At 71.9% G+C, this 46617-nt stretch carries 39 protein-coding genes and 3 pseudogenes (1 of these 42 only partly in view); 24 read left to right on the top strand and 18 right to left on the bottom strand.

Features of this window, described 5'->3' with window-relative positions; translation table 11 throughout:
• Positions 1-3230 (top strand): annotated as a pseudogene (locus BI06_RS49805) (hypothetical protein); the annotation flags it as partial.
• A gap of 146 nt (positions 3231-3376) precedes the next feature.
• Positions 3377-4285, top strand: a complete 909-nt coding sequence (locus BI06_RS52585) for a hypothetical protein (RefSeq protein ID WP_051742351.1) — start codon at positions 3377-3379, stop codon at positions 4283-4285.
• Positions 4286-4369: 84 nt separating this feature from the next.
• Here the strand turns inward: BI06_RS52585 and BI06_RS31705 are convergent, their stop codons facing one another.
• Both BI06_RS31705 and BI06_RS31700 read right to left on the bottom strand, forming a co-directional pair.
• The gene (locus BI06_RS31705; protein ID WP_043473974.1) at positions 4370-5140 is read right to left on the bottom strand and encodes a hypothetical protein; all 771 of its coding nucleotides are present in this window, start codon (positions 5138-5140) and stop codon (positions 4370-4372) included.
• Entirely contained in the window at positions 5124-6365 is a 1242-nt protein-coding gene (locus tag BI06_RS31700) for a hypothetical protein (protein ID WP_043473972.1), read from the bottom strand. The genes BI06_RS31705 and BI06_RS31700 overlap by 17 nt, the downstream gene beginning before the upstream one ends.
• Positions 6366-6523: 158 nt before the next feature.
• Here BI06_RS31700 and BI06_RS31695 point away from each other — a divergent pair, with 158 nt between their 5' ends.
• The 3 genes from BI06_RS31695 (at position 6524) to BI06_RS31685 (ending at position 8466) form a co-directional block, all read left to right on the top strand.
• Positions 6524-7333, top strand: a complete 810-nt coding sequence (locus BI06_RS31695) for a hypothetical protein (RefSeq protein ID WP_043473969.1) — start codon at positions 6524-6526, stop codon at positions 7331-7333.
• 110 nt (positions 7334-7443) lie between these two features.
• Positions 7444-7941 carry a phosphoribosyltransferase gene (locus BI06_RS31690; RefSeq protein ID WP_030397300.1) on the top strand — a complete coding sequence of 166 codons (498 nt, stop codon included), beginning with the start codon at positions 7444-7446 and terminating at the stop codon, positions 7939-7941.
• A gap of 309 nt (positions 7942-8250) precedes the next feature.
• The gene (locus tag BI06_RS31685; protein ID WP_030397303.1) at positions 8251-8466 is read left to right on the top strand and encodes a DUF6243 family protein; all 216 of its coding nucleotides are present in this window, start codon (positions 8251-8253) and stop codon (positions 8464-8466) included.
• 357 nt (positions 8467-8823) lie between these two features.
• On the opposite strand, the gene BI06_RS31680 is transcribed toward BI06_RS31685, so the two are convergent.
• A complete protein-coding gene (locus tag BI06_RS31680; RefSeq protein WP_043473967.1) occupies positions 8824-9759 on the bottom strand; it encodes a helix-turn-helix domain-containing protein in 936 nt (311 codons plus the stop codon).
• A 129-nt stretch (positions 9760-9888) separates the two neighbouring features.
• Here BI06_RS31680 and BI06_RS31675 point away from each other — a divergent pair, with 129 nt between their 5' ends.
• Positions 9889-10932: a trans-acting enoyl reductase family protein gene (locus BI06_RS31675; protein ID WP_199523378.1), complete on the top strand. Its 1044-nt coding sequence runs from the start codon at positions 9889-9891 to the stop codon at positions 10930-10932.
• Here the strand turns inward: BI06_RS31675 and BI06_RS31670 are convergent.
• Positions 10895-12583: an SMI1/KNR4 family protein gene (locus tag BI06_RS31670; protein ID WP_063795051.1), complete on the bottom strand. Its 1689-nt coding sequence runs from the start codon at positions 12581-12583 to the stop codon at positions 10895-10897. The genes BI06_RS31675 and BI06_RS31670 overlap by 38 nt on opposite strands.
• Positions 12584-12928: 345 nt before the next feature.
• On the opposite strand from BI06_RS31670, the gene BI06_RS31665 reads away from it, so the two are divergent.
• A complete protein-coding gene (locus BI06_RS31665) occupies positions 12929-14080 on the top strand; it encodes a hypothetical protein (RefSeq protein ID WP_043473965.1) in 1152 nt (383 codons plus the stop codon).
• A gap of 1151 nt (positions 14081-15231) precedes the next feature.
• Positions 15232-16071, top strand: a complete 840-nt coding sequence (locus BI06_RS31660) for a hypothetical protein (RefSeq protein WP_149030543.1) — start codon at positions 15232-15234, stop codon at positions 16069-16071.
• Between the two features lie 93 nt (positions 16072-16164).
• On the opposite strand, the gene BI06_RS31655 is transcribed toward BI06_RS31660, so the two are convergent.
• Positions 16165-16563, bottom strand: a complete 399-nt coding sequence (locus BI06_RS31655) for a hypothetical protein (RefSeq protein WP_233290368.1) — start codon at positions 16561-16563, stop codon at positions 16165-16167.
• 271 nt (positions 16564-16834) lie between these two features.
• On the opposite strand from BI06_RS31655, the gene BI06_RS31650 reads away from it, so the two are divergent.
• A complete protein-coding gene (locus tag BI06_RS31650; protein WP_149030542.1) occupies positions 16835-18433 on the top strand; it encodes a hypothetical protein in 1599 nt (532 codons plus the stop codon).
• A gap of 162 nt (positions 18434-18595) precedes the next feature.
• On the opposite strand, the gene BI06_RS31645 is transcribed toward BI06_RS31650, so the two are convergent.
• Positions 18596-19168: a helix-turn-helix domain-containing protein gene (locus BI06_RS31645; protein WP_051742413.1), complete on the bottom strand. Its 573-nt coding sequence runs from the start codon at positions 19166-19168 to the stop codon at positions 18596-18598.
• 180 nt (positions 19169-19348) lie between these two features.
• Between BI06_RS31645 and BI06_RS31640 the strand changes: the two genes are divergently transcribed.
• Together BI06_RS31640 and BI06_RS31635 are read left to right on the top strand one after the other, a co-directional pair.
• Positions 19349-20338 carry an alpha/beta fold hydrolase gene (locus BI06_RS31640; RefSeq protein ID WP_043473956.1) on the top strand — a complete coding sequence of 330 codons (990 nt, stop codon included), beginning with the start codon at positions 19349-19351 and terminating at the stop codon, positions 20336-20338.
• 404 nt (positions 20339-20742) lie between these two features.
• Positions 20743-21423, top strand: a complete 681-nt coding sequence (locus BI06_RS31635; RefSeq protein ID WP_043473952.1) for a DUF402 domain-containing protein — start codon at positions 20743-20745, stop codon at positions 21421-21423.
• Between the two features lie 226 nt (positions 21424-21649).
• Here BI06_RS31635 and BI06_RS31630 read toward each other — a convergent pair whose 3' ends face one another.
• Both BI06_RS31630 and BI06_RS31625 read right to left on the bottom strand, forming a co-directional pair.
• On the bottom strand, positions 21650-21994 hold the full coding sequence (locus BI06_RS31630) for a hypothetical protein (RefSeq protein ID WP_043473949.1): 345 nt from the start codon (positions 21992-21994) through the stop codon (positions 21650-21652).
• Positions 21995-22151: 157 nt separating this feature from the next.
• Positions 22152-22694, bottom strand: a complete 543-nt coding sequence (locus BI06_RS31625; RefSeq protein WP_082558815.1) for a helix-turn-helix domain-containing protein — start codon at positions 22692-22694, stop codon at positions 22152-22154.
• Between the two features lie 93 nt (positions 22695-22787).
• Here BI06_RS31625 and BI06_RS31620 point away from each other — a divergent pair, with 93 nt between their 5' ends.
• From BI06_RS31620 to BI06_RS31610, 3 genes are all read left to right on the top strand, one after another.
• Positions 22788-24212: an MFS transporter gene (locus tag BI06_RS31620; RefSeq protein WP_051742349.1), complete on the top strand. Its 1425-nt coding sequence runs from the start codon at positions 22788-22790 to the stop codon at positions 24210-24212.
• Between the two features lie 449 nt (positions 24213-24661).
• Positions 24662-25455, top strand: a protein-coding gene (locus tag BI06_RS46985) for an IS5 family transposase (protein WP_369826108.1) whose coding sequence is annotated in 2 segments (ribosomal slippage) — positions 24662-24991 and positions 24994-25455 — 792 coding nt in all. Because the reading frame shifts where the segments join, the coding sequence is not laid out codon by codon here.
• A 198-nt stretch (positions 25456-25653) separates the two neighbouring features.
• A complete protein-coding gene (locus BI06_RS31610; RefSeq protein ID WP_369826269.1) occupies positions 25654-26025 on the top strand; it encodes a transposase in 372 nt (123 codons plus the stop codon).
• Here the strand turns inward: BI06_RS31610 and BI06_RS55620 are convergent.
• Together BI06_RS55620 and BI06_RS46980 are read right to left on the bottom strand one after the other, a co-directional pair.
• Positions 26013-27124 (bottom strand): annotated as a pseudogene (locus tag BI06_RS55620) (ISAzo13 family transposase); the annotation flags it as partial. The gene BI06_RS31610 and the pseudogene BI06_RS55620 overlap by 13 nt on opposite strands.
• Before the next feature lie 333 nt (positions 27125-27457).
• On the bottom strand, positions 27458-28435 hold the full coding sequence (locus tag BI06_RS46980) for a NucA/NucB deoxyribonuclease domain-containing protein (RefSeq protein ID WP_158516488.1): 978 nt from the start codon (positions 28433-28435) through the stop codon (positions 27458-27460).
• 653 nt (positions 28436-29088) lie between these two features.
• Here BI06_RS46980 and BI06_RS31595 point away from each other — a divergent pair.
• A complete protein-coding gene (locus BI06_RS31595; RefSeq protein WP_043473946.1) occupies positions 29089-29277 on the top strand; it encodes a hypothetical protein in 189 nt (62 codons plus the stop codon).
• A complete protein-coding gene (locus BI06_RS51435; protein WP_043473943.1) occupies positions 29241-29450 on the top strand; it encodes a hypothetical protein in 210 nt (69 codons plus the stop codon). Before BI06_RS31595 ends, BI06_RS51435 begins: the two co-directional genes overlap by 37 nt.
• Positions 29451-30282: 832 nt before the next feature.
• Here BI06_RS51435 and BI06_RS31585 read toward each other — a convergent pair.
• Entirely contained in the window at positions 30283-32793 is a 2511-nt protein-coding gene (locus tag BI06_RS31585; protein ID WP_043473941.1) for an FtsX-like permease family protein, read from the bottom strand.
• A 333-nt stretch (positions 32794-33126) separates the two neighbouring features.
• Between BI06_RS31585 and BI06_RS54830 the strand changes: the two genes are divergently transcribed.
• From BI06_RS54830 to BI06_RS31565, 3 genes are all read left to right on the top strand, one after another.
• Positions 33127-33261, top strand: a complete 135-nt coding sequence (locus BI06_RS54830; protein ID WP_255360275.1) for a hypothetical protein — start codon at positions 33127-33129, stop codon at positions 33259-33261.
• Between the two features lie 1235 nt (positions 33262-34496).
• Positions 34497-34970 carry a hypothetical protein gene (locus BI06_RS31570; protein ID WP_030397316.1) on the top strand — a complete coding sequence of 158 codons (474 nt, stop codon included), beginning with the start codon at positions 34497-34499 and terminating at the stop codon, positions 34968-34970.
• 176 nt (positions 34971-35146) lie between these two features.
• Complete coding sequence (locus BI06_RS31565) at positions 35147-36043, top strand: hypothetical protein (protein ID WP_030397317.1); 897 nt, start codon at positions 35147-35149, stop codon at positions 36041-36043.
• A 189-nt stretch (positions 36044-36232) separates the two neighbouring features.
• Here the strand turns inward: BI06_RS31565 and BI06_RS31560 are convergent, their stop codons facing one another.
• A complete protein-coding gene (locus BI06_RS31560) occupies positions 36233-36562 on the bottom strand; it encodes a putative quinol monooxygenase (RefSeq protein ID WP_030397318.1) in 330 nt (109 codons plus the stop codon).
• A 58-nt stretch (positions 36563-36620) separates the two neighbouring features.
• On the opposite strand from BI06_RS31560, the gene BI06_RS31555 reads away from it, so the two are divergent.
• Positions 36621-36980 (top strand): MerR family transcriptional regulator, encoded by a 360-nt coding sequence (locus BI06_RS31555; protein ID WP_030397319.1) that lies wholly within the window; start codon positions 36621-36623, stop codon positions 36978-36980.
• Here the strand turns inward: BI06_RS31555 and BI06_RS54015 are convergent.
• The 5 genes from BI06_RS54015 to BI06_RS31530 form a co-directional block, all read right to left on the bottom strand.
• Entirely contained in the window at positions 36977-37381 is a 405-nt protein-coding gene (locus BI06_RS54015) for a restriction endonuclease (protein ID WP_051742346.1), read from the bottom strand. The two genes, BI06_RS31555 and BI06_RS54015, sit on opposite strands and share 4 nt — an antisense overlap.
• A gap of 106 nt (positions 37382-37487) precedes the next feature.
• The gene (locus BI06_RS51430) at positions 37488-37967 is read right to left on the bottom strand and encodes a hypothetical protein (RefSeq protein WP_043473931.1); all 480 of its coding nucleotides are present in this window, start codon (positions 37965-37967) and stop codon (positions 37488-37490) included.
• 660 nt (positions 37968-38627) lie between these two features.
• Positions 38628-39725, bottom strand: a complete 1098-nt coding sequence (locus BI06_RS31540) for a hypothetical protein (RefSeq protein ID WP_051742345.1) — start codon at positions 39723-39725, stop codon at positions 38628-38630.
• 65 nt (positions 39726-39790) lie between these two features.
• A complete protein-coding gene (locus BI06_RS31535; protein WP_063795062.1) occupies positions 39791-41428 on the bottom strand; it encodes a M48 family metalloprotease in 1638 nt (545 codons plus the stop codon).
• Between the two features lie 585 nt (positions 41429-42013).
• Positions 42014-42496 (bottom strand): Rrf2 family transcriptional regulator, encoded by a 483-nt coding sequence (locus tag BI06_RS31530; RefSeq protein WP_030397325.1) that lies wholly within the window; start codon positions 42494-42496, stop codon positions 42014-42016.
• Between the two features lie 107 nt (positions 42497-42603).
• Between BI06_RS31530 and BI06_RS31525 the strand changes: the two genes are divergently transcribed.
• Positions 42604-43341, top strand: a complete 738-nt coding sequence (locus BI06_RS31525; RefSeq protein ID WP_043473929.1) for an SDR family oxidoreductase — start codon at positions 42604-42606, stop codon at positions 43339-43341.
• A gap of 175 nt (positions 43342-43516) precedes the next feature.
• Positions 43517-44188, top strand: coding sequence for an SMI1/KNR4 family protein (locus BI06_RS31520; protein WP_369826280.1), 672 nt, complete (start codon positions 43517-43519; stop codon positions 44186-44188).
• A 475-nt stretch (positions 44189-44663) separates the two neighbouring features.
• On the opposite strand, the gene BI06_RS31515 is transcribed toward BI06_RS31520, so the two are convergent.
• Positions 44664-45098 (bottom strand): Hsp20/alpha crystallin family protein, encoded by a 435-nt coding sequence (locus tag BI06_RS31515; protein ID WP_043473922.1) that lies wholly within the window; start codon positions 45096-45098, stop codon positions 44664-44666.
• Positions 45099-45207: 109 nt separating this feature from the next.
• On the opposite strand from BI06_RS31515, the gene BI06_RS31510 reads away from it, so the two are divergent.
• Together BI06_RS31510 and BI06_RS46965 are read left to right on the top strand one after the other, a co-directional pair.
• On the top strand, positions 45208-45891 hold the full coding sequence (locus BI06_RS31510) for a hypothetical protein (protein ID WP_043473918.1): 684 nt from the start codon (positions 45208-45210) through the stop codon (positions 45889-45891).
• Positions 45892-46001: 110 nt separating this feature from the next.
• A pseudogene (locus BI06_RS46965) lies at positions 46002-46617 on the top strand (IS5 family transposase) (it continues 196 nt past the right edge of the window).

The following is a 46617-nucleotide window of genomic DNA, read 5'->3' as shown; positions in this document are numbered from 1 at the left end:
GCCGCACGCTCGCCCTGCTCGGCGACCGCACGCTCCGCGAGGGCCCGCGCCCCGGACTCGCCACCGACCTCGTGCGCACCGCCCGAGCCGCCGGCCTCGACCCGGCCCGCGAGCTCGCCCGACTGGCCGGCCGGCTGCTGCCGGCCCGCGACCTGTGGCACACGGCCGCCCGCGAGTTCTGGGCCGCGCTGCTCGCCGACCCCGCCTGGGAACTGGTCCTGGCCGAACGTCCGCACCTCGCCCGGGAGGTGGTCGCGGCGGGGCCGCAGCCCGGGATGCCGGACGCGGACCTGACCCTCGACTACCTGGAGCGGACCGGCGCGCTGGCGCACCTCACCGCCGCCGCCGACACGGGCGGCGCCGCACCCGGTACCGCCGTACCCGGCACCGCCGCACCCGGTACCGCCGCCGACTGGCTGCGCGCCCTCGTCCTCCTGGCCGACCGCTCGCCCCGCTCGGGCGCCAGGCCGGTCGTGCACCGGATCGCCGCGCTGCTGGCGCCCCGGATCGCGGCCGACGGCGTGCCCGTCGACCTGCCGTACCCGAGCCGGTGGGACCGGCGGGTGTCGGGGAGCCCGGTCCTGCGGCTGGGTGTGCTGGACCTGCTGCTGGCCGCGGGCGCGCCGGTTGCCGACCCGCCGCCGCGGCTCGCCGACCCGCACCTCTACCGCGTCGAGACCGCGCCGCGCCCCGGGCTGTCCTCGCTGTGCGCCGATCCGAGGTTCGCCCGCGAGCTGCGGGCTCTGCTGCGGGCCGAGTTCGAGCTGACCAACGGCGGTGACGCGGACAACCTCTGGTACCAGCCGCACGACCCCAAGGGGTGGGCGAAGGTCCCCACCCTGGTGGACACCGAACCGGGACGCGCCGTGCTGGCGCAGTGGTGCGACGAGGAACTCGCCGAGCTGCCGGTGCTCGACCTGGACGGGGCAGCGCTGACGCTCGCCCGCTTCCAGCACATCGGCGCCGCCGCCGTACCGCTCGCCGACCCGGGCCGGGCCCGGCGGCTGGCCGCCGTCGACGTCGCGGCCCTGCTGCTCGACGCGGTGCGGGCCGAGGCCCCGGAGCCCGCGCTCGACCGGGCGGGCGCCGACCTGCTGCTCGGCGCGGTCGAGGCGCGCTCCGTGTTCCGCGACGCCGCCGCCGGCTCGGTGCGCCAACGGATCGGGCGGCTCCTGGGGATCGAGGAGGAGCGGGTCGGCCGCGAGTTCGCCCGCCTGGTGCAGATCGCCGCGAACTGCCGGGACGGACTGGCGCACCTGGTGCCGCTGCTCACCCCCGCAGCCGCGGTGCCCGCCGACCCTCCCACTCCCGCTCCTCCCGCTCCTCCCGCGCCGGCCGACCCTCCCGCCGAGCCGGCCTCCGCCCCCGCCACCCCGGCACGGGTGCGTGTCGGCCGCCTGCTGCGCGAGGCGGCCACGAGCAGTCCCCTCTGGGGCGGCGACCTCGACCGTCCCAGCACGATCGTCCCCGGCGTGTCCGCCGCCTTCCCCTACCTGGTCGTCGACTGGCAGACCGAGCTGCTCCGCGGTGACGCCACGAGCCCCGGGCGGCTGCGCGAGTACGCCGACCTGCCGTTCGTGGCGGAGCGGGGCCCGGGCCGCTGGCGCACCGTCAACGTCTCGCGCCCGGACCGCCGGCCCACCCCGCCGGCAGGCCACCTCTTCCGGACCGCGCTGTCGACCACGCTGGTCCTCCACAGCAGCTTCCACCAGGCCGTGCTGCTGGAGTACGCCCCCGGCGGCACCTTCCCCGAGGACGGTCCGGCGGCCGCCGCCGGCTGCGAGGTCCGTACCGGCGTTGATCTGGCCCAGCAGATCGACCCCGACCTGCTGCACGCCTATCTGGAGCTGTTCGCCGAGCGCGGCCCGCTGCCCACCCACCCCGGAACGGTCGAGCGCTTGGCCGAACGGCTCGCCCTGACCCCGGCCGAGGCGGGCGCCCTGCTCGCCGTCCGCACCCACCACCGGGACTCCCGGAGCGCCGCCGAGAAGGAGATCGTCCGACGGATCGGGGCCGACGCCGTCCGGGAGTTCCGCACCCGGCTGGTGCCCACCGAGCCGGAGCGCCTGTGGACGCACGGGCCGGACGTCGACCGCGCGGTGGCCTGGTGGCACGAGCGGTACGGCGCGCCGCCGGTCGAGGCCGAGCTTCTCGCCCTGGCCCGGCGCGAGATCCGCTTCCCCACCGGCGAATGGGCACCGACGGGCCCCGGACCGGCCGTCGACCCGGTCCCGCCGGGCCTGCGCAGGCGCTGCCGCCGCCCGGAGGCCCTGCTCGCCGCCGCCCTCGCAACCAACGGCGGTCCCGACGGCGATTCCGACCGCGACCCCGACCCCGACTTCGCACCCGCGCCGTACGCCTCGCCGTACGCGATGGCCTGGCTCGCCTACCGCACGCCCGCCGGCCACCCGCTGCGCCCCGCACTCGCCGCGGCCGCACTGCGCGTCACCTCCGACCACACCTCCGAGCACGCGTCCGACCGGGCAGAACCCCGAGCAGCGTGGCGGCTCTTCTCCGTCGACCGCCGCAGCGCCACCGGCAGGCCGTCACCCCCGCCGGCCGACCTGCCCGGCGTGGAGGTGGTGGACGAACCGGCCACCGGCCAGTGGCACGTCCTGGTCCGCCCCGGCCTGCTCACGGGTGCCGACGACCCGGTCCTGGACGCGCTCGACGACTACTACGACCAGCTGAAGCCCTCACAGGCCCGGCCGGCCGGGTCCGGCCTGCCCGCCCTCGCCGATCTGCGCATCCTGCTGTCCGGCGACCTGGCTGCCCTCGGCCACCACCTCGCCGCCGACGCCCACTGCACCCCCGGCTGGGAACAGGACCCGCGCCGCAGCGCGCCGGACGTCGTCGCCGCCTGCGCGAGCGCCCTCGACCTGCCCACGGACGCCGCCGCGCTCTACCTGATGCTGCTCGCCCTGCCCGACCCCACCGACCGCCAGGTCCGCCGGTGGACGGGCTGGACCCCGGCCACGCTGAAGGCCGCCCAGCAGCGGCTGTGCGCCACCGGCCTGGTGCTCACCGCCCGTCGCCCCCGCGCCGGCCGCACCCTCTTCCTCCCCGGGCCCTGGCTGGACCTGAAAGCCCCCCGACTCCCCGTCGAGACCGCGAAACTCGCCCACCTCACCCTCGCCCCCGAACGCGTCGGCACCGCCCACGCCGTCCTCGTCCCCACCGGCCCCCTTCCCACCCTCTTCGCCACCGCCTGGCGCACCGCCCACCCCTGACAGCGCCTCGCGCGGCTCCGACGCCGCCCGACCGTCGCCGACTCCGTAGCGAGCTCGCGGTGGCACGGGCGCGTCGGAAACCCGTCGAATGATGGGTGGGTTTCGTGAAAGTGTTCTCCTGTTGATCCACCCGACCGGAGACCTTTGTGACGATCCGCCGTACCACCCTGACCGCCGCCGCCACGCTGCTCGCCCTCTCCGCAGTCGCCGCCTGCAATGACGGAGACGCGCAGTCCGCGCCGACGGCCGCCGGCGCCCCGGCCACCGCGAGCGCGACGCCCACCGCGACCGCGACCGCGAGCGCCACGCCGACACCTGTCCCGACGCCGACGCCGACGTCGACGCCTACCCCGACGCCGACCGCGTCCGCGACTCCCACCGGCGCCCCGGTCGACGCCACAGGGGCGTTCGACCCCGCCGTCGCCCTGGCCAACGCCGACCGGACGCCGTACGCCGCCACCGAGACCATGAAGACCACCGCGACGGCGGGCGGACAGGTGGGATCCGTTCTCGCCGGTACCGGCCGGGTCAACTACAACACGCCGACCCGTGAGGGCCGGACCGAGACGAAGATGACGCTCGCCGACAGCGACGAGCCGGCGCTCTGGATGGAGACGGTCAACACCGGCACAACGATCTTCATGCGTGACAGGACCAAGCCGGGCAGCGCCTGGCGCGCCGAGGAGCGCGGCGACAAGGCCCGGGCCGACGACCTCACCGTCTACGTCAAGGCCCTCGTCGAGGCCGGTCCCGCGGCCCGCAAGGGCATGGAGCAGAAGAACGGCGTCCCCGCCTACCACCTCGGCGCTCGCCTGACGGCAGCCCAGGTCAAGGCCATCGACCCCACGGAGTACCAGAAGATGGTCGACAAGGGCGTCGACGGCGGCAAGCAGATCGACGTCTGGATCGACCGGGCCGGCCGCGTCCTGGCCCAGACGCAGTCCATGAAGATGACCACCGGTGGCACGGCCGTCACCAGCACCATCGCGTTGACCTACACCGACTTCGGCCCTCGCGAGACCTTCAGCGCGCCGACCACCGCTGCCGCCGGCTGATCCCTCCCGACCGGCGCGCTCCCGTCGATGCCGACGGCCCGTCCGCCCCCGGAAACCCGCCCGGGGCGGACGGGCCCCGCAGCGTCAGACGGGCGGCAGCAGATCGCCCGCACTGATGGTGTACGTCAGCAGCGGTTGGACGAAGTCCGCCTCACGGTTCTCGCGCCGCCGCAGCCGGAAGAACTCCTGCCGCTGGTCCTCGTCCGCCGCGACCAGGGGTTCGCCCTGCGGCAGGTAAGGAAGCCCGTCACGGAACCGGAGCAGAGTCCTCGACGTCCGGAAGGTCACGCCCAGCCACTGGTTGTCGGCGGTCCGGGCCGGCGCGTCCAGGACGATCCGGTGCCTGAGCCGCCGATTCGACTCGACGGAGAACACGACCGCACCGTGGTGGAGCAGCGGGACCCCGAACGCCTCGCCACCGGACCCCTTCGGTTCCACGATCAGCTTCCGCGGCGGGTCCGTTTCGGGGTACCGGTAGCAGGAGAACACGGCGATGAACGAGTCGTCGGCCAGGTCGAGGGCCTGGTCGGAATGGCTGCCCATGGTGGTGTACGCGTTCGTGTACGTCTCGATGAGCGCGTTGTTGAAGCCGACCGCGAGCCCGGCACGCTCCTGGATCCGCCGCGCCAGCCGCTCGTGCACCGCCCGGAAGCGCTGCACCGGGCCGCCGTAGCGGGTGGTGGTGCGCACGAGCGGCACACCGTCCGTCCCGTCGATCCGGGTGAGTGTGGCGCCCTGCCGGCCCTTGCCCGTGCCCTCCAGGCGGGCCGACGCGGAGAGCTCCGCGAAGAGGTTCCCGTCGGTCGGCAGATCGTACGAGCGGACCTGGTCCGGGATGCTAGGGGTGGGGGGCAAGGTAGTCTCCCGTGTTCATACTGAAACGGAATCCGTCGCCGTAGTCGATGAAGGACGAGGACCTGTTCTCCTCGGCGTACAGCCGGCGCAGTTCGTCCATGCCGGCGGGTGTGGGCGGCTCCAGCGGGACCGGATCCCCGGCGGTCTTGAGGAACGTGCGGCCGTCCCGGTGCACGGCCTCGGCACTCGAACAGCGCACCACGTACCCCAGGCGGGTCGGGAGCAGTTCTGCGTCCAAGGACGAGGGCCGGATCTCGTGCGTGTAGAGGCGGTTGGTGGACAGTGGCACGAGGAACACGGACCCGGGGTGGAGGGTCAGTGTGAACTGCGGCGGCAGCGCGGTCCCGTCGGGCACGGCTGCCTGGTCCTTGAGGTGGAAGCGGAGCCTGGTCAGCCCACTGACACCGTTCACACCGAGGTCGAAGGGATCCTGGGCCAGCGGCCGCAGCCCGTCGAGCCGGTCGTAGAAGGTGCAGAAGGCCATGATGCCGTTGACGGGCATGTCCTTGGTCTTGTCGGCATGGGCCGAGATCCTCGCCTTGGACTGCTTGCGCCCGTCCGTGGCCCCGGTGTTGTGGTAGATCTGGGCGAGGACGTGGTTCAGCGGCGCCTGGCCGCGGAACACGGCGGCGGCCTCGCGGTTCAGCGCCTCGACGACACCCGCGTCGGTCGGGCCGAAGCCCTCGGTCGGCCCCGACAGGTTCGTGGAGCACCGCAGCAGCCGGAAATGCAGCTCGTCACCGTCCCGCGTGACCGGCGTGAGATAGATCCCGCTGCGACGGGCCGTCCCGGGCTTGGTGGACTCGGTCAGCGACTGGAACGCGTGCTCCGCACTGATCCGCCCGAAGTGATCGGCGTCCGGTTCGAAGAACCGCGGGTAGTACACGCCGACACCGTGCACCCGGACGGGAACCCGGCCGAGCCCGACGACACTCCACAACGCGTCGACGCCCTCGCCCCCGTCCCCGCCGTAGCCGTGCGACAGCTCCCGCACCACGAACACCCGCGCGGCCGCCCGCAGAGGGAGGCCACTGATCGCGGAGATGTCGCCGCACAGGTAGACGGTCTTCCGCGCGAGCTCGACCGCACCGGAGGCAAGCTCCTCCGGCGTGACGACCGACCCGAGGAACCGCGTCACCACGTCATGGCCCCGCACCGCCGAAGGCGCGACCAGGACACCGCCCGCGTCCTCGACGCGGGCCTGCGCCGACTCCGTCGCGTCCATCAGAAACCCCCGCCATTCGCAGACATCGGTGAATCGCCCCTACGACCCGTTGACCGTCGATGCTCTCACGGGGGTCTGACAGCGGGTAACGCCTGCCCTACGGCCGACTCCGAGGGCCCCCTCGCGCTGACCGTGGCGGCGGCGGGGACAATGGATCCGTGTCCGAGGAACCGAGCCCGTTGTCAGACCTGTGGCCCCTCGCGCCGGGCGGTGCGACGGACTGGCTGTTCGAGTTGTGCGGCGACGGCCTGACCGGGTTCATGCCGCCGGCTATGCCCGATGCGGCGTGGGTGCTGAATGCCATGTACGAGCACGAGCGTGGGCCGCGTGCCGTCACGCACCACGACTACCACCGGGCACGGCTGGCGGAGGGGAGCACCCCGCGCGACATCGTCGGGGGCATCGACCTCGACGCCGTCACCGTCACCACCGGGGGCGGTCTGGGCCGCGCCGGGCACCCGGGCCCCGGCTGGCGGCGCCTGCCCTGGGCGGAACTGGCCCGGCGTACCGGCGACCCCGTTGTGCCCGATGGCCTGCTGCCCGCCTACCACTGCTTCCCCTCGGTCAGGACGAACGGCAGCTGGCCGCTCGGCATCGCCCCACCCACCGAGGGGAGCCTGGACCGCGAGACCTGGATCAGGCTGATCGACATCCTCACGGCGCACAGCCCCGCAGGCCCGGACACCCGCTGCCTGGCCTACTACAACCCGATGACGCTCGGGGCCTTCGACCTCGACAACCTCCACGTGCGGGCGGGGCGGCTCGGCGACGCCGCGAGCCTCTACGACATCCCGGAGGCCGACCTGACCGACTTCAGCCCCGCCAACCTCTGGGCCGAGGACCGCTCATGGGTCCTGTGCACCGACTACGACCTGTGGGCCACGAAGGTCGCCGGCCCTTCGGCCCTCGTCGAGGCCCTGTTGAACGACACTGGCGTCGAGGCGGTACGGCTGCCCTGGGCGACCTGAGGACGAACCGCCCCGGCTCGCCCGAGACGCCCGCGCGGACGGCTCCTCCGTGGACCTGCCCGGCGTGCCGGTGTGCGGTGCCGGGCCGACTGCCGAGGAGACTGGGCGCTGTGACTGATGTGCGAGAGAACCTGACCTATCAGAAGTTCGGCCTGGCGGTGCGTGACCTTGCCCGGACGATCGCCGACGACGGGTACGAGCCCGACCTCATCCTGAGCATCGCTCGTGGTGGTGTGTTCGTGGCGGGCGGCCTGGCGTACGCGCTGGACTGCAAGAACATCCACCTGGTGAACGTGGAGTTCTACACGGGTGTGGGCACCACCCTGGAGATGCCCGTCATGCTGGCGCCCGTCCCCGCGGCGATCGACTTCACCGACAAGAAGGTCCTGATCGCCGACGACGTCGCCGACACCGGCAAGACCCTGAAGCTGGTGCACGACTTCTGCCTCGGCCACGTCGCCGAGGTGCGGTCCGCGGTCATCTACGAGAAGTCGCACTCCCTCGTGAAGTGCGAGTACGTGTGGAAGCGTACGGACGACTGGATCAACTTCCCGTGGTCGGTGGAACCGCCGCTCGTCCGGCGCGAGGGCCAGGCACTCGACGCCTGATCGGAGCATCGCCGCCGATGCCACGGCCCCGGGCCGTGGCATCGGCGGCACTGAGCAGAAGGGCTCGGCGCTGTGCGATTCCCCGTGGGAAATGGCCGGCCCGGGGTGAGGGGCGAAGGCCCGCACGACGCCGCGGCAGCGAGAAGGTTGGTGTGCGGGGCGGGCGGAACCGGGTAACGTCCTTGTTGTTCCTCCAGACGCCGATCCACGAGTGAGAGCGTGACGGGCCTCTGCTGACATCCTTCGACGTCGCTGCCCGTCCCCCACCGATGAATCCGCAGATCACTTCACATCATCAACCGGAGACACTTGACCGTGAGCAAGAACATCAACAACCCCATTGGCATGGGCGGCGGCCAGCGCAAGAGGCTGTCCCGCGCCGAGCGGCAGAACAACGGTCCGCACCGCAACCTCGACCGCCAGGGCGCGGCCGACCAGAAGGCGGAGCTGGTGCGCAAGATGCGCGAGAAGGCGGGCGCAGCCGAAGAGGCCGGGCAGGCGGGCGACGACACCGCGAAGAGCTGACGCACCGCCGTCGCAGAAAAGCACAGGGCAGGGCCCGGACCGCGACGCGCGGTCCGGGCCCTTCTGTCGTACCGGGCGCCGACCCGGTCACCGCCGCCAGAGCTTGAACGCGCTCAAGCATCAGGGAAACGGACCCGATCCTCGTGACCCGGATCCGGACCCGGACCGTCGCCGGGCCCTGACCTGCATCAATACCGGCCGGAGAAGGCCGGGCCCCTCACGCTCGTCGACGCGAGGGGCCCGGCCTCCAGCGTACGCCCGCAGCCACCCGGTCCTTCCGGCCGGGCCGCACAAGCCTGAGCCCACGGGCCGCCGACGCCGCCACCGCCACCGCCGACCGGCGTCTCGGGCTGTGCTTCAGGGGCGGAAGGTGCGGCGGTAGGTGTCTGGCGGGACGCCGACACTGCGGTGGAAGTGGCGCCGCAGGGTGGTGGCGGTGCCCATGCCGGTGGTCGCGGCGATGGTGTCGACGGTGGCGTCGGTGGTCTCCAGGAGTTCCTGGGCGTGGCGGATGCGTTGGGTGTGGAGCCATTGCAGCGGCGTGGTGCCGGTGAGGTGCTTGAAGTGGCGGCCGAGGTGGCGCGAGCTCATGCGGGCCTGGCGGGCCAGGTCCTCCACGGTGAGCGGTTGGTCCAGTCGCTCCAGCGCCCACGGGAAGAGCTCGCCCAGGGGGTGGTTGCCCGGGTCGGGGACGGGGGTGGCGATGAACTGGGCCTGGCCGCCGTCGCGGTGCGGCGGGACGACCAGGCGTCGGGCGATCCTGTTGGCGACGGCCGAGCCGTGGTCGAGGCGGACCAGGTGCAGGCACAGGTCCATCGCGGCGGCCTTGCCCGCGGAGGTGAGGACATCGCCGTTGTCGACGTAGAGGACGTCCGGATCGACGACGGCCGCCGGGTGGCGCCGGGCGAGTTCCCGGGTGTGGGCCCAGTGTGTGGTGGCGCGCCTGCCGTCGAGCAGTCCCGCCGCGCCCAGGACGAAGGCGCCCGTGCACAGTGAGGCCACGCGGGCACCGGCCGCGTGGGCGGCGCGCACCGCCTCGACCAGCTCGGCGGGTGGCTCACGGTCCGTGTCGGCCCAGCCGGGGACGATCACCGTGTCCGCGTGCGCGAGCTGGTCGAGTCCGTGGTCGGGCTCCAGGAGGAAGCGGCCGACGCGCACCGGAGCGCTCCCGCAGAGGGAGAAGTCGTACCAGGGGTCCACGAGGTGGGTCAGATCGGATCCGAAGACCTCGACGGCCACGGACAGTTCGTAGTGGAGCATGCCGTCGGTGACGGCCAGCGCGACAGCGGGCATGTCCGAAACTGTACGGGGCATGTCGTTTCCGACACTCGTGCGGGGTGCCGCCGCAAGGACAGGATGTGGGTGTCGGGCCGCAGCGGACCGGCATCGCAGCGGGTGTTCGAGTGGACGGGGAGCAGTCTCATGGGGTCAGGTCAGCTGGTGGCGGTGTTCGGCGCGTACGGTCGCACCGGACGGTTCGTGGTCGCGGAGCTCGTCGCACGCGGGTTCGTCCCGGTGCTCTCCGGGCGCAACGCGCAGGCCTTGGCGGAACTGGCCGAGGAGCACGGGCTGGAGGCCCGGGCGGCGTCGGTCGAGGACCCTGCCACGCTGGACCGGGCCCTGGCCGGAACGGCGGCGGTCATCAACTGCGCCGGCCCGTTCGCCTCGACCACCGGCCCCGTGATCGAGGCCGCGCTGCGCGCGCGGATCCCGTACCTGGACGTGGCCGCCGAGCTGGAGGCCAACCTCGACACCTTCGCCCACTACCGCGAGCGGGCCCGGGACGCGGGAGCGGTGGTCGTCCCGGCCATGGCCTTCTTCGGCGGTCTCGGCGACCTCCTCGTCACCGCCGCGATGGGCGACTGGACCGGGGCCGACGAGGCGCACATCGCCTACGCGCTCAGCAGCTGGCACCCCACCGCCGGCACCCGGCTCTCGGGCGCGGTCTCCCGCGAGCGGCGCGGCGACCACCGCCTGCGCTACAGCGGCGGACAGTGGGAGCGCCGCAGCGACGCCGCGCCCACCCTGGAGTGGGCCTTCCCGGAGCCGATGGGACCGCGGTCGGTGATCGGGGAGTTCACCATGGCGGACGTCGTCACCGTCCCGCAGCACCTGTCCATCCCCGAGGTGACCACCTACATGAACACCGAGGCGGTCCGCGACGTCGCCGCGCCCGACACGCCCGCCCCGACCGCCGCCGACGGGAGCGGACGCTCGGACCAGACCTTCCTCGTCGACGTCGTCGTTCGCTCGGGCAAGGCCGAACGCCGGATCACGGCCGCCGGCCAGGACATCTACGCCATCACCGCACCCCTGGTCGCCGAGGCCCTCGAACGCGTCCTGACCGGCGCCACCAGGACCACCGGCGTCGCCCCCGCCGGCGAGATCTTCGACGCCCCGGACTTCCTGCGCGCACTCGGCCCGCACCTCACGGTCGACCTGCACCCGGAGAAGCAGACCGCCTGACCTCGGCCGTCCCGGTGGCGGACGTCCACCGGGTGCGGCCGATCGCATCGGCCGCAGCATCGTCCGCAGCGAAAGTCCCGGAGACGACGAACGGCGTCCCGACGGGCAGTCCGAGCCTTGCCGCCCAGGACAGCGCCTCGTCGCGGGACGCGTCGCGCTCGGCCAGGCGGGCGGCGGCCAACGAAGGTGGCACCTTGCCCTCGTTCAGCAGGACGGCCCACTGGTTGCCGGTGAGGGCCAGGTAGCGCAGGTGCGGGAAGTCCGCGAGCACGGTCAGGTCCTGGACCGCGGCCCGGGAGAGATCCAGGCCGCGCAGCTTCGGCGCCGTGCGCAACGGGGTGAGGTCGGTCGCAGTGGTGGTGGCGAGGTCCAGCGAGCCGAGGTGCCGGTGGCCCTGGAGCGGTGCGAGGTCGCCGCCGGGGAGGTCGACGGCCAGGGACTCGACGGGCAGGTCCCGGAGGGGGGACAGGTCGGTGACGGGGCGGCGCTCGAGTTCGAGTCTCCGCAGGTGGGGCGCGGTGGCGAGCGGGGCGAGATCCATCGGACTGGTAGGTGCGTTGACCTGGATCAGAACGGCCTGGACAGCGGGCGACACCTCATGAGGGATTCCCCGGGATCGCAGCTCCGGATCGGCCCAGGACTCGCACGAGTCGGAATCGTCCATGACGTCGATGTAGTCGATGCCGTCCCCCTCCACCTCGTAGGCGCCCCGGTCCAGCAGGTCCAGGTAGCGGGCGAGGAGCGAGGTGACGGAGTCGCAGACGTAGAGCGGACCGTCGTAGTAGTCGCGGCCGATCTGGATCACTTGTCCGGTCCGTCCGGCATGGGCGGGGGACATGTCGACCGCGAGGTAGTTGCCGTCGTCGGCGGTGGCGAACGGGAACCATGCGGGGTGCTCGCGGCAGCGCCGAACCGTACCGGGCGGGTCGGCGTCCAGGACGACCGCGTCCCAGTTGTTCTCCCAGCCGGTCCACACCGGTTCCCGCAGGCCGGCGTTGGCGGCGACCAGCCGGGCCAGCGGTACCCAGCCGAGGTTGCCGAACAGGCCGCAGGCGTCCTCCCCGCTGCCGTCCGCGAACAGGTACAGCGCCCGCAGGTCGGCGGGCAGCGGTCGGCCGAGGCGCCGCTCGGCGTCCGCGAGGGCCGCCTCGGTCACGGGCGGTGGGAGTGTCTCGGAGCGCCCCAGGATTTCGGCACGCCGCTCCAGGTGGGCGCGGAGCCGGACGAGGGCCAGGTCCGGGTCGCCTGCCGGGCCGGCCGTGCCCTCCTCCTGGGCGTACCCGGCCGGGGAGAGCCGGTAGTTGCGGTCCAGGACGGCCAGGAAGCCCGGACGTTCTCCGTGCAGGCGTGAGACGACATCGTGGGACGCGACCAGCGAGTACTCCCCGGACGGCCGGCACCGTATTTCCAGCCGCGTGCAGTCCCAGCCGCGAGCGGTACCCACTGCCGAAGCCACGTCACGCAGATCCTGGAGGTCGATGCTCGTATGGAACGATCGCGTCCTCGCGTCGGACAGCGTGCACTGGCCGGTGATGTTGAGACCGAAGAGGCCTTCGGTGCTGACCAGCACCGCCTCCGTCCATCCCACCGGTGCGTTCGCCGCGATTGCCCCGGCGGCCCGTGCGACGCCCTGCTCAATCAGCTCGGCCATGTTCTGTTCCGCTCCTGTTGACACGCCGGTGATCATCGCAGGGGGCCATGACAGAGACGGCCGGCAGGATCCCGGCCGAGGACTGCAGCAGGTTCCTCTGCGGGGCGCGATGACCGGCGGCGGGCGGATTCGCTGCCCGTCGAAGCCGCATTCGGCCGCAGTCGAATTCCATCGGCCCGACATGTGGATGGCCCGCTTCCGGGCTCTCCGGCGGCGGGGTCGTCCGCAGGGGAGTCGGCGGTGCCCGGCTCCGGTGCATAACGCATGAGTCACGGCGCAGGAGGGGATCCGCGTACCGCGGTCCCCCCTGTGCCACATCTCTTCAACGCAGGAGCGCCGAGCACCATGCAGTTCACCATCGCCCGGGCCGTGGCCGGGGCAGCCTCCTTCGCCCTACTGGCGTCCGTCGCCGTGACCGGGGCCGCACCGGCCGCCGCGGACGAGAGCCGCAGCAACCGCGTCCTGGTGGTCCTCGCCGACTTCGAGGACGTGCACCATGCCGAGGCCGGAACGGACAAGGCGGGCATCGCGCAGTGGTACTTCGGGGTCGATGACTCGCTCCAGAGTTACTACCGGGCCGTCTCCCGCGGCCGTCTCTCGTACGTTCCCGCGGTCCCGGACAAGGTCATCGGGCCCCTGACCCTGCCGTGGCACGCGAATTGCGACCCGCGTGCCGTCCGTCAGGAGATCGAACGTCAACTGCCCCAGCGAGGTCTGGCGAAGGGCAAGGACTACGACAGCCTGTCCATCGTGCTGCCCCGGACTCCCTGTGCCTGGGCGGGACTTGGACAGGTCGGCGGCCCGGTGAGCTGGCTGAAGGCCCCCAAGGGCCGGGTGGGGTTGACCGCTGTCGCCCACGAGTTCGGGCACAATCTCGGCCTGCCCCACCAGCCGCGCCGGGTCTGCGCAGGCGGGGACCTGGGCGCCTGCGGCGCTCCGGCGGAGATGGGAAGGAAGTCGCCCATGGGCGGCGGAGGTTCCTCCCTCGGCCTGTCGGCCACGCAGCTCATCCACGCCGGATGGCTCGCGTCCGGCGAGCACGTGCGGGTGACCGCCTCCGGCACCTTCGCCCTGCGTCCCCTGTACGGCAGCGACAAGGGCGTACGCGCCCTGGAAGTGCCCCTGGGCAAGGACCGGTTGGTCCTGGAGTACCGCCGGCCGGAAGGAACCCTGGACGGCCGTCTGAACGGTGTCTATGCCTACCGGGTGTCCGGCGACTCCTACCGGAGTGCCACCCCGGTCTCGGCGTCCGCGGGTGACCGCGACAGCGCGGTCACCACCCTCCACGACACCGCCGCCAAGCTGACCGTGACCGTCGGTGCGGTGGACGCGGACAAGGCCACGGTCACCGTCACCGTCGACGGCGTCACCGCGCCCACCGGTACGGCCACCGCGCCCGCCGTGGAGGTGCCCTCCGCGAGCCCCACCATGTCTGCCGCGGCGATCCCGGTTCCGGATCCGGACGGCGGGGACGAGCCGGAGACACCGACGATGTGACGGGCCCGGACGGCCCGACCGCCTCCGCCACGGCGGCCCAGGGGGGAGGGGCCACGGTCCGGGTGACGCCGGCCCCCACCTCCGCCACTCGGGGAGGCGGGGCCACGACCACTGCCACGACCCCCGTCACAACCTCTGCCCCTGCCTCTTCCCCGGCGGCCACCGTCACGGCCGGCCCCTCCGGTGAAGCCGACGCCGGTGCGAACCTCGCCCACACGGGCGGGAACGGTACTGTCCTGGCCCTGACCGCCACCGCCGGGCTCACCCTGACAGCGGCCGGGGCGATCCTCGTCCGACGCCGGAACCGGGGCGGCAGCCACCGGGCACGCGTGCAACGCTGACCGACCACCGCCCGGCCGACCACCGCCCGGTCGGCCGGGCAGCAGGGCAGCCGTACGCGCCGGTACGGGGACCCGGCAGGAGGCGGCACGGTCAGTCGCCGGGGAACCCCTCTCGGCAAGGCCTTCAGCGAACGGAGCAGCATGCAGCCACAGGCACACCACGGCCCGCCGTCCGACGGCCGCGACTCCGGGGCTGCACAGGGGACGGCTCGGCCCGGGGCCGAGCCGGTGGTGGGGGAGCGGGCGGGTGTCGGCCGGCATGCCGGTGCGGGCCCGGACGCGGCGGTGCGATGGGTCGGTCCTGTGGGGCGGGCTGCGGCCTGGGGCAGGCCCCGGTGCGTTCGGGGCCTGCTCGTGGCCGGGTCGGCTGCGTCGCGGTGTGGGTGCCGCGCGGAGTCGTGCCGGTAACACATGCGATATACGAAATTAACGCCAGAGGTGTGTTGCCGCCTCTCCCTCTCGGCGACCGGGTGTCCGCCGGAGGCTTCGCACTCCGGGGTTCGTGCAGGGTGGGCCGGGCCGTGCGCGGGTGTCGCGGAGCCCTGTGCCTGCTGGCGCAGGGCGGCGGGGATGGCCTGCAATGAAGTCGCGAAGAACCCTTGGTCAAGATGTCGTATATCAGATACGTTACGGCGCGTCGCCGAACCTCCCGGCCTCCGCACCGTCACGGCCGCGGTCCCGCGCAGCAGGCCGGTGGTCAGGTGGGTCAGGTGGTGGCCCGGGGCAACCGGGAGTGGGGTGGTGAAGATGTGCCGATCATGTGACTGATACGTTCGTCCGTCCGATCACGGATCACTCGAAGGACCGCACGTGAGCACCCAGGCCCCGCCGCCGGAGTCCACCGACCCCTGGCGCGCCCCGGCAACGGAGTCCGCCCCGGCACCGGCCGCGCAGGGCCCGGCGCCTGCCCCAGCACCCTGGCCGCCGTACCCGCTGCCCGGCCCTCAGCCGCGGAACGGGATGGGCGTTGCGGCGATGGTGCTCGGCATCATCGGCATGGTACTGGCCCTCACCCTGATCCTGTTCTGGTTCGCCTGGCTGCCCGCCCTGGTGGGCGTGGTGCTCGGAGTGCTCGGGTTGCGGCTGTGCCGCCGGGGTGCGGCCACCAATCGGGGCACGGCGCTGGCCGGGGTGATCCTCGGGGTGCTCGCGCTGCTGGTCTCGGGCGCGGTCGCCACCTTCGTGGGGATGGCGGTCTACCAGTCCGCCCAGGCGGAGCGGGCGGAGGAGCAGCGCCGGGCGGCCGACGAGAAGGCCCGCCGGCTGACCTTCGGCCAGAGCTACACCACCGCCGACGGCCTGAGGATCACCGTGGCCAAGCCGGAAACCCGGGCCCCGCGCCCGAACTCCGTTCCCGCCGAGCCGGGTCTGCAGGCCGTCGTGGCGGTGGTCACCGTGGTCAACACCACGGCCGAGCCGCGCACCATGCACCCGGGCCTGCTCTACCTGAAGGGCCCGCACGGCGACGCCGAGGACCTCTACGAGGGGTTCGGGAGCCACATGTCGATCGACGGCACCCTCAAGCCCGGCGAGCAGCTGGCCGGCCATCGCACCTTCGCGCTGCGGCCCGCCGACTTCGGCCAGGTCCAGGTCACATTCGTCCCGGACCGGGCCACCCTCCAGCCCGTCCGGTGGACCGGCACGCTCTGATCCGGCGTCAGCGGACGCCGCGCTGCGCTGCACCGCGCCGCGCCCTCTTCGTTCCCGTTTCTGCGCGAGTCACATAGTGAGGCCCGGTCGGCCCTACAGCTGAAACAGCGTGCGCAGCGCGAGGTCGGCCACTTGCTGCAGTTGGTCGCGGGAACGGCCGCTCGCCGCCTGCACGGCGATGCCGTCGGTGACGGTGTGCACCAACTGGGCAAGGACACGCGGATCACAGTCCGCCGGCAGCTCGGCCGCCCGCTCGAAGCGCCCGCGCAACGCGGCCTCGCCTGCCATCCGCCGCGCGATCACCTCCTGGCGGACCGGTTCGGAGTCCGGAGCGCAGGCATGGACGGTGTTGACGCTCACGCACCCGTGCGGCATGGCCGACCCGGTGGTCAGTTCGACGGCCCCGAGGAGCAGCCGCTCGACATGCCCCGCCGCCGTTGCCGATACGCGCGGCCCGCAGAGCCCGGCGTCGGAAGGCGAGCACGACGTCACCGTTCGGCAAACCTCGTCCGCGCTCGAATGCGGCTGTCTGTCGGTTCGCTGACGCCGACAGCCCTCGTACGACGGTTCGTTCGGGCCTGGCGTCCCGAAAAGGCAGCCGAGACCTGATCCCGCCCGGTGCTCGGCGAGGCATGTGCATTTCCTCAAGGTGCCGGTGCCGGCGGGTCCCCGAAGGCTTCGCGTCGTCCCCTCGCGCCAACTGCCCCCGGCCGCAAAGCGGGTACGAAAGCTCCACCAGGTAACGCCCCGAGGATCGTTGGCCATGGGCGTCGTGCCCGGCCCGCGTCCACGACGTCGGCCCGCCGGGTCGCAGTTGATGGGCGGCCTGTCCCGAGCGGTGTGCGGCCGATACGCTTGTGGTGGGACATCGGTCACGGGTTCGGGGGAGCCGCTGGTGAGTGTTCAGGGTGAAGAATCGCCGGAAGCAGAGCCGCCCGACACGCCGCCCGTCCTACCTCCAGTGCAGTCGGCACCTGCGTCACCGGATGCCCCCTCGTCCGCCCCCGCCGCACCGGGCAGCGGCAAGCAGATCCTGGTCGGGGTGCTGGTCGGAGTGCTGCTGCTGATCGTCGGTGTCCCCGTCGGGTTGCTGACGACGGTGTGGCAGGACGACCTCAGCAAGGACGACCCGCAGTTCTCCGCCCGTTACGCACTGGGTACCGTCGGCAACCCGACGGTTGTGTCCCAGGCAATGAGTGCACCGGACATACCGGCCGATGTCGTCGGGAACGGGTGTGTGAGCAGCCGGATGTGGGCGCACGACCACGGCGGGATGGACATCGGTACATCGGCGATCGATCTCCAGCTGGTCGGTGCGAAGGACCGGACAGTGGCGATCCGCAACATTCGGGCCGAACGCATCGGAGCCCCCCGGCCGCCGGAGAGCGGGACGGTGCTCGGCTGCGTCTCGCAGGGCATCGGAGAGGTGGGGAAGATCGGGCTGGACCTCGACTCGTCGGCCCCGGTCGCGCTGGTCGGCTACGCCCAAGGGCAGGTGTCCTACACGCCGTACTTCCGCGACAAGTTCCACTATCTCGAGAACCAGAAGCCGGAGGTCTTCAGCATCACGACGCTGGCCTCCGAGCACAGCTACGACTATGTCATCAAGGTTGACGGGTCCGTTGACGGCGAGAACCGGACCTGGACGCTGACCGCCGAGGGCGGCAAGCCCTTCCGGATCTCCGGAGTGCGCGAGGAGCGCTCCAACATGCTCACGTTCGGGCTGCCGACACCACGGACCGACTACCGGAGCGGAGCCTCCCTCGGCGCATCCCGGTGCACCACCGTCTGCATCAACGATGACAACCAGGAGGTGAAGCAGCCCCCGGGGATCACCTACCCACCGCCCGCTGCGCCCTCTGCTCCCCAGCGACCGCAGGCGAAGACCCCGCCGCTCACGGTGGTGCCCCGCGACCCCGAGTCGGTGGCCCTCGCCTGGGCCGTGACCTCCCACAGCTTCGACCAGAGTGACACGGAGGCCGACGTGACCGCGCGGTCGGCCCGCTACCTGACCGCACAGCTGCGGGAGAAGCGGGAGTACTACGCATCGACCTCGCTCACCGAAGGCAGCCCACAACTCCAGGAGTTGCGGGCCCACTGGGGCTGGTCCGAAGTGTGGGCCGCGGACGTGATGCTGCAGAGAACCGATGACAGTGACCCGCCGCCGCCTCTGACACGCCAGGAGGTCGCACTGAGGGTCCGGGTTCGGTACGACTACCAGGACGAGAAGGGCTGGAGCGCCGCAGCGGGCGAGCCGACGAAGCTGCTGTTCGACGAGTACCTGGTCACCATGGCCCGCCAGGCCGACGGTACCTATCTGGTGGATGCGTACCTTGCCGCCGGTCGGCCGACCGGCGGCTGACCGGCAGACCCGGAGCTCGGAGCTCGGAGCCGGCCCTGGCCGGTCGCCGACGTGTCCGGGCGAGGGTCGACTGACCGGTCGGCCCGGCCGCGGAAAGGGCCGGCCGACTGCGACGCACGGTCTGCCACCCCGGAGCCGGTGGTCGGCCGTCAAGGCTGCGTTTTACCGGCCCCGGCGGTCAGGGGTCGGGGTGCGTGGTCGGAGGCGTTCCCCCTGCGGCCCGAACATGATCAGGTATTCGACCGGTCCGCCGGTTCCGGCGTTCGCGACGCCGTGGGCGGTGCGGGTGTCGAACTCGGCCACGTCCCCGGCGCTCAGCACGAGGTCCTGGTCACCGAGCGCCAGCCACAGCCGCCCGTAGAGGACGCAAAGCCATTCGTACCCGTCGTGGGAGACCTGCCGCGGCCGTGCCGGCGGCGCGTCGAGGGCGGGCAGGACGTGTTTGTGGGCGTGCAGGCCTCCGACGTACCGGGTCAGTGGGAGCACTGCCTTGTCGTGGGCGGATCGGTGCGGCGCGGGGGAGCGCGGTTCGGCCGCGGCTGCGGGTGCGGTGCCGGCCAGCTCGTCCAGCGAGATGTCGTACGCCTTCGCGAGCCGCAGCAGCACCTCCAGGGTCGGCCTGCGTCGGCCGGTCTCGATCCGCGACAGCGTGCTCGGCGGGATGCCGGTCGCGCGGCTGACGCCGTTGAGCGTGGCCCCGTGCTGCTCGCGCGCGGTCCGCAGCCTGGGACCCATGGTCGCCAGCGTGTCGGCCGTGCTGTCGTCCGTCACCGTCGCCCAGCTCCCTGAGGCATTGCCGCGCGCACCGCGCTGTCCTGCGAGTTTGCCAGAACGGCAACGGTTGCTCGCCTCGTGCGGCCGTCGCGCCCCATGATCGGTGGGTAACCGCGACCGCCCGTGAACCGAGGAGAAGCGATGCACCATCCCGCGCCGTCCACCGACCTGCGCCACCGTACCGTCAAGGCACCCGCGGGACGCCTGCACGTGGTCGAGCAGGGCGCCGGGCCGCTGGTCCTGCTCGTCCACGGCTTTCCCGAGTCCTGGTACTCCTGGCGCCGCCAGCTCCCAGCGCTCGCGGCGGCGGGGTACCGGGCCGCGGCGTTCGATGTGCGCGGCTACGGCCGTTCCTCCAGGCCCGCCGCTACGGACGCCTACCGGATGCTCGACCTGGTGGAGGACAATCTCGCCCTGGTGCGCGCCCTGGGCGAGGAGAGCGCGGTGATCGTCGGGCACGACTGGGGCTCCGGCATCGCGGCGGCCTCCGCCCTGCTCCACCCCGAGGTCTTCCGTGCGGTCGGGCTGCTGAGCGTCCCCTACGCGCCGCCCGGCGGCCCCCGCCCCAGCGACGTTTTCGCGCAGATGGGCGGCGACCAGGAGTTCTACGTCTCGTACTTCCAGGAGCCCGGCCGGGCCGAAGCAGAGATGGAGCCCGACCTGCGGGGATGGCTCGCGGGCTTCTACGCGTCCGTGTCCGCCGACACCATGCCCACCCGTGGCGAGCCCGACCCGCACTTCGTGGCCCGCAGCGGCGGCCGGCTGCGCGACCGCTTTCCCAGCGGCAGGCTGCCGGCCTGGCTGACGGAGGACGACCTCGACGTGTATGCGGGGGAGTTCGAGCGCACCGGCATGACCGGGGCCCTGAACCGCTACCGCAACATGGACCGCGACTGGGAGGACCTCGCCGGGTACGGCGGTGCCCCGATCGAGGTGCCGTCCCTGTTCATCGGCGGCGCCCTGGACGCTTCCACCACCTGGATGTCCGACGCGATCGACGCCTTCCCGGTCACCCTTCCCGGCCTGGTCTCCAGCCACATCCTGGACGGCTGCGGGCACTGGGTCCAGCAGGAGCGGCCCGAGGAGGTCAACCACCTGCTGATCGCCTGGCTCGCCTCCCTTCGGAGCTGAATCGGCAGGGAGGTGAGGCGGGCGCGCCGAGCCGGGGCTTCGACCACCCGCCCCGGGGGCCGGAGGGCGCGTCGTGCCCCGGTCCGGCGGCCGGGGAGCCGGACCGGACCGGCGGTCGACCCTGGCCCAGGACTGCGGCAGCCTGTGTTCTCGGAGCTGCTCCGTTCGGGTGGCGCGCGGGTTCTTTGGCCGGGTGCGGTGGGCAGAGCATTCGGCATGACGACTTCCATGTGGTGCCGCGGTCGTCGCCGACGACCGTCCGTGCCGGGCGCCTGCGTTCCAGCCGCCGCGGTCCGGGGCCGGGGCGGGTGCTGTCGGAGCTGGTCCGGCGAACGCTTTCGCCCGGGCGGGACGGTCGTGCGCACCACCTGGCACGAGCCCGTCTGTGCGACCTGGGAGCGGTCGTGACCTACGTCGAGCCGGCGCTCGGTGGGCCGTTCGTCCCGGGCGCGACGGTCGTGCGCCGAGACATCCACCTGGGCAGGGTGTGGTCGGCCCAGCCCCACCGGGCGATCTCCGACACCGGTACCCGCGTCGAGCTCGGCTACTGGCCGGGGATCAGCGCCCTCGCCCCGACCACCTGGACGAGGGCGTTGCGCACCGGCGACGACACCTCCCGCAAGGACGGCCTGGCCGACCTTGCGGCGGGCGCCTGGGAACTCGAGCCGTGGGCCTGGCAGCACACCGTCCTGCGCTCGCGTTTCGACCTGACCGGCGAGTGGTTCTCCCTGCACCACTTCCAGACCCCGGCGGGCGAGCCGTTGCGCCTGTATGTGAACTTCGAGCGTCCGGCGGTCCGGACCCGGATCGGGATCGACACCCTGGACCTGCTCGTCGACCTGGTGGTCTCGCCCGATCTGTCCGGCTACTGGTGGAAGGACGAGGACGAGTACGCGCACGGCCGCCGTCTGGGCTTCGTCACCGATGCCGAGCACCGGTCCGTCGGGCAGGCACGCGAGCGCGCCCTGGGTCTCCTCCAGGAGCGTGCCGGCCCGTTCGCCGCCCCGTGGCCGGCCTGGGAGCCGGACCCGTCCTGGCCGCTTCCCGTACTGCCCGCCGACGCCGACCGGGCCGATCCGGGCTGATCTGCCGGTCCGGGCTGCTTGCGGGTCGGCCGCTCGGCCGGCCCGCAGGCAGGTAGTGCGGATCGGCTGCCGCCGCGCTCGACCGGACGGCGCGGACCGGGCCGGTACCTGGTGTGGCTACGCGCGGTCGGGCAGTGGTGGTCTGCCCCGGCGACGGCCCTGGTGCCGTCCGGGCCCGGGGCTGTTGTGGATCCCGCACGCGCTCGTGGGTTTTCGGGCCCGGTGTTCAGTCTTCGTCGTCCTCGTAGGTGAACGGTCGGACGGTCCAGGGCAGTCCGGGGCCGTTGCGGTGGGCGGCGGAGCCGGGTTGCAGGTCGGCGGTCTCGGCGATGGAGGGATCGTGCTCCGCGAGGCAGGAGATGCAGTGGATGCCGCTGGCGTCGGGGAGGTTCGGGTCGTTCACGCCGTCGCCGATCAGCCAGTCGCCTTCGTCGTCGTGGATGACGACGAGAGCCGGCAGGTGTCCTTCTGCGACGGTGCGCTGTACGACGGCGCCGAGGTTGGGTGGGAACCGCCCGTCGGGGAACGGGAAGGGGGCGTGCTGGACGACCGGGTGGGGCGTGTGGCTCATGGCAGCAGTATCGCGGTAGTCCGCAGGAGGCCGTCGGGGAGCATGACGGTGCGGGAGCGGGGCGTCCTGCCGCGTCCCCGGTCGACCGTTGCCGCGTAGCGCGAATTCCCGGACCCGCGGCTCACCGCCGCGGGCCTCGTGCTGCCCGTGGCCGGGTTCATGGTGCAGTCGTTGCGTCGCTGTCGGGGGTGGTGGGGCCGTGACGGTCCCAGTGGGGGGAGCGGACCTCCAGCGTGAGGTCGGGGCTGCGGACCTCGGTTCCGCAGGTGCGGCACGTCCAGGCGGCGTCGAGCGGGTGGTCGGGGTGGCCGGGGTCGTCGTGGTGGGGGTGGTGCCGCAGGACCACCGGGGGTTCGGGTGACAGCCAGCGGTCGCCCCAGGCGAGGAGGGCCTGGGTGAGCGGGGCGAGGTCCCGGCCGGCTTCGGTGAGGTGGTACTCGTAGCGCGGCGGGCGCTCGCTGTAGGCGCGGCGTTCGACCACTCCGGCTTCCTCGAGGGCGCGCAGGCGGGCGGTGAGGCGGTCGCGAGGGGCGCCGGTGTTGCGGGCGATCCGGTCGAAGCGGTGGTTGCCGTAGAAGAGTTCGCGCACGGCGAGCAGCGCCCACTTCTCGCCGAGGACGTGGAGCGCGGCCGCGATGGAGCAGGGGCGGCCGGGCAGTGGCGGGGTGGCTGTGGGCTGGGCGGCGGTGTGCGGGGTCACCCTGCCAGCCTGCCACAGTGGGTTGCGTATTCAAACTCACTGCCGCTAGCGTTCCGGGCCATGAAGTCAGTTGGAATATCAAACCCAGTCGCCGTGCCGGCCGACCGGGACGCCCCTCGCCGCCGCGCCGTGTTCCTGGTGCTCGCCGCCGCGGTCTTCGTCTCGAACCTCGACCTGTTCATCGTCAACGTCGCCCTCCCGGCGATGCAGCAGCACTTCCGCGGCAGCAGCCTGGCCACCCTGTCCTGGGTGCTGAACGGCTACGCCATCGTCTTCGCCGCGCTGCTCGTCCCCGCCGGACGGCTGGCCGACCGCATCGGCCACCGGACGGTGTTCCTCGCCGGGCTGGCCGTCTTCACCACCGCCTCAGCACTGTGCGCACTCGCCCCGACCGTCGGCTGGCTGGATGCCGCCCGGGTGCTCCAGGCGGCGGGCGCGGCCGCGCTGATGCCGACCTCACTGGCGCTGCTGCTGGACGCCACTCCCGCGGCCGAGCGCCCCGGCGCCATCCGGGCCTGGGCCTCGATCGGGGGGATCGCCGCCGGCCTGGGACCGGTCCTCGGCGGACTGCTGGTCGAGGCCGACTGGCGCTGGGTGTTCATCGTCAACGTCCCCGTCGGCATCGCCGCCGTGGTCGTGGGCGCGCGTGTACTGCCCGGATCGCGCGGCAAGGAGAACGGACCGCTGCCGGACCTGTTCGGCGCCGTCCTGCTCACCGCCGCCATCGCCACCCTCACCGTCTCCCTGGTGAAGGCGGACGAATGGGACTGGATCTCGCCCCGGGTGTTGGGCGGCCTGCTCGCGAGTGCCCTGCTGACCGTGTGGTTCCTGCGCCGCTCGGCGCGCCACCGCGCCCCTGTGGTCGAATTGCCGCTGCTGCGGGTGCCGGTGTTCGCGGCCGCCAACACCGCAGCCCTGCTGTTCACCCTCGCCTTCGCCGGCATGCTGCTGACCTCGGTCCTGTGGTGCCAGCAGGTCTGGGGGTACTCGGCGCTGCGCACCGGACTCGCCGTCGCCCCCGGGCCGCTGCTGGTGCCGCCGGTCGCCTTGGGCAGCGCCCTTCTGGTGCGCAGGCTCGGCGCGGGACGGGTGGCCGCGCTCGGCACCCTGCTGTTCGCCGCGGGCATCGGCTGGTGGAGCGTGGCCATCGGTGTCCGGCCCGGTTACGCCGGCGAACTGCTGCCAGGGATGCTGCTCACCGGTGTGGGTGTGGGGCTGGCCCTGCCGACCCTGGTCGGGTCGGCGGCGGCGGCGCTGGCGCCGGCGCGTTTCGCCACCGGTTCGGCGATCACCACGATGGCCCGTCAGATCGGGGCGGTGGTGGGTGTGGCGTTGACGGTCGGGCTGATCGGGACGCCGTCGGGGCCGCAGGCCGCGTTGGACGGTTTCCGGCGGGGCTGGGTCCTGCTGATCGCGGCGGCGTTGCTGGCGTGTGCGGCTGCCTTGTGGCTCGCCGCCGTCCAGCGCCGTGCGGCGACAAGTGCGTCTCGTCGGCCGACATTGACGGCTGGGGCGTGAACTCCTGCGCCACGGCGACCTATGGGCGATCTCACGGCGACTTCGAAGCGCAGGGCTGGTTCTTCACCATTCGCGCAACTGGGACGGCCGTGCGCCAGGCTGCCGGGTCGCCCAACTACTACGGTAGTGGAAAGCAGTGCATGTTCCGCCAGTCCGATCCGTTCAACACCCATACGCGAGTCACCGCACATAAGGGAACATACCTCTCAGGTGTCCGTGTGGACATGAACACCTGACGGTCGGAAGAGTTGGCTCCGTACGTTTTGTCGACGCCCCGGGGTCGCCTTCTGGCAGGCGTTCGGGGCGCCGACGTGGTCCTTGGCGCTTTCGGCGGCATGTGGAGAGGGCTCGTGACGAGGCTCAGAAATTCTATGGCGGCTGCCATTGCAATAGCTGTGCTAAGAAGACATCTCATTTGGATGGGTGAGTAGGCTTCAGGTGTGACGATCGTGGAGCGTCTCGTCCCAGACGAGTTGTGGGAGCTGTTCCAGTTGGTGGTGCCGGAGGCGCCGACCCGGCCGCAGGGAGGTGGCCGGCGTCGCTACGGCGACCGGGAGGTTCTGGCGGCGATCGTGTTCGTCGCAACCTCGGGGTGCACCTGGGCCCAGCTGCCTCCCTGTTTCGGCCCGTCCGGGCCCACCGCGCACAGGCGTTTCACCGAGTGGAGCAGGGCCCGGGTGTGGGCCAAGCTCCACCGGGTTGTCCTGGACGAGCTCGGCGCGCGCGGCGAGTTGGACTGGTCGAGGTGCGCGGTCGACTCGGTGAACATGCGGGCCCTGAAAAAGGGGAGCTGACAGGCCCGAATCCTGTTGATCGGGGCAAGTACGGGTCGAAGATCCACCTGCTCACCGAACGTACCGGTTTACCCCTGTCGCTCGCGGTCTCCGGGGCCAACGTCCACGACAGCCAGGCTCTGGTCCCGCTCGTCGACGCCATTCCACCGATCCGCTCGCGTCGAGGCCCGAGACGGCGCAGGCCCGGCAAGCTGCACGGCGACAAGGCCTACGACCACCGCTTCATACGTTCCTACCTGCGCCGAAGGCAGATCCCGGCCCGCATCGCCCGCCGCGGCATCGACTCGTCCAGCCGTCTCGGCCAGCACCGCTGGGTGATCGAGCGCACCGTGGCCTGGCTGGGTGGGTTCCGCCGCCTCCATCGCCGCTACGAACGCAAGGCCGACCACTTCGCCGCCTTTGCCAGCATCGCAGCAGCCATCATCTGCACCCGCAGACTCTCCAAATGAGATGTCTTCTAAGACCGTGTCCTATGTGGTGAAGGCTCGTAGGCTGCCCCGTCGAGGTTGACGCTGTTGCGCCATGGTCAAAGCGTTGGAGTGTGTCTTTAAAGGAGGGACAGGCCCAGTTGGGTGAGGGTATACCAGACCTAGTAGTGCTTTGTTAGGAGGCTTGTCGCATCGTGTGGTCGGTAGTTCTCTGTTGGTATGAGGGCTGGGGAGTTGGCGTTGTGGCGGGGTCGGTTGGAGGAGTTCGCGGCGGAGGTGTTCGCGCCCTTGGCCCGCTGTGATCAGCGGGCCAAGGGCGGGTTGTACCTGCGGGGGCTGCTGTTGGAGGGCCGGCGCAAGTTGATGCAGCCGATGGCCGAACGCCTCGGGGTCGACCACCAGGCGTTACAGCAGTTCATGACGTCCTCGACCTGGCCGGTCGAGGACGTACGGGCCCGCCTGGCGCGGCGGGCCGTGCGGGCGGTGCGGCCCGAGGTGTGGGCCGTGGACGACACCGGCTTCCCCAAGGACGGAAAGGCCTCGCCCGGGGTCGCCCGGCAGTACTCGGGCACGCTGGGGGCTTGTATCTGAATAACTGTCAGAGTTGATCTGCGCGGGTGCTGTCGTACGGCGGTAGGCGGGCTTGTAGTTGGGCGAGGGTGCGGGCAGGGGTTCCGGGTAGCGGGGTGACTGCGGTGCGGTGCAGGTCCAGGAGGCGGTGGCCGTCTTGGAACTGATTGGACAGGTTGGTGCGGGTGACGTTCAGGAGCTGGGCCAGAAGTGTGCTGGTGGCCGCTCTGCGACGGCGCAACAGGGCGCTCAGCAGGCGGTGGTAGTGGTCGAGGCTGCTGGTCTGCGGGTGGAGATAGCTGCGTGGGCGGTGGAAGCGTCGCTGGAATGCCGCTTCGGCCAGGGCGTCCCAGTACGGCTCCGAGATCGCGACCAGACGGTCGAAGTCGGAGCGTGACATGCCGGTCAGGGACGGGTCGCTGAGCATCGCGGTCAGGGCGGGATCGATTCGCTGCCGATTCGGTGCCGGCTCCGGGAGCCCGGGTGGGAGCGGGGCCAGGGTGTAGTTCCAGTCGCCGTGGAAGGCGTGGGGTGTGATCGGCAGGGCGTGGAACTCGGCGGACGGGACCGCGGTGCCCAGGTCGTACTGGCCGGTGTCGAGTTCGGCTTCGATTCTGAGCCCGGTGCGGGTGGTCGTGGCGGCGATCGTCGCGATGACGACCTCGTAGCTGGTCAGCGGCCGGCCTCGCCAACTCGCGGTGATATGGCAGAACATCCGGTGTTCGATCTTGTTCCACTTCGATGTTCCGGGCGGGAAATGGCAGACCGTGATCTCGAGTCCGCTTTCCAGGGCGAAGGCTGCGAGGTGCCTCTTCCATGTCCAGCGGCGGGGATCGTTGGAACCGCCGCAGTCGGCGGTGATCAGCAGCCGGCCGGCTTCCGGGTGGTCGTTCCGTCCGCGCTGCTTCCACCAGCGACGGATGGATTCCACCGCGAACTCGGCTGTGTCGTGGTCGGTGCCGACGTTGACCCAGCCGGTGTTGTGGGCGATGTCGTAGATCCCGTAGGGGATGACCACGGGCTGGTCGCTGGTGATGAAGGTATGGGAGTCGACACGGATGGGGTTCTTGCCGGGCCGCCAGACACGGCCGGGCCGGTCGCGGTTGCCGAGCCATTCCTTCAGCAGCCGCGCAGAGCACAATGCGGCAGTGGAAATTCTTTGTTCTGATACGGCTTCTCCTCCAAGGGGTTTTTCCTCTATAGCTAGCGTCCCGTATCGCTCGCGCGGCGGGCGCCTCGGAGTCTGGACTCTTTTCTCTGGTCCGACTGGCACTGTACTCGACCTGGAGGAGAGTGGAGGATACATGCTGCATGTATTTTGGCGAGGTATTCCACCTGTCGCCGAGAAGCGGGGGGACCCAATTCTTGCTGGAGGGCTTCAGAGCTTTTTCTTCGTGTTTGTGCCGACGCCGGACTAGTACATCCGGCGTCGGCGCGATAAATCAGAAAGCGGTTACGGAATTATGTCGACTCCGAACTTATCGTTGTGGAGGATCCGGCTCGATCCGTACCAGCTCGCCAGATCGGTGCCGGCGTTTCCGTTCTCGGTCGCATTGACGTATCGAACGGAGAAGTTCTTCTGATCATTCATCGCGGCCCCTTCCCAGGTGGAGGCGAACGGAAATTCGTCACACTCCTCGCCCGGATTGCTCTGGATCGTCGCGCAGACCGATCGGACGACGGCCCGATTGTCATCGTAGGCCTGCTGGGCGATCGGGTTGGCTCCGGGGTACAGGCGGGTGATTAGTGACGGAGGGTTCCCGGACATGTTTCCAGGGATCACCTTCGGGGTGCCGTCAGTTTTGACGGGAAGAGTGGAGCTCGGATCCGTGAAGGCCGAATATATATGTTCGGCTACGCCCTTCACTCGCGGATCGGTCCTGCTGTACTCGAGGTACGGGACGGCTCGGCTGGACACCGCGCCTTCCCGCTGGGGAATGTAGCTTGCCGAGTCAAATCTGATGTCCTGGGCCGGCCTCGCCATCTTTCCTGACCAGCCGCCGTTGTAAAGGGGGGAAGCTACGAACGCCCTGTGCTCCACCTGCCAGTGGCAGTCGACCAGCTTTTCGTCCCCAATGCCAAAGGCGGAGTCGGATACGATGCTCCAGCCAATCTCGCTTTTTGATTTCCATTGCGATACCGAGCCCCCGAATGGATTTATTGCGTCGATGGCCTTACATGCTGTCGGAGTATCAGGGTTCGCATCCTGCTCGGATTTGGTCGCCAGTGCAATCTCGACTATCGAATTCTTTGACCATATGCCCTTGGGCTGGAAATCATCCAGCTTTACGCCGATCAACGTCTCCCTGCCGCCATTGACGGCAGTGCCGATATGCGTCTCGCGGTAACTGAGAGTGCCAAGTGAAAAGCCGTTTCGGAAGGCCGTTGCCTCTGCGTAGCCGTGTCGGCAGAAGTCCTGGCGGTCGATCACTTGGCCGTACATATCGGCGTTGCCCTCGGGCCTTGCCTGGCTCGTCTGAAAGTTGTTCGGAGTCGAGCCCCTGCCAGATCCGCCGAGCCCTTGGTGAAAGGGAGTTCTGACTTGGCGGGATGGTTGCTCTTCGAAGCGGGCTCACTTGCGTCGCGGGCCCCCTGCGAAGTCGATATTTGCATCACATCCGACTTGATGGTTCCCACGGGAAAGTCTGGAAGCTTGGTGCCGCTCATGAACGTGGTGAACGTTATTTCGGGTGCTGCTGCAGCCGAGGCGGTGGACCCAAGTCCAGAAAGAGTCGATAATACAGCTGGAACGAGAATGAAAATACCCCTGGAGTGCAAAGTTACCCTTTTTTCATCTATCGTCGCGCGGGGTGGAGTAATGTTGCCACCGATTTCAATCTATTGACTCATTGTGCGTGTAGTAACGGGGTTCGCCGAGGGTGTCTTGTTTGCATTGATCAAATTATTGGGTGAATCTCTAATTCCACTTAGAATCTCAAGGTCAGGACATGCAGGGGACTGCATGCTGCGATGGCGGCCAGGCCCGGAAGGTTGGCTCGAAGGGGCTGTCAGAGTCGGGATGGGGATCCTGCGGTCTTGGCCTGCGATGGGGTTCGGCGCGGGGAACGCCCTTCCGGAGTTTCAGTGAGCGTCCCGCCGACCGCAGCGGAGCCCACGTTGTGGGAGTTCCAGCGCAGCATCCTCCAGATCCGCGAGGACCAGCGCGGCGGCATCACCGGGCTTCGCGAGAACCTGCACGCCGACCTCCAGGTCCTCGCCGGCCGGATCGAAGAGCCGTGGCAAAGGACGTTTACGCCGCGGATCAGCGCCTGACCGAGCAGCGGCTCGCCGTCCTCGAACGAGATCTCGCGGCCGAGGTCCGGGCCCGGACGGCGGCTGAGGATTCGGCGGCCGCCGCGAGGCGGTGGCTGATCGGCGCGTTCGGGGCTTCGTTGGTCGTCGCGGCGTTGCAGCTGTGGATGCTGTCGAAGGGTGGCCACCCGTAGGACAACGGCCAATCCCGGCCGCTGGCACGGGTTGGCTGCTGAGTACGACCCATCACCTGGTGCGCGGGGGAGAAACGCGAACCATCCTGTGGCTACACCACTGAGCGCCGACGGCTTCCTCAATGCCCTTCGGGGCGAGGGCCTTTCCGTCAACGAAGTTGGGAACTGGCGCGCCCACCAACCACAACCACACGGGGCAGTGGGGGCCGGACAGGATGGCGGAGCGGTGGTGGAGCGGCTGACCACCGCGCCTGCGGGGAGGACGACTTCGAGAACGGCGGGGAGCTGAGCCGCCGGCTGCCCCGCCTGGCAGAGCTCTACAGCGAATAGGGCTGGATCGACCCGTCGGCCCTGCTCTGGTCAAGGCGTGCCCGACGTGCTGATACCCACCAGGTTCATCCGGCTATTTGCCGATCGTCCCGGCGCTCGCACGGAAGAGGTCGAGCAGTTCGCGCCCGGGCTTGCTGTCCGGATCGAAACCCTGGCCTGCCGTTGTTCACTGCCTGGTGCCCGCCGAGCACCCAGCCTGACCGGCCCGTCCGGCCAGCTGTACGCGGAATCCCGTCCCGCCGGGGGTCGGACGGTGATCAGGCCGTGGGGCACGGTGGTATTCCGGCCCCTCGATCTCCTCACCTCGTCGGTGGCCCTGATGCCCTTCCGCCACGGCCGGGACAGGACGGGAATCGCAACGACCTCGCGGTCGACAGCCGACCTGGTGGCCGGCCGCAGCGCGCTCCGCTACCGCACCCTGGCCAGCGCCCGGATGCGCTGGACCATCCACTGCCGCCTGCCCTGCGGCGTCGGGGCCCGTGGAACCCCGGGGCCCGCGAAGTCACGCCGTGTGCAACGCGTCCACCACCGTCATCCGCCCCACCCGGCGGGCCGGGAGGACGGCCGCGGCGAGGCCGGTCAGCACGGTGAGCACCAGGGCCGCGGCCACCAGGAGGACGGGTGGCCCGCCGACCGTGCCCACGGTCGAGGTGACGGACCGGGCGGCCGCCCAGCCGTACGTCACGCCCAGGCCGGTGCCGAGCAGGGCGCCGGCCAGCGCCAGCAGGACCGCCTCCAGGGTGAGCATCCGGCGCAGTTGCTGCCGGGACATCCCGATCGCCCGCAGCATGCCGATCTCCCGAGAGCGCTCGCTGACGCTGAGCATCAGGGTGGCGGCGACGCCGAGGCCGGCGATCACCACGGAGAAGCCGAGCAGGGCCATGCTGATCAGCATCATCCGGTCCAGCAGCGACCGCAGGCTCTCGGCCTGCGCGGCCGTGTCGGTGACGGTGAGCTGGGGCTGCCCGTCCAGGGCCCTGTCCATCGCCTGGCGGGCGGCGAGCCGGTCGGCCCCGGCGGCGGGGCTTATCCAGGCTGTGGTGACGGCCGCCCCCGGGGCGAGCCGCTCCAGGGTGGCCGGGGTGACGAAGAGGACGGCCCCGCTCTGGAGCACGAACGGCAGCGCGCTGCGGCCGGGCTCGATCCGCAGGGTGGCGGCGGGCGCTCCCGCCCGGCCGGCGACCACGTGCTCACCGTTCCCGCCGGGGCCGGCCGGTCCGTCGTCGCCGAAGCCGCTGAGGGCCGTGCCGCCGGCCAGCGCCCGGGCCCGGTCGGCCCCGTCGGTGGCCGGGCCGAGCAGTGCCGGGTCGGCCGCCGCCACCAGTGTGCTGCGGCCGTCGATCTCCAGCGTGGCCGAGCGGACGGGCGTGACGCCGAGCGTCCGCTCCCGTCCGAGCACGGTCAGCGCCCCGGCCGGCAGCGGGGCGCCACCGGGGGCGGTCACCGAGAAGACGCCGGGCTGGCGGGCGGAGACCGCCGGGACGAGGGAGTCGGAGGTGATCTCCAGCGCGGTGACGGCGCTCACCATCACCGTGACGCCGAGCAGCAAGGCCGATCCGGTGGCGCCGGTGCGGGCCGGGTTCAGCCGCAGCTGCTGGGTGGCGAGCCTGCCCGCCGTGCCGCAGAGCCGCCGCACCGGTACGCCCAGCCCCGCGACGACCGCCGGCAGCAGGCGGTGGCAGAGCCGCAGGACCCCGAAGAAGCTGCTGATCGCGCCCAGCGTGACGGCCAGCAGCGACAGCGGCGGCCCTGCCACCACCCCGGCCACCAGCAGCGCGGTGCCCGCCACCAGGAGCAGCACGGACAGCGCCGCCGCGCGCGGCCCGGCGCCGCCGGTGGTGCCGCCGGCGTCACCACCGAGGGCCGCGACGGGCGGCACCGCCGAGGCGGCCTTCGCCGGTCCGCGCACGGCGAGCACCGTGAGCAGGACGCCGAACATCCCGGCCGCCACGCAGGTGAGCGGGGACGGCGTGAGGGAGAGGCGGACCGGTCCGAGGTCGGCGGTGCCGGCCAGCACGGTGCCGGCGGCGCAGAGCCCCGTCCCGAGCAGCACCCCGGCGACCGACGCACCCGTGCCGAGCAGCAGCCCCTGGCGGCGGATCAGCCGCCGGACCTGCGCCCGGTCGGCGCCCACACACCGCAGCAGGGCCAGCTGGCGGGCCCGCTGGGCGAGGACGACGGAGAAGGTGTTGCCGACGACCATGCGGGCCACGGCGAGGGCGATCAGCACGAACGACAGCGCCGCGATCAGCACCACCCCGTAGAGCGTCCTGCTCTGCCGGGTCGCCTCGGCGACGGAGGCGTCGTGGGTGCGGACCTCGGCCCCGCCGCCGAGGGCCTGCCGCAGTGCCTCGGCGGTCTGCGAGCGCGAGGCGCCGGGGGCGAGGCGCAGGTCGAGCCGGGCGGCGCCGACGCCGGTCGCGTACTGCGCCACGGCATCGTCCGGCACCGCGACGACCGGGCTCCCGGCGAGGCTGGGCGCGCCGCGGCCGTCCAGGGTGCCGGCCAGGCGGACGGTGCCGGTGGTGCCGTCGGCACGGGTCAGCCGGACGTCGGAGCCGGGCCGGGCGTCGACCCGCCGGGCGGTGTCGGCGTCGAGCAGGATCTCGCCGGGGCCAGCCGGCCACCGGCCGTCCTTGAGCAGCTGCCAGCGCAGCGCCGGGTCGGCCGCGATCGAGCTGACCACGGCCGGCTCGTCCAGCGGCCGCCCGGCGGAGGTCAGCACCCCGCCACGGCCGACCAGCCGCGCCGACACCGCGGCCACGCCGGGCACCTGCCGCGCCCGGTCGGCCGTCCCGGGCTCCAGCGGGCCCTGTGCCTGCGCCCCGGTCACCTGGACGTCGGCCGGTCCGACCTCGGCGGCGGCGGTCTGGCTGAACGAGTCGACCAGCGCCCCGCTGCCGCTGACCGAGGTGATCAGGAAGGCCACCCCCAGTGCGATCGCCGCTCCGGTGAGGACCAGCTGCCGGAGCTGCCCTCGCAGCTCGGTCAGGGTGTATCGGTACGTCGTCATGGTCCCTCGGCTCAACCGCCTGACCAGCCGTGATGTGCCGTCAGGATCATGATAGAGCCTAGGTCGGCCGGCCCCCGCCCCCGTCAGCACGACGTCGCATCCTTGATCACTCCGAGGTCTGAGCCCCTCCGCCCGCCCGTCCTCCTCGGGAGGTACGCCGCCCCCTACGGCGGCAACGGGCCCGAGGCCGGCGAGCGGCCCTGGTGAGGGTCAGGGCATCGGCACGGCGTGGTGGGGTCGTTTCCTCAGGTCGAAGCTCGCGTCCATCGGCGACGCCGTCCCGCCCGTGTGCGCGGGGAGTGCCCCCAAGAGGCGACGGGGTACGCAGCACTGGTGGTGGCGCGGACCCGGCTGGAGATGACCAGGACAGCGGCGCGAACGTCCAGTCGACGCGGCGCGCAGCTGCTCGGTGACTTCCCGGGCTCGCGCCGCGTCGACTGGACCAGCCTGCTCCTGGTCTTCGTCTAGGCCCGGCTCATGTCCGACGCGGCCAACCGGGAACCGGGTAGCCGCGTAGACCCGGGCTACAGGAACGGCCTGGCGAGGATGCGCAGCTGCTGTTCGACGATGGCACCCATCGGCCCGGCGGTGCCGAGGTGCGCCCCGACGGTCGTCTTGCTGACCGGGCGGTTCTCCCGCCGGACCCTCCCACGACACCGATGCCCACACCCAAGTGGCTGGGCGCTGCTCACCAGGTGACCGGCCGGCTCGTCGACCGCCGGTTCAACGGCGCGGCGCGGCGGGCCGGCATCACCTGCCGGGGACGACCATCAGGTGCTGTGGACCGTGCCCCGCTAGGTCGAGCGGGCACAGACCCACGCCGCGGCCGAGCGCGAGCACCAGGCCAAGCAGGCGGGCGAGGAGCAGCGGCGGGAGGGGTGGGCCTAGCCGGGGGCGGGGCAGGACCGGCGGGCCGTCATGCCGATGAGGCGACGTTTCCGGCTGGAGGCCGCGGCCGCCCGGTGGGTCGAGGCCGACCGCGGGCGGCCCGCGCGCCTGGGCCACGAGGAGATCTCGCAACCCCGGTGGGCGGGCGGCCTGCCGGTGTATGCCGCAGGCCGCCCGTACGCCATCCTGCGGTCGGCCGCCCACGGCGCGGGCCGGGACGAACCGGCCGGGCTGGTGGTGCTGACCGCCGGCGCCACCGAGCATCGTGCCGTCGTCGACCGGGCCCCGGCCGGAACCCGGGTCGTCGACCTGTCGGTCCGGCGCTCCGGCCCGACGACCCTGCGAGCGCCCCGGACCCCCCGCACTCGCCCGGGAGTCGGGCACCGACACCGCCGAACACCGACCGGCTCCCGCTCGCCCGCGGCCCCGGTGCCCGACTCCCGGCGCGCGGACGGGAGACGTCCTCGGCGACCGGGCCCTGGTGGCCCGAAGCGGCTCGGGCCGGGAAACCCGGTGCTCGGCGGCGGCCGGTGCCGGCCGGTCCGGCAGTGCGTCGGGCCGGTCCCGGCCTGCCCAGGTGGCTGAGCCCGGCTGCGGCACAGTGAGGGTGATCATCCGCAGGTGTGGAACGGGAGGGTCGGGCAGGATCAAGAAGAAGCGACGCGAGCACCCACCGCTCACGGAAGCGGAGTGAGCGGTACCCGCAGCCCCCGGCTCCGACACGCTCGCGCGCCCGCCTGCGGACACAGGTTGACGAAGCGTCTGGTCTATGATCCGCCTGTACGCGTCAATCGGGCGCAGGGGGAGGGGTCAGCATGCTGACGGAGGCTCTGGCGGCGTTGGCCGCAGCGGGGGGAGCGGCTGTGGTGCAGGCCGCCGCGACCGACGCCTGGGCAGGGACCAGGGAGAAGGTGGCTGGCTGGTTCGGGCGAAGGGATCCGTCCCGGCAGGCCGCCGAGCTGGAGCTTCTCGACGAGACCGCCCGGGTGATCGCCCAAGCGGAAGACGACCGGCGCCCCGATGTGATGGCCGCTCATGAAGCGTTCTGGCGATCCCGGATCGAGGGGGCGCTGGCCGCCGCGCCGGACGACCAACACCGGAACCAGGCGGCGCGGGAACTCGACGTGCTGCTCCAGGTGATCCGAGCCGCCGCGCCGAGCGGCAACGGAAGTCTGACGGTCGGCGGTGACCTCACGATCCGCAGCGCCCCGGGCTCGATCGCCGCCGGCGTGATCAACGGGGGCGCGGTGGTCAACTCCCCTTCCCGGCCGGAGCGGACAACGGGCTGAGCCGCTCCGGGACCCCCGGCCCCGTCACCATCAACGCCACTACCGTCCACGGCGGCATCCACCTCACCCCAGGTGGGGCCGGCGCCGGACAGCCGACCGCGATCCTCGGTGTCAACACCGAAACCCGCCCCGGTTACCCCATCCCCTACCGGCTCACCCGCACGGGGCGCGACACCTTGATCGAGCCCACCGACCCCTACCTCGCCGCTGTGCGCGCCGGCGAGCCGTTGCACGGCGGCCTTCTCGTGCACCGTTGGCCGGAGCTCGACGTCAAGGTGGTCAACAACACCGGCGAGACCGTGCTCCTCCACGAGGCCCTCCTCGATGTCACCTCCTCCGAACCCGACCTGCGCGCCCTGCCGTTCCTGACCTGCGATGAGACGGACATCGTCCTGTTCAACGGCGGCTGGGGCCCGCTGACGGAGGCCACCGTCACCTACTCCCTCTTCGACACCCCCGACGCGCCCGACCCCCTCGCAGGCCCCTACGTCCTGCGCACCCCCGAAGTGCGCAGCCGCGAGCGGCACTCGTGGTCGGTGGAGGACAAGCTCAGCCCCTTCGCCTTCCACGGTGCCGGCCGCCTCCTCCCGCGCCACGAGGTGGCCGTCCGCGGCGTGCTCGCCTTCACCCATACCGGTGCGGACGGCGCCGTGGTGCACTCGTCCAACCCCTTCACGGGGTGGCTGGTCCCGCGCCGCTCCACCAGTACGATCCCCCGGATCGGGTCATATCTGGGCCCGGGCCAGAAGTACTCCACCGCGCTCGCATCCGTCGGCACCGGCTACCGGGTGAGCGTGCCGCTCTCCCAGGTCGTGCAGGCCGGAGAAGCTGACCGCTTCTCCGTCACCATCGCCTCCGACCGGTCCGCCTTCCACTCCTTCTCCCTCGTACTCCGGTACAACGACGGCCAGGAGCTGGTGGTGGCGGACAGGATCCACCTGGCACTGTTCCTGTCGGTCACACAGGAGCGCCACGCACCTCTGCTCGTCCGCCCTGGCCTCGCGGTTCGGCCCCAGTCCCGGACGCAGCCCCAGCCCCGACGGCGGTGGTGGCAGCGCTTCCGCCGACCTTGACCGCCGACGCGTCGACCGCCATCTCGCCGACCTGGCTCGGCTGGGCTGTCCGGCCGAGCCGGCCGGTGGGGGTGTGGTGGCGGTGCTGGTCCCGGAACCGGCGTGGGGCACGGCGCCCGGTAGCGGACCGGCGCAGCGGTCTGCCGATGGCCCCGTTCTCGTGAACAGAGCCGGCCGTGGATGTCCGCCTCAGGCGAGAACCGGTTCTGCCCCGGGGTACGGGCTGAGCATGGTGTCGAAGTAGCCTTCCGGGTCTTCCTCCAGGAAGGTCGACAGATTCTGAAGGAAGGCGCGCAGCGGGGGTGTTGCGTTGTGCTGGTCCAGGTCTGCCTGGGAGCGCCACACCTCGTACAGGAAGAAGCGGCCGTCCTCGTGCTCGTGGAGGTGGTACTGCATGTTGCCGGGTTCTCGCCGGGTGGGTTCCACGAAGGAGGAGAGAATCCGCCGGACCTCGTCCGCGCGCTCCGGCCTGGGGCGCAGGAAACCGTAGAGGGCTATGGGGCGTTCTGTGTTCGTCATGCCCTCACGCTAAGATCTCACATCAATGTGAGGTTCAAGGGGTTGTGAGGAGCGCCACATGAAGATCGGTGAGCTCGCCGCGACAACGGGCACCTCCGTCCGGCTGTTGCGCTACTACGAGGAGCAGGGCCTCCTTGAGTCCTACCGCCTCGACAGCGGCCACCGCCGCTACGACGACAACGCGCCCGTCGTAGTCCGGCGCATTCGCGGGCTGCTGGATGCCGGCCTGCCGACCCGCGTTATCCGCGACCTGCAGCCGTGCATTCGCCAGGACGGCACGGTCGCCGGATGCAGGCTGGAGACCCTCCAAGAACATCTCGACGGTCTGGACGACCGAATCTCCGCGCTGTCGGAAACCCGCGCATCCTTGGCCCGGCTCGTCTCCGACACCCAGGCCCGTGAACGGGTCCGCATTTAGGGCGACCCGTCGCCGGAGCCCGCGGTGGCCCTGACCGCGGGCGAGCCGACCAGGGGTCCGGGGCTGTAGCGCTCGGCCTGGATGAGGATGTGTCGCCCCGTCGGACCGGTGGCCAGGACGTCGGTGGCCAGGTTGCCGGCCCCGCCGACGACGGTCACCTTCGTGCAGCCGTCGCGCCGGCACAGGTCGGCGAGCGGGTGCTCGAAGGCCTTCGGGGTCATGGTCCTCGGGGTCATGGTCATGAACGCGCCGATGTGGCGCAGCTGTGCGGTGCGTGTGTGGAAGGTGCGGTGCTCGGTGGCGGCGCGGGTGCGTACGGCTGCGACGGTCGCGGCCGGGGCGATGGCGAGCAGGGTGAGGACGACGAGCAGGTGCGGGTGGCGCGGCTCCTGCCGCGCCACCCGCTGATCACATCGTGGCCGGGTCCTGCGGAACGGGCTCGGGGCTGATGCGGGACCGGCGGCCGGGGTCTGTCCGGCCGTCTTCGGGCCCGTGTCGCTCCGGGCATCAGCAGGGCACCACCACGCTCGTGCTGATCGGGTGGGTGTACCAGCCGTCGGCGGAGACCGAGAGGGTCGCGGTAACGGTCGAGCCGCACGGGACGGTGCCGCCGTAGCCGGCGATCTCCAGCGTGGTGGCCCGGAAGAGCAGGGACTGCTGCACGGTGCCGAGCGACTCGCCGCCCTCGATGTCGGTGGTCAGGACCGCGTCGACCAGCTTCGTCCGCAGCGGCGGGCTGCCGGGGCTCGGCGGGCCGGCCAGGCCGATCCGGCCGGTGAACTGGACGCCGTCCTCGGTGGCCGTGTAGCAGAGCTTGGTCCAGAGGCCGGACTGCAGGCCGGAGGCGTCGCAGACCTCCGTGGCGGTCGCGGCGGTGGTGGCGGCGGTGGTGGCGGCGGTACCGGCAGCGACGGCCGGGGTCGCGCCGGCGAGAGCGAGTGCCAGGGCACCCGTAGCGGCGGCCGTCGTCAGCATCTTGCGAGTCATGAGGTGCTTCTCCTGTGTGCAGAGCTCCTGGTCCGTCCAGCAGCACTGTTATGTGATATTGCACTATCTCTCTGTAGTCGAGACGTCGCTCATATGAATGGAGTGAGTCCGGTTGGCGCGGATTTGGTACGTGGAATCCGGATGTTTGATTCGGTCCAGCGGGCGGTTTGATTCGCCCTGCCGACGGTTACCGGCCCAGCGCTTGAGGAGGGCCCGGGATTCCCGGCTCGGGGCGGCCTGCACTTCGGTAGCTACGTGTGCCGGGCTCCGGCAGGCGCTCACAGGTGCGGCCGGGCGAATGGTCCGTCGACCGCTCGTCGACCGCTGCCGTCGACCGCTGCCTCCTCGACGGTGTCCTGCCCGCCCAGGACGCCGACTGCCCCTCGCCCCGACCGTAGCCCGGGTGCTCGGGAGCCGTGGTGGCTCGTCGGACCCGCCGGGCCGGTTGTCGAACGGGGTGTTTTGCGGTGGCGGATCGGGGTGAGAAGAGGGTGCGGTGGGCGAGAGCGCGGTCCGGACGGCGGGCATCCCCTCCTCGCCGTCCGGACCGGCCCACCGCGTTCGGAGCCCGGCCGCCGTGACTGCCGCACACCGGTGGCCGGGCGTGCCGGCGACCCGGCGTCCGGCGACCCCGCTGCCCGGGGCCGCCGGAACGTCGGGTCAGGCGGCCGGCTGCGGCTCCTTCGCGGCGAAGCGGGCCGCGACGGCCCGGATGTGGCAGTAGTAGGCGGCCGGATCCTCGGAGTAGCGCCAGGGGAGCGCGTCGACGTAGCCGTCGACGACCCGGAACTGGCCCAGGGCCTCGGCCGGCCGGTCCGTCATGGTGTAGCACCAGGCGAGCAGGTGACGGATCTCCGCGGCCCGGGCGTGCCCGGCCGGGGCGGCGTCCACGGCCCGGCGTGCCGCGTCCACGGCCGACCGCGCGTACGGGGTGGACCAGTAGGCGCTCTCGTTGTCGTCGGGCTCGTGCTCGAAGAGCGCGACCAGGCGCATGCCCGCGAGCAGGCTGCCCGCCGGGGCGTCGGTGGCGGCGTGGTCGGCGAAGGCGTTGGCCTCCTCCTCGGAGCCGTGCCACTTGGCGGACCAGTACTGCACGGCGGCGTAGTGCGCCGGGTACAGGTGCGGGTCACGGGCGGTCAGCCCGGCCCAGACCCGGTCGAACTCCGCCCGTGGGTAGTTGAGGCCGAGGGCGATCCAGAGCTCGGTGGTCCACGGCAGCGGGTCCTGCGGGTCGATCTCCTGCGCCTCGCGGGCGGCGGTCCGGGCCTCGGTGAGCAGCCGGTGGAAGCCGGCGGCCTGCTCGTCGCTGGTGTCCTCGGCGTACGCCGCGCCGCGCAGGCGCCAGGCGAGCTTCACCAGGGCTTCGGCGTGGACGACGGCGGCGTCCGGGTCCCCGGGCCGTTCGGCCCGCCAGGCCCGGAGCCAGTCGTCCTGATCGGCGCCCGCGTCGGCCAGTTCCTCGACGAGGCGGTAGCGCCGGTCCGCGTCGGGTCCGGCCGCGGCGAGCTGTTCGGCGCAGGCGCGCCAGTCACCGCGGTCGGCGGCGGCGCGAAGCGCGTCGAGTTCGGGGGCGGCGCAGGCCCGGTCGGTGTTCTGCCGCTCCTCCGGCAGCAGGCCGTGCTCGGTGACGACGCGCTCGTGCCAGGAGTCGATTTCGGCCTGCTTGCTGGCGGTGTAGCGGTTGAGCGCCCAGGTGACGAGCTTGAGTACGCCGACGGTGACGACGCTGACGAGGATGACGACTACGGGGGCTGGCACGGTGAACCTTGTGGGTCGTGGATCGAGGATCGTGGCTTGCGGAAAGGGACGGCGCAGGGGCCGGATCAGGGGACGGTGACGGTCGGCGCCGCGGCGGTCGGGAGTCCGGCCTCACCGAGCAGGGCGCGGACGGCGGTGGTGTCCGGGGTGTCTGCGCAAGCCGCGTCGAGGGCGGTGGTGAGCCGCTCGCCCAGGTCGTCGGGCAGCCGCAGACGGGCCGGTCCGGACCAGGACAGCTCCCAGCCTGTCAGCCCGGCGTCGACCAGGGCGAGCACGGTGAGTCCGGAGAGCGCGCCGCGCAGGACCGGGCGGGCCAGCTCGCGGGCGGCCCGGCCGGTCGCCGCACGGGCCTCCGGGCTGAGCGGCAGCCGCTCGACGAGCTCCGGGGCACGGCCGGCGTCGATCGCGTCCAGCGCGGCGCCGACGGTGGGCGCCAGGCCGAGGGCGGCCAGTGCGTCGCGCAGCGGGCGGGTGGACCGGCGGCAGTCTTCGAGCAGCGAGCGGTGCACCAGCGCCGGCCAGTCGACCCGCTCCTTGCGGGCGGCCTCGGGGACCAGGCTGACGACCTCCAGCGCTGCGAGGACCTGCTCGGCGTCGTGCAGCAGGCCGAGGGCGGGGGCGGTGCTGCCGGCGCCGCGGCCGTCGTCGGGCAGGGCCTCGACGGCGGCGACCCGGAGCTCGATCGGCGGGTGCGAGTCGTAGGGGTCGGTCTCGGTATCGGGCAGTTCGAGGGCCAGTGCGTCGAGTTCGGCGCGGCGCTCGGGGTCGGCGAGCAGGTGGGCGAGGCCGCCGTAGAACTGCCCGGGGGGCGGCAGGAGGCCGGCCTCCCAGCCGAGGGTGGCGTAGTGGCCGAGGTAGAAGTCCTGGGCCGCGTCGAGTGCGGGGATCCGGCGCAGCGCGGAGGCGGTGGCGTCGCGGCCGGCGAGCCGGGCGGCGACCAGGTCGGCGGCGTACTCCTGGCGGCGGCCGACCGCCTCGGAGACCCGGAAGTAGAGCTTGCCGTACTGGGTGAAGAGCTTGGCGAGCACCCGGTCGACGCCGCCCGAGGCCTCCTCGGCGGAAACCTTGCGGCCCTGGGCGAGGCGCTTGTCGGCCTTGGCCTGCAGCTTGGCGGCCTCCTTGGCCTGGTGGGCGTCGGCGCGCTCGTGCAGACCGCCGACGGTGCGCAGGAGGGCGGTGCGGCCGGCCAGGGTGAGCCCGGCCAGGCGGACGTCCTGGTTGCTGTAGTGCCCGAACTCGTGAGCCAGGACGGCCTCCAGCTCCGCCTCGGTGAGGCCGAGCAGCAGGGGGACGCCGATCACCAGGTGCCGCTTGCCGGGCATCAGGCCGAGGAACCTGGTCTCCTCGCGGACGCCCGCGTTGACCTCCGGAACCAGTCGGATCTCGGCCGGACCGCGGATGCCGGTACGCTCGGAGATCCGGTCGACCGCGGCCCACAGCCGGGGCTGTTCCTCGCGGGTGACCGGCAGTCCGGGCAGCTCGCGGTCGTCGCGGCGGTGGCGGGTGAGGAAGACGACCCGGACGACGGGGTAGGCGATGACGGCGCTGACGGCCCAGATCTTCAGCAGGGCCGGGCGCAGTTCGCCGGAGGCCAGGTAGAGGCTGACGTCGAGGGCGACGAGTGCGGCGACGATGCCGAGGGCGAGCAGGTAGAAGCCGGCGAGCATGGCAACGGCCGTCAGGGCTCTGACGGAGGTGCTCATGGAGGAGGAGGGCCTGCCGACGGCAGGCAGGGACGTGCCCATGCGGGTCCTTCATCGGGGAGCGCGCCACGGGACGGTGGCGGCGGGGGACGGATGCAGTGCTGAACGTGTGTTCGGCAGGTGAGCATGGTAGCTGCCGGGACTGACGTTCTCCCACCCGTTTCCCGTCTGTGACCTGCGCTTTTCCGACGCCGCCGGGATTCGCGGAGGATGGCGGGACGGACACGGGACACCGGGCACAGGCCGCTGCCGGCCACCCCGGGCGGACGACCCACGACGCGGGTACGGGCAGGGGCCGGTCGCCGTGTGGGCCCGTGTGTGCCCCGGCGCCGGTCGCCGTGTCGGCCCCGCGCCGGTGTCCGTGGCTCTCGCGCCCGGCACGGTCACCGCGATGAGGGGGCGTCCGGTCCGGCTCCTTCCGGTGTCTCCTCGACAGGTGCCCGGGCTCCTCGCCCGGTGCCCGGCTCGGGCTCCAGGGAGGGTGTGGCGCTTTTCGTAGGCCCACATCGCGATCTCGGCCCGGTTGCGGGCGCCGAGTCGGTCCGGCGACCCCGGACCGCCCCGGTCACCGGCCCGTCGTCCGGATCAGTCGGGGTCGCGCGCCAGCCAGGCGCCGACGGTGGGCAGTGCTTCGGGTCCGCTGCCGGCGGCCACGTTCGCGGCGAGGTCGGCGATCGTGACGGCGGCCAGGGAGGCGCGCCAGGCCGCGTCGGCGGCGCCCATCACCCTGGCGATGGGGCACGGCCCGGTGCACTTCTCGGGCGGGGTCCCCAGTGGGCCGCGTTGGCGGATCTCGGTGCAGACGAAGGCGGGGTCCGCCCCGTCAACGGCCTGCACCACGTCCAGCACGGATATCCCGGCAGGTTCCCGGCTGAGGACGTAGCCGCCGGTCTTGCCCTGCACCGAGTGCACCAGACCCGCGCGGGACAGGGCCTGGAGCTGTTTGGCCAGGTAGCTGGGCGACACGTCGTGCAGCGCGGCCAGTCGGGCGGCCGGCACCGGCTCCGCGGCCGCGGTCAGCACCACGCAGCAGTGCAGCGCCCACTCGACGCCACCCGACAGCTTCATTGCGCCTCCATTGACTCGGACAAAGGATATCCGAGTAGTATCTCGGATAGAACTTGTCCGAGTTTGGGTCGGGTGTTCGCGCCCGGCCGACGAAGGAAGGCACTTTCATGAAGATCACTGTCATCGGTACCGGCCTGATCGGATCCCAGCTCGCCGCCGAGCTCACCGCCCGGGGCCACGAGGTGACGACGGCCTCGCTCTCCTCCGGCGTCGACCTGCTGACCGGATCCGGTCTCGACGGGGCGCTCGCCGGTGCGGAGGCGGCCGTCAACGTCACCAACTCGCCCACTTTCGACGAGCAGTCGATCGCGTTCTTCCGCACCACGGTCGGCAACCTGCTGGCCGCAGGCGAGCGGGCCGGAGTGCGCCACCAGGTCGCACTCTCGATCGTCGGCGTCGACCTGGTCCCCGACCTCGCCTACTACCGCGCCAAGACGCTCCAGGAGGAGCTGCTGCGCGGCGGCGCGACGCCCTGGTCGATCGTGCGCGCCACCCAGTTCTTCGAGTTCATGGAACCGACGATGTCCTGGACCTCGGACGAGGACGCCGTGCGCCTGCCCGCGACCCCGATCCAGCCGATCGCGAGCGCCGACGTCGTCACCGCGCTCGCCGACGTGGCCACCGGGGCGCCGCTCGGCGGCATCCTGGACGTGGCCGGCCCCGACCGGTTCACGCTCGACGAGATCGGTCGCCTCACCCTGGCCGCCCGCGGCGACCGCCGCCCCGTCCTGGTCGACGACCGGGCGGGACTGTTCGCCGCCGTCCCCGGCGACGTCCTCACACCGGGCCCCGGCGCCCGGCTGGCCCCCACCCACTACCGGGACTGGCTGGCGGCGGCCAGCTGACCGCCGGCCACCGCACACCCGGAGGCCGCCGCACCCAGGCGGTCCGCCTCGGCGGTCGCCGGGGTGCCGGACGTGCGGAGGGCCCGGGGCCTGCCGTCGGGGAAAGGCGGACCGGAGGCGGACGCGCGGGAACGGGAGCGGTCCTCCCGGGTCCTGCGCTTCGGGACGGAAGGTGATGGTGGGAGGGAGGGAACGCATGCTCGAAGTACCATCCCTGCAAGGTTCTCCGGCCGGTACTTCCCGACCTCCGCGGTGGCGTAGTCGGACGGAGACATTCTGCAGAGAGGACCGGGGGCAGAGGGCGATGAGTGTGGCTGAGAGTTGGTCGCGTGTGATGAGCCTTCTTCGGCAGCACGCGCCGGCCGATCACGCGGATCTGCCGGGGCCCGCTACGGAGCAGATGCTTGCGGCAGCCGAGGAACGGATGGGGGTCTCCCTGCACGGGGACCTGCGGACGTGGCTGTTGCAGAACAATCTGGATCTGCCGGAGGAAGACGTCGACGACGACGTGATGTGCTGCGGCTTCGACGGGTTCCCCGACGAGGGAAGCTTCTTGCTGGGCATCCGGGCGATGGAGAGGCTCTACGCGAATCACCCCTTGTCCGGTGGGAGCGAATGGCGCGAGGAGTGGATCCCGTTCCTGTCGGACCGGGACGGCTGGACGGGAAAGTTCATCGACGCGAGGGACGGACGTATCGGCAGATGGTTCGTGGGTGCGCCCACGGTCACCGGCGAGTACGCGTCACTGGCTCACTACTTCGACTCCGTGGCGGAGATGCTCACGAGGATCGGCGCGGGGGACTGTCCGGTCTGTTCCGTTGCCGAAGGTCGACTTGTCTGGTCGTGAGACGGTTCCCAACTGGACGACGGCCATGGCCAATCCGTCCTCGCCTTGGAACGGCAATGGGATTCATCGGCGTTGACGTTCCAAGGCGAGGACGGCTGCTGCTGGCGCTGCCCGGGCGCCGAGGAGTGCTGCGGCTCGCCCACGCGCGGCTTCCCGGCGAGGAACTGCTCCCCGATGCGGACCATCCCGCGCTCCTGGTCCGCATGACAACCTGAGCACCGACCGGAAGCACGACCACTCGGCGCGGACGGTCGCGCGGCCACCTCGACAGCAGGTCGAGTGTGGCGTCAGACCCAAGGCCCGTGAACTCCTTCCCGTCCTAGATGTCATGGAGCGGGCCGTCGCACACGGGGATGCACTTCGCGATCCGTACTGCTGGCCCGTCGGCTGACGCCGGCGGTAGGCGGTCCTTCCGGCCGCCCTTTCGATCGAGGGGGAGTGATCGGGGGCAGCGCGGAAGGGCATCGGGGGCCGGTCAGGCCTGGATCTGCTTGGGGTCGCCGGTGCGGTTGATCGCGATCTTGCGGGGCTTGGCCTTCTCGGCGACCGGGATGCGCAGGGTCAGTACGCCGGCGTCGTAGTCGGCGCTGATCCCGGCGGGGTCGAGGGTGTCGGAGAGCATCACCTGGCGGGAGAAGACGCCGAGCGGGCGTTCGGAGAGTTCCCACTTCACGTCCTCGCCCTGGTGGCGGGGGCGGCGTTCGGCTTTGACGGTCAGCATGTTCCGCTCGACGTCGATGTCGATCGCGTCCGGGTCCACGCCCGGCAGATCGAAGCAGATCACGTACTCGTCGCCCACCCGGCAGGCGTCCAGCGGCATCGGGGCCGGCCGGGACCACGTGCCGTTCGTGCCCAGGAACTGCTGGGTCAGGCGGTCCAGTTCGCGGAACGGGTCAGTGCGCATCAGCATTGCGAAACACCTCCACAGGTCGATGGGAGCCAGTGCGCTGCACCTGGCACCCTTTGTAGCGTGTCATCCGTCCGATGACAAGCCGGACTGTCGCCCGTAGAGTGACTTCATGAGTGAAAAGTCCCGCCGCCCCGCCGCCGACGCCTCCCAGCCGGTCGAGCCCGCCTCGTTCCTGGCGGCCGCGGCGGCGCTGGCCGCCATCGACGACGCCGTCCGCACCGCCCAGAACCCCGCCTCCCAGCCTCCGGCCGCCCCCGGCGAGCAGGAAGGCCCCGCGCAGGCCCTGGCCGCCCTGATGCTGCTGCGTGAACTGCGCACCCAGCTCGCCGGCTGGGAAGCCGGCCTGGTGGAGAATGCCCGGGAAGCGGGCGCCACCTGGGCCGACCTGGCCCGGCCCATGGGCGTCGCCAGCCGCCAGGCCGCCGAGAACCGCTACCTGCGCCTCAAGCCCGGCGGCACGACACGGGCCGGCACCGGTGCGGAACGCGTCAAGGCCGTCCGCGACCGGCGGGCCGCCGACCGAACGGTCACCGCCTGGGCCCGCGACAACGCCGCCGAGCTGCGGATCCTGGCCGCCCGGATCACCGTGACCGCACTCGCCCCCGACGCCCGCCCCGCCCAGGCCGCCCTGACCGCCGCCCTCGGTGCCACCGACCCCGCGGACCTCGTAGAGCCCCTCACCGCCGTCCGCCCCCACCTCGGCCCCGACCAGGACGACCTCGCCACCCGCCTCGACACCCTCACCCACCGCACCACCCAGCTCCGCGACGACAGCGACCGACGCCGCGCCTGACCCGTCACCGCCGCCGAAACGCGCTGGTATGTCCTAAGAGGAGCTAACACAAAGCTCTGGTGTGGCCATGTCTGCTTGACCGTCTGCTCGTTGGTCTACCCGTGGGGAAGCTGAAGGGTCCGCCATGGGTGGTGTCGGACGATCTGTGGGCACGTATCGAGCCGTTGCTACCGGTGCGGCAGCGCCGGTCACGCAATCCGGGGCGCCTTCCGCTGGATGATCGCGGATGCCTGCAGGGGATCCTGTTCGTGCTGCACACGGGCATTTAGTGGGAGTGGCTGCCGCAGGAACTGGGCTTCGGATCCGGGATGACGTGCTGGCGTCGGCTGCGGGACTGGCACGAGGCCGGCGTATGGGACCGGCTTCACCAGCTCCTGCTGACCGAGCTGCACCGAGCGGGAAAGCTGGACTGGTCCCGGGCGGTGATCGACGGCTCGCACCACCAGGCCCGTCGGGGCGGCCCAAAACAGGTCCGAGCCCGGTCGACCGCGCCCGGCCGGGCTCGAAGCACCACGTCATCACCGACGGGCACGGCACTCCGCTCGCCATCACCCTGACCGGCGGCAACCGTCACGACGTGACCCAGCTGCTGCCCCTGCTGGACGCGATCCCGCGCATCCGCGGCACGACGGGCCGTCCGCGTCACCGTCCACGGCAACTGTTCGCCGACCGCGGCTACGACTACGACAAGTACCGCCGACTCCTGTGGAAGCGCGGCATCAAGCC

This window comes from Kitasatospora sp. MBT66, assembly GCF_000710405.2.
Taxonomy (GTDB): domain Bacteria; phylum Actinomycetota; class Actinomycetes; order Streptomycetales; family Streptomycetaceae; genus Kitasatospora; species Kitasatospora purpeofusca.
The sequence above is the reverse complement of the archived record's forward strand: the minus strand, read 5'-3'. Positions and strand labels throughout refer to the sequence as shown.

Bases quoted from the DNA above. Each gene is read 5' to 3' on its own strand.
- BI06_RS31700 (WP_043473972.1), bottom strand. From the start codon at position 6,365: ATGGACGCGACGGAGTCGGCGCAGGCCCGCGTCGAGGACGCGGGCGGT.
- BI06_RS31680 (WP_043473967.1), bottom strand. From the start codon at position 9,759: ATGCCCGCTGTCGCGCTGGCCGTCACCGACGGCATGCTCCACTACGAA.
- BI06_RS31675 (WP_199523378.1), top strand. From the start codon at position 9,889: ATGGGGTCAGGTCAGCTGGTGGCGGTGTTCGGCGCGTACGGTCGCACC.
- BI06_RS31670 (WP_063795051.1), bottom strand. From the start codon at position 12,583: ATGGCCGAGCTGATTGAGCAGGGCGTCGCACGGGCCGCCGGGGCAATC.
- BI06_RS31665 (WP_043473965.1), top strand. From the start codon at position 12,929: ATGCAGTTCACCATCGCCCGGGCCGTGGCCGGGGCAGCCTCCTTCGCC.
- BI06_RS31650 (WP_149030542.1), top strand. From the start codon at position 16,835: ATGGGCGTCGTGCCCGGCCCGCGTCCACGACGTCGGCCCGCCGGGTCG.
- BI06_RS31645 (WP_051742413.1), bottom strand. From the start codon at position 19,168: ATGGGTCCCAGGCTGCGGACCGCGCGCGAGCAGCACGGGGCCACGCTC.
- BI06_RS31640 (WP_043473956.1), top strand. From the start codon at position 19,349: ATGCACCATCCCGCGCCGTCCACCGACCTGCGCCACCGTACCGTCAAG.
- BI06_RS31630 (WP_043473949.1), bottom strand. From the start codon at position 21,994: ATGAGCCACACGCCCCACCCGGTCGTCCAGCACGCCCCCTTCCCGTTC.
- BI06_RS31610 (WP_369826269.1), top strand. From the start codon at position 25,654: ATGAGGGCTGGGGAGTTGGCGTTGTGGCGGGGTCGGTTGGAGGAGTTC.
- BI06_RS31585 (WP_043473941.1), bottom strand. From the start codon at position 32,793: ATGACGACGTACCGATACACCCTGACCGAGCTGCGAGGGCAGCTCCGG.
- BI06_RS31570 (WP_030397316.1), top strand. From the start codon at position 34,497: ATGCTGACGGAGGCTCTGGCGGCGTTGGCCGCAGCGGGGGGAGCGGCT.
- BI06_RS31560 (WP_030397318.1), bottom strand. From the start codon at position 36,562: ATGACGAACACAGAACGCCCCATAGCCCTCTACGGTTTCCTGCGCCCC.
- BI06_RS31555 (WP_030397319.1), top strand. From the start codon at position 36,621: ATGAAGATCGGTGAGCTCGCCGCGACAACGGGCACCTCCGTCCGGCTG.
- BI06_RS51430 (WP_043473931.1), bottom strand. From the start codon at position 37,967: ATGACTCGCAAGATGCTGACGACGGCCGCCGCTACGGGTGCCCTGGCA.
- BI06_RS31535 (WP_063795062.1), bottom strand. From the start codon at position 41,428: ATGAGCACCTCCGTCAGAGCCCTGACGGCCGTTGCCATGCTCGCCGGC.
- BI06_RS31530 (WP_030397325.1), bottom strand. From the start codon at position 42,496: ATGAAGCTGTCGGGTGGCGTCGAGTGGGCGCTGCACTGCTGCGTGGTG.
- BI06_RS31525 (WP_043473929.1), top strand. From the start codon at position 42,604: ATGAAGATCACTGTCATCGGTACCGGCCTGATCGGATCCCAGCTCGCC.
- BI06_RS31520 (WP_369826280.1), top strand. From the start codon at position 43,517: ATGGTGGGAGGGAGGGAACGCATGCTCGAAGTACCATCCCTGCAAGGT.
- BI06_RS31515 (WP_043473922.1), bottom strand. From the start codon at position 45,098: ATGCTGATGCGCACTGACCCGTTCCGCGAACTGGACCGCCTGACCCAG.
- BI06_RS31510 (WP_043473918.1), top strand. From the start codon at position 45,208: ATGAGTGAAAAGTCCCGCCGCCCCGCCGCCGACGCCTCCCAGCCGGTC.